55 protein-coding genes and 9 pseudogenes are annotated in these 55,227 nt (G+C 67.9%); 30 read left to right on the forward strand and 34 right to left on the reverse strand.

Going from position 1 to position 55,227, the window contains the following annotated elements:
• The 3 genes and pseudogenes from ACIQU4_RS26985 to ACIQU4_RS26995 all read right to left on the reverse strand — a co-directional run.
• The coding region (locus tag ACIQU4_RS26985; RefSeq protein ID WP_403735661.1) for a WD40 repeat domain-containing serine/threonine protein kinase at positions 1-1,575 on the reverse strand (1,575 nt) is incomplete at its 3' end.
• Positions 1,576-1,884: 309 nt separating this feature from the next.
• Complete coding sequence (locus ACIQU4_RS26990) at positions 1,885-2,283, reverse strand: hypothetical protein (RefSeq protein WP_403735664.1); 399 nt, start codon at positions 2,281-2,283, stop codon at positions 1,885-1,887.
• Positions 2,280-2,462, reverse strand: a pseudogene (locus tag ACIQU4_RS26995) (IS5/IS1182 family transposase); the annotation flags it as partial. The gene ACIQU4_RS26990 and the pseudogene ACIQU4_RS26995, both read right to left, overlap by 4 nt.
• Before the next feature lie 576 nt (positions 2,463-3,038).
• On the opposite strand from ACIQU4_RS26995, the gene ACIQU4_RS27000 reads away from it, so the two are divergent.
• The 4 genes from ACIQU4_RS27000 (at position 3,039) to ACIQU4_RS27015 (ending at position 6,479) form a co-directional block, all read left to right on the forward strand.
• Positions 3,039-3,212 carry a hypothetical protein gene (locus ACIQU4_RS27000; RefSeq protein ID WP_403735667.1) on the forward strand — a complete coding sequence of 58 codons (174 nt, stop codon included), beginning with the start codon at positions 3,039-3,041 and terminating at the stop codon, positions 3,210-3,212.
• 1,346 nt (positions 3,213-4,558) lie between these two features.
• Positions 4,559-4,840 (forward strand): hypothetical protein, encoded by a 282-nt coding sequence (locus tag ACIQU4_RS27005; protein WP_403735670.1) that lies wholly within the window; start codon positions 4,559-4,561, stop codon positions 4,838-4,840.
• Positions 4,841-4,852: 12 nt separating this feature from the next.
• The gene (locus ACIQU4_RS27010; RefSeq protein WP_403735673.1) at positions 4,853-5,527 is read left to right on the forward strand and encodes a helix-turn-helix domain-containing protein; all 675 of its coding nucleotides are present in this window, start codon (positions 4,853-4,855) and stop codon (positions 5,525-5,527) included.
• A gap of 760 nt (positions 5,528-6,287) precedes the next feature.
• Positions 6,288-6,479: a hypothetical protein gene (locus tag ACIQU4_RS27015; protein ID WP_403735675.1), complete on the forward strand. Its 192-nt coding sequence runs from the start codon at positions 6,288-6,290 to the stop codon at positions 6,477-6,479.
• Here ACIQU4_RS27015 and ACIQU4_RS27020 read toward each other — a convergent pair.
• From ACIQU4_RS27020 to ACIQU4_RS27035, 4 genes are all read right to left on the reverse strand, one after another.
• Positions 6,457-7,206 carry a transposase family protein gene (locus ACIQU4_RS27020; protein WP_403735678.1) on the reverse strand — a complete coding sequence of 250 codons (750 nt, stop codon included), beginning with the start codon at positions 7,204-7,206 and terminating at the stop codon, positions 6,457-6,459. The two genes, ACIQU4_RS27015 and ACIQU4_RS27020, sit on opposite strands and share 23 nt — an antisense overlap.
• Before the next feature lie 306 nt (positions 7,207-7,512).
• A complete protein-coding gene (locus ACIQU4_RS27025) occupies positions 7,513-7,968 on the reverse strand; it encodes a hypothetical protein (protein WP_403735680.1) in 456 nt (151 codons plus the stop codon).
• Positions 7,969-8,199: 231 nt separating this feature from the next.
• Positions 8,200-8,949 (reverse strand): transposase family protein, encoded by a 750-nt coding sequence (locus ACIQU4_RS27030; RefSeq protein WP_403735683.1) that lies wholly within the window; start codon positions 8,947-8,949, stop codon positions 8,200-8,202.
• A gap of 175 nt (positions 8,950-9,124) precedes the next feature.
• Positions 9,125-9,748, reverse strand: coding sequence for a histidine phosphatase family protein (locus tag ACIQU4_RS27035; protein WP_403735686.1), 624 nt, complete (start codon positions 9,746-9,748; stop codon positions 9,125-9,127).
• Positions 9,749-10,238: 490 nt separating this feature from the next.
• Here ACIQU4_RS27035 and ACIQU4_RS27040 point away from each other — a divergent pair, with 490 nt between their 5' ends.
• Together ACIQU4_RS27040 and ACIQU4_RS27045 are read left to right on the forward strand one after the other, a co-directional pair.
• Positions 10,239-11,456: a M4 family metallopeptidase gene (locus tag ACIQU4_RS27040; RefSeq protein ID WP_403735689.1), complete on the forward strand. Its 1,218-nt coding sequence runs from the start codon at positions 10,239-10,241 to the stop codon at positions 11,454-11,456.
• Between the two features lie 54 nt (positions 11,457-11,510).
• Positions 11,511-11,813: a protealysin inhibitor emfourin gene (locus tag ACIQU4_RS27045; protein ID WP_403735692.1), complete on the forward strand. Its 303-nt coding sequence runs from the start codon at positions 11,511-11,513 to the stop codon at positions 11,811-11,813.
• 33 nt (positions 11,814-11,846) lie between these two features.
• Here the strand turns inward: ACIQU4_RS27045 and ACIQU4_RS27050 are convergent.
• Positions 11,847-12,097, reverse strand: a pseudogene (locus ACIQU4_RS27050) (hypothetical protein); the annotation flags it as partial.
• 248 nt (positions 12,098-12,345) lie between these two features.
• Here ACIQU4_RS27050 and ACIQU4_RS27055 point away from each other — a divergent pair.
• Both ACIQU4_RS27055 and ACIQU4_RS27060 read left to right on the forward strand, forming a co-directional pair.
• Positions 12,346-12,555 carry a peroxidase family protein gene (locus ACIQU4_RS27055; protein WP_403735695.1) on the forward strand — a complete coding sequence of 70 codons (210 nt, stop codon included), beginning with the start codon at positions 12,346-12,348 and terminating at the stop codon, positions 12,553-12,555.
• Between the two features lie 150 nt (positions 12,556-12,705).
• Positions 12,706-13,974 (forward strand): peroxidase family protein, encoded by a 1,269-nt coding sequence (locus ACIQU4_RS27060; protein ID WP_403735698.1) that lies wholly within the window; start codon positions 12,706-12,708, stop codon positions 13,972-13,974.
• A 78-nt stretch (positions 13,975-14,052) separates the two neighbouring features.
• Here the strand turns inward: ACIQU4_RS27060 and ACIQU4_RS27065 are convergent, their stop codons facing one another.
• Positions 14,053-14,322, reverse strand: coding sequence for a Mu transposase domain-containing protein (locus tag ACIQU4_RS27065; RefSeq protein WP_403735827.1), 270 nt, complete (start codon positions 14,320-14,322; stop codon positions 14,053-14,055).
• Positions 14,323-14,645: 323 nt separating this feature from the next.
• Here ACIQU4_RS27065 and ACIQU4_RS27070 point away from each other — a divergent pair, with 323 nt between their 5' ends.
• A complete protein-coding gene (locus ACIQU4_RS27070) occupies positions 14,646-17,768 on the forward strand; it encodes a hypothetical protein (RefSeq protein WP_403735701.1) in 3,123 nt (1,040 codons plus the stop codon).
• 424 nt (positions 17,769-18,192) lie between these two features.
• Here the strand turns inward: ACIQU4_RS27070 and ACIQU4_RS27075 are convergent, their stop codons facing one another.
• The 4 genes from ACIQU4_RS27075 to ACIQU4_RS27090 form a co-directional block, all read right to left on the reverse strand.
• Complete coding sequence (locus ACIQU4_RS27075; RefSeq protein WP_403735704.1) at positions 18,193-19,341, reverse strand: hypothetical protein; 1,149 nt, start codon at positions 19,339-19,341, stop codon at positions 18,193-18,195.
• 97 nt (positions 19,342-19,438) lie between these two features.
• Positions 19,439-21,097 (reverse strand): hypothetical protein, encoded by a 1,659-nt coding sequence (locus tag ACIQU4_RS27080; RefSeq protein ID WP_403735707.1) that lies wholly within the window; start codon positions 21,095-21,097, stop codon positions 19,439-19,441.
• 610 nt (positions 21,098-21,707) lie between these two features.
• Positions 21,708-22,709 carry a DUF2278 family protein gene (locus ACIQU4_RS27085; protein WP_403735710.1) on the reverse strand — a complete coding sequence of 334 codons (1,002 nt, stop codon included), beginning with the start codon at positions 22,707-22,709 and terminating at the stop codon, positions 21,708-21,710.
• Between the two features lie 408 nt (positions 22,710-23,117).
• Complete coding sequence (locus ACIQU4_RS27090; protein ID WP_403735713.1) at positions 23,118-23,312, reverse strand: hypothetical protein; 195 nt, start codon at positions 23,310-23,312, stop codon at positions 23,118-23,120.
• 288 nt (positions 23,313-23,600) lie between these two features.
• Here ACIQU4_RS27090 and ACIQU4_RS27095 point away from each other — a divergent pair, with 288 nt between their 5' ends.
• Positions 23,601-24,683, forward strand: coding sequence for an MBL fold metallo-hydrolase (locus ACIQU4_RS27095; RefSeq protein ID WP_403735715.1), 1,083 nt, complete (start codon positions 23,601-23,603; stop codon positions 24,681-24,683).
• A 72-nt stretch (positions 24,684-24,755) separates the two neighbouring features.
• Here the strand turns inward: ACIQU4_RS27095 and ACIQU4_RS27100 are convergent, their stop codons facing one another.
• The 3 genes from ACIQU4_RS27100 to ACIQU4_RS27110 are packed head-to-tail and all read right to left on the reverse strand — an operon-like array spanning position 24,756 to position 26,002.
• Positions 24,756-24,956 carry a helix-turn-helix domain-containing protein gene (locus tag ACIQU4_RS27100; RefSeq protein ID WP_403735717.1) on the reverse strand — a complete coding sequence of 67 codons (201 nt, stop codon included), beginning with the start codon at positions 24,954-24,956 and terminating at the stop codon, positions 24,756-24,758.
• Positions 24,957-24,974: 18 nt separating this feature from the next.
• Complete coding sequence (locus ACIQU4_RS27105) at positions 24,975-25,874, reverse strand: hypothetical protein (RefSeq protein ID WP_403735720.1); 900 nt, start codon at positions 25,872-25,874, stop codon at positions 24,975-24,977.
• Positions 25,871-26,002 (reverse strand): hypothetical protein, encoded by a 132-nt coding sequence (locus ACIQU4_RS27110; RefSeq protein WP_403735723.1) that lies wholly within the window; start codon positions 26,000-26,002, stop codon positions 25,871-25,873. The genes ACIQU4_RS27105 and ACIQU4_RS27110 overlap by 4 nt, the downstream gene beginning before the upstream one ends.
• Before the next feature lie 285 nt (positions 26,003-26,287).
• Here ACIQU4_RS27110 and ACIQU4_RS27115 point away from each other — a divergent pair.
• A pseudogene (locus tag ACIQU4_RS27115) lies at positions 26,288-26,401 on the forward strand (BBE domain-containing protein); the annotation flags it as partial.
• 233 nt (positions 26,402-26,634) lie between these two features.
• The gene (locus ACIQU4_RS27120; protein ID WP_403735726.1) at positions 26,635-27,411 is read left to right on the forward strand and encodes an alpha/beta fold hydrolase; all 777 of its coding nucleotides are present in this window, start codon (positions 26,635-26,637) and stop codon (positions 27,409-27,411) included.
• 153 nt (positions 27,412-27,564) lie between these two features.
• On the opposite strand, the pseudogene ACIQU4_RS27125 reads toward ACIQU4_RS27120, so the two are convergent.
• The 3 genes and pseudogenes from ACIQU4_RS27125 to ACIQU4_RS27135 all read right to left on the reverse strand — a co-directional run.
• Positions 27,565-27,777, reverse strand: a pseudogene (locus ACIQU4_RS27125) (SpoIIE family protein phosphatase); the annotation flags it as partial.
• Between the two features lie 66 nt (positions 27,778-27,843).
• Positions 27,844-28,122 (reverse strand): annotated as a pseudogene (locus ACIQU4_RS27130) (DUF305 domain-containing protein); the annotation flags it as partial.
• Between the two features lie 116 nt (positions 28,123-28,238).
• Positions 28,239-28,646 (reverse strand): DUF6153 family protein, encoded by a 408-nt coding sequence (locus ACIQU4_RS27135; RefSeq protein WP_403735728.1) that lies wholly within the window; start codon positions 28,644-28,646, stop codon positions 28,239-28,241.
• A 241-nt stretch (positions 28,647-28,887) separates the two neighbouring features.
• Between ACIQU4_RS27135 and ACIQU4_RS27140 the strand changes: the two genes are divergently transcribed.
• From ACIQU4_RS27140 to ACIQU4_RS27155, 4 genes are all read left to right on the forward strand, one after another.
• Positions 28,888-29,295: a thiol-disulfide oxidoreductase DCC family protein gene (locus ACIQU4_RS27140; RefSeq protein ID WP_403735730.1), complete on the forward strand. Its 408-nt coding sequence runs from the start codon at positions 28,888-28,890 to the stop codon at positions 29,293-29,295.
• An 878-nt stretch (positions 29,296-30,173) separates the two neighbouring features.
• Positions 30,174-31,439 carry an ice-binding family protein gene (locus ACIQU4_RS27145; RefSeq protein WP_403735833.1) on the forward strand — a complete coding sequence of 422 codons (1,266 nt, stop codon included), beginning with the start codon at positions 30,174-30,176 and terminating at the stop codon, positions 31,437-31,439.
• A gap of 315 nt (positions 31,440-31,754) precedes the next feature.
• Entirely contained in the window at positions 31,755-32,294 is a 540-nt protein-coding gene (locus tag ACIQU4_RS27150) for a DUF5819 family protein (RefSeq protein ID WP_403735732.1), read from the forward strand.
• A gap of 130 nt (positions 32,295-32,424) precedes the next feature.
• The gene (locus tag ACIQU4_RS27155) at positions 32,425-33,432 is read left to right on the forward strand and encodes an HTTM domain-containing protein (RefSeq protein ID WP_403735835.1); all 1,008 of its coding nucleotides are present in this window, start codon (positions 32,425-32,427) and stop codon (positions 33,430-33,432) included.
• Here ACIQU4_RS27155 and ACIQU4_RS27160 read toward each other — a convergent pair.
• A pseudogene (locus tag ACIQU4_RS27160) lies at positions 33,372-33,573 on the reverse strand (hypothetical protein); the annotation flags it as partial. The gene ACIQU4_RS27155 and the pseudogene ACIQU4_RS27160 sit on opposite strands and share 61 nt — an antisense overlap.
• 219 nt (positions 33,574-33,792) lie before the next feature.
• Here ACIQU4_RS27160 and ACIQU4_RS27165 point away from each other — a divergent pair.
• Together ACIQU4_RS27165 and ACIQU4_RS27170 are read left to right on the forward strand one after the other, a co-directional pair.
• Positions 33,793-34,188 (forward strand): DUF2267 domain-containing protein, encoded by a 396-nt coding sequence (locus tag ACIQU4_RS27165; RefSeq protein ID WP_403735735.1) that lies wholly within the window; start codon positions 33,793-33,795, stop codon positions 34,186-34,188.
• 55 nt (positions 34,189-34,243) lie between these two features.
• Positions 34,244-34,690, forward strand: a complete 447-nt coding sequence (locus ACIQU4_RS27170) for a DUF2267 domain-containing protein (protein ID WP_403735738.1) — start codon at positions 34,244-34,246, stop codon at positions 34,688-34,690.
• Between the two features lie 73 nt (positions 34,691-34,763).
• On the opposite strand, the gene ACIQU4_RS27175 is transcribed toward ACIQU4_RS27170, so the two are convergent.
• Complete coding sequence (locus ACIQU4_RS27175; RefSeq protein WP_403735740.1) at positions 34,764-34,937, reverse strand: CsbD family protein; 174 nt, start codon at positions 34,935-34,937, stop codon at positions 34,764-34,766.
• Positions 34,938-35,752: 815 nt separating this feature from the next.
• Here ACIQU4_RS27175 and ACIQU4_RS27180 point away from each other — a divergent pair.
• Both ACIQU4_RS27180 and ACIQU4_RS27185 read left to right on the forward strand, forming a co-directional pair.
• Positions 35,753-36,034: a hypothetical protein gene (locus ACIQU4_RS27180; protein WP_403735743.1), complete on the forward strand. Its 282-nt coding sequence runs from the start codon at positions 35,753-35,755 to the stop codon at positions 36,032-36,034.
• Positions 36,035-36,528: 494 nt separating this feature from the next.
• Positions 36,529-36,732 (forward strand): cold-shock protein, encoded by a 204-nt coding sequence (locus tag ACIQU4_RS27185; RefSeq protein ID WP_365956692.1) that lies wholly within the window; start codon positions 36,529-36,531, stop codon positions 36,730-36,732.
• Between the two features lie 515 nt (positions 36,733-37,247).
• Here ACIQU4_RS27185 and ACIQU4_RS27190 read toward each other — a convergent pair.
• Positions 37,248-37,659, reverse strand: a pseudogene (locus ACIQU4_RS27190) (ATP-binding protein).
• A 1,028-nt stretch (positions 37,660-38,687) separates the two neighbouring features.
• Between ACIQU4_RS27190 and ACIQU4_RS27195 the strand changes: the two are divergent.
• From ACIQU4_RS27195 to ACIQU4_RS27205, 3 genes are read left to right on the forward strand one after another with little or no spacing between them, the layout of a single operon-like run.
• Positions 38,688-39,026, forward strand: a complete 339-nt coding sequence (locus tag ACIQU4_RS27195) for a MerR family transcriptional regulator (protein WP_403735748.1) — start codon at positions 38,688-38,690, stop codon at positions 39,024-39,026.
• 55 nt (positions 39,027-39,081) lie between these two features.
• Complete coding sequence (locus ACIQU4_RS27200) at positions 39,082-39,447, forward strand: STAS domain-containing protein (protein ID WP_403735751.1); 366 nt, start codon at positions 39,082-39,084, stop codon at positions 39,445-39,447.
• On the forward strand, positions 39,444-39,677 hold the full coding sequence (locus ACIQU4_RS27205; RefSeq protein ID WP_403735754.1) for a hypothetical protein: 234 nt from the start codon (positions 39,444-39,446) through the stop codon (positions 39,675-39,677). The genes ACIQU4_RS27200 and ACIQU4_RS27205 overlap by 4 nt, the downstream gene beginning before the upstream one ends.
• Before the next feature lie 356 nt (positions 39,678-40,033).
• Here the strand turns inward: ACIQU4_RS27205 and ACIQU4_RS27210 are convergent, their stop codons facing one another.
• From ACIQU4_RS27210 to ACIQU4_RS27240, 7 genes and pseudogenes are all read right to left on the reverse strand, one after another.
• Positions 40,034-40,723 (reverse strand): PRC-barrel domain-containing protein, encoded by a 690-nt coding sequence (locus ACIQU4_RS27210; protein WP_403735757.1) that lies wholly within the window; start codon positions 40,721-40,723, stop codon positions 40,034-40,036.
• A gap of 49 nt (positions 40,724-40,772) precedes the next feature.
• On the reverse strand, positions 40,773-41,048 hold the full coding sequence (locus ACIQU4_RS27215) for an isoamylase early set domain-containing protein (RefSeq protein WP_403735760.1): 276 nt from the start codon (positions 41,046-41,048) through the stop codon (positions 40,773-40,775).
• Between the two features lie 237 nt (positions 41,049-41,285).
• Positions 41,286-42,149: a helix-turn-helix domain-containing protein gene (locus ACIQU4_RS27220; RefSeq protein ID WP_403735763.1), complete on the reverse strand. Its 864-nt coding sequence runs from the start codon at positions 42,147-42,149 to the stop codon at positions 41,286-41,288.
• Between the two features lie 569 nt (positions 42,150-42,718).
• Positions 42,719-43,107: pseudogene (locus ACIQU4_RS27225) on the reverse strand (transposase); the annotation flags it as partial.
• A gap of 87 nt (positions 43,108-43,194) precedes the next feature.
• Positions 43,195-43,830 carry a VOC family protein gene (locus tag ACIQU4_RS27230; protein WP_384660900.1) on the reverse strand — a complete coding sequence of 212 codons (636 nt, stop codon included), beginning with the start codon at positions 43,828-43,830 and terminating at the stop codon, positions 43,195-43,197.
• A gap of 74 nt (positions 43,831-43,904) precedes the next feature.
• Positions 43,905-44,054, reverse strand: coding sequence for a hypothetical protein (locus ACIQU4_RS27235; RefSeq protein ID WP_403735766.1), 150 nt, complete (start codon positions 44,052-44,054; stop codon positions 43,905-43,907).
• Positions 44,055-44,091: 37 nt separating this feature from the next.
• The gene (locus ACIQU4_RS27240; protein ID WP_403735769.1) at positions 44,092-44,499 is read right to left on the reverse strand and encodes an STAS domain-containing protein; all 408 of its coding nucleotides are present in this window, start codon (positions 44,497-44,499) and stop codon (positions 44,092-44,094) included.
• Positions 44,500-45,312: 813 nt separating this feature from the next.
• Here ACIQU4_RS27240 and ACIQU4_RS27245 point away from each other — a divergent pair.
• Positions 45,313-45,489, forward strand: a complete 177-nt coding sequence (locus ACIQU4_RS27245; RefSeq protein WP_403735841.1) for a hypothetical protein — start codon at positions 45,313-45,315, stop codon at positions 45,487-45,489.
• A gap of 183 nt (positions 45,490-45,672) precedes the next feature.
• The gene (locus tag ACIQU4_RS27250; protein WP_403735771.1) at positions 45,673-47,265 is read left to right on the forward strand and encodes a membrane-associated oxidoreductase; all 1,593 of its coding nucleotides are present in this window, start codon (positions 45,673-45,675) and stop codon (positions 47,263-47,265) included.
• A gap of 35 nt (positions 47,266-47,300) precedes the next feature.
• Here ACIQU4_RS27250 and ACIQU4_RS27255 read toward each other — a convergent pair whose 3' ends face one another.
• Both ACIQU4_RS27255 and ACIQU4_RS27260 read right to left on the reverse strand, forming a co-directional pair.
• On the reverse strand, positions 47,301-47,699 hold the full coding sequence (locus ACIQU4_RS27255; RefSeq protein ID WP_403735773.1) for a hypothetical protein: 399 nt from the start codon (positions 47,697-47,699) through the stop codon (positions 47,301-47,303).
• Positions 47,696-48,550 (reverse strand): IS5 family transposase, encoded by an 855-nt coding sequence (locus ACIQU4_RS27260; protein ID WP_403735776.1) that lies wholly within the window; start codon positions 48,548-48,550, stop codon positions 47,696-47,698. The genes ACIQU4_RS27255 and ACIQU4_RS27260 overlap by 4 nt, the downstream gene beginning before the upstream one ends.
• 252 nt (positions 48,551-48,802) lie before the next feature.
• Here ACIQU4_RS27260 and ACIQU4_RS27265 point away from each other — a divergent pair, with 252 nt between their 5' ends.
• Together ACIQU4_RS27265 and ACIQU4_RS27270 are read left to right on the forward strand one after the other, a co-directional pair.
• Positions 48,803-49,204: a hypothetical protein gene (locus ACIQU4_RS27265; protein ID WP_403735779.1), complete on the forward strand. Its 402-nt coding sequence runs from the start codon at positions 48,803-48,805 to the stop codon at positions 49,202-49,204.
• A gap of 272 nt (positions 49,205-49,476) precedes the next feature.
• Complete coding sequence (locus ACIQU4_RS27270) at positions 49,477-50,271, forward strand: IS5 family transposase (RefSeq protein ID WP_403735780.1); 795 nt, start codon at positions 49,477-49,479, stop codon at positions 50,269-50,271.
• On the opposite strand, the gene ACIQU4_RS27275 is transcribed toward ACIQU4_RS27270, so the two are convergent.
• Positions 50,219-50,752 carry a hypothetical protein gene (locus ACIQU4_RS27275; RefSeq protein WP_403735783.1) on the reverse strand — a complete coding sequence of 178 codons (534 nt, stop codon included), beginning with the start codon at positions 50,750-50,752 and terminating at the stop codon, positions 50,219-50,221. The two genes, ACIQU4_RS27270 and ACIQU4_RS27275, sit on opposite strands and share 53 nt — an antisense overlap.
• Positions 50,753-51,693: 941 nt before the next feature.
• On the opposite strand from ACIQU4_RS27275, the gene ACIQU4_RS27280 reads away from it, so the two are divergent.
• Complete coding sequence (locus ACIQU4_RS27280; protein ID WP_403735786.1) at positions 51,694-51,984, forward strand: hypothetical protein; 291 nt, start codon at positions 51,694-51,696, stop codon at positions 51,982-51,984.
• 13 nt (positions 51,985-51,997) lie between these two features.
• On the forward strand, positions 51,998-52,699 hold the full coding sequence (locus tag ACIQU4_RS27285; RefSeq protein WP_403735789.1) for a helix-turn-helix domain-containing protein: 702 nt from the start codon (positions 51,998-52,000) through the stop codon (positions 52,697-52,699).
• A gap of 966 nt (positions 52,700-53,665) precedes the next feature.
• On the opposite strand, the gene ACIQU4_RS27290 is transcribed toward ACIQU4_RS27285, so the two are convergent.
• Entirely contained in the window at positions 53,666-53,848 is a 183-nt protein-coding gene (locus ACIQU4_RS27290; protein ID WP_403735792.1) for a hypothetical protein, read from the reverse strand.
• A 99-nt stretch (positions 53,849-53,947) separates the two neighbouring features.
• Here ACIQU4_RS27290 and ACIQU4_RS27295 point away from each other — a divergent pair.
• Positions 53,948-54,561 (forward strand): annotated as a pseudogene (locus tag ACIQU4_RS27295) (IS5 family transposase); the annotation flags it as partial.
• A gap of 95 nt (positions 54,562-54,656) precedes the next feature.
• Here ACIQU4_RS27295 and ACIQU4_RS27300 read toward each other — a convergent pair.
• Entirely contained in the window at positions 54,657-55,049 is a 393-nt protein-coding gene (locus tag ACIQU4_RS27300; protein WP_403735795.1) for a hypothetical protein, read from the reverse strand.
• Between the last annotated feature and the right edge of the window lie 178 nt (positions 55,050-55,227).

The following is a 55,227-nucleotide window of genomic DNA, read 5'->3' on the forward strand; positions in this document are numbered from 1 at the left end:
GTCCGGGCTGAACGCCACGCTGTTGACGGAATCGGTGTGGCCGAGGAGGGGGTCACCGGTCTGGCGGTGCGTGGCCACATCCCAAAGCCGCACCGTCTCGTCTTCGCCTGCGGTGGCCAGAGTTCGCCCGTCCGGGCTGAACATCACGCTGTTGACGGAATCGGTGTGGCCGAGGAGGGGGTCACCGGTCTGGCGGTGCGTGGCCACATCCCAAAGCCGCACCGTCTCGTCCTTGCTTGCGGTGGCCAGAGTTCGCCCGTCCGGGCTGAACATCACGCTCCACACATAGCCGGAGTGGCCGAGGAGGGGATCACCGATCTGGCGGTGCGTGGCCACGTCCCAAAGCCGCACCGTCTTGTCCATGCTTGCGGTGGCTAGAATGTGCCCGTCCGGGCTAAACGCCAGACTTAACACATAGCCCGTGTGGCCAACCAGAGGTTCATCGATTTGGCGGTGGAGACTAACATCCCACAGTCGCGCGGTGCCGTCTCTGCTGCCGGTGGCGAGGGTGCGTCCATCCGGGCTGAACGCCACGCTGAATACCCAGTCAAGGTGGCCGAGGAAGGGGTCGCCGATCTGGCCGCTTGTAGGTGCCGGAGGGCCCGGGCTCCTGCCTTGGGAATGCGGTGCCGGGTGCAGTACCCAGCCCATCACGCAGACTAACGCCGCGAGACCAACCAACACACTGCCGCGCACATAATGCCGGGTGCGGCTGCGAGTGGACGCGCTGGTTCCAAGGGAGCCGACCCGCGCCTCTGGCCTGTCGAGGAACTTATCCACGCCAGCCTGTTGTGCAGCGATCAACTTACTCACTGCGGAGGGCCAAAGCCATCCAGACGGAGCGACCTCACCCACCAGAATGAGGAGTTCAGCTGGCGTAGGCCGCCTGGTTGGGTCCTTGGCCAGACAGGGCTCGACGATCCGGCGGACCCGCGGAGACAATATGTTCAGATCGGGCTCGGCATGCACGACATCGTGCATCGTGTCCGCAGCCGAGGGCCCGGCGAACGGCCCCCTGCCCGTACACGCCATAACCAACACGGAACCCAGTGAGAACACGTCACTGGCCGGGGTTAGTTCCCGTTCCTCGACCTGTTCCGGGGACATGAACCCGGGCGAGCCGACGAGTTGGCCGTCGTTGGTGGGCCTCGCGGTACAGAAGTCGATCACGCACGGGCCATCGACGGCAAGCAGAACGTTGGAGGGCTTCAACGCTCTGTGTATCAGCCCGGCCCGGTGGATCTCGGTCAGCGCGGCTACCAGGCCCGCAGCCAGGCGCAGCGTCAGCTCCTCCGTCAGGGTGCCGGCGGCGTCAACGGCGTCACGTAACGTCACTCCTGCAACGAACTCCGAGGCCAGCCACGGCGCCGGAGCGTCCGCATCGGCGTCGATCAGCGTCGCGGTGAACGCGCTGGATACCCTGCGGGAGGTATCGGCGTCGCGTCGGAACTGCTCCCGGAACCTGTCGTCCTCCACGAACGGCGCCCGCACCTGTTTGAGCGCGACCAGCCGCCCGTCCGGCGCGATACCCAATAGCACCTGGCCGATCGCGCTCCTGCCCAGTTGGGAGAGCATTCGAAACGCCCCGACCTGCAATGGGTCGGACGGCTTCAGCGGCCACATCATGACGGCCCTTGTTCGATGTCGTGCGCCTGAGGCCCGTTGCAGATTACCTGGTGGCCCTGCGCGCTCGGCCTACTGCACCATCGTCGAAGTGCGCCACTCTGTAAGACAACCGTGCCTTCTCGATACATCGCGCTCCCCCGTGAGCCACGATCCCGCGCGATACATTGACAGGCCTATTTTTCTGCCATGAGCGCGGGAGCCGTCACTATGATGGCCCTCATCGTTTCAGTGTGGAAGTGCCAGCGGTCTAAGTGGGCGTTAAGTTCGTTTCTGGTAGCGGCCTCGTCCGGGTTGGGTGAGGAAGCCTTGGCGGGTGAGGCGTCCGAGGCGGCTGCGGGTGATGTTGACGGATGCCTCGTCGGTGGGCATGTCGAGGAATTCGTGCAGCTCGCGGGCCCGGAACACCTGGTCAGGGTGCTGGTTGAAGGCGTTCACGATGGCTTGGTAGGCGGTGCTCGACTCGGGCGGATCGGGTTCGGTCCCGGTCGGTGCGAGTTCGGCGATGATCTTGCGGGTGGTGGCCAGGTCCGCAAGTTGCGCTTCGGTCTCGGTGAGGGCGGCAGTGAAGTGCGCGATCTGATTGCGGAGTTCGTCCGCCCGGGCCGTGGCCTCATTCTCCCGGATGTGAAGGTCCACCAGGAGTTCGGTGATGTTCACGCGGCCAGCCCGAGGGTGTCGCGCCAGGCCGGGGTGGGGGTGGTGAGGCGGCGGGCCATGTTCGCGGTGGAGGCCCAGTAGACGCGTGAGGCGGAGGTGTCGGGCCGGTGGTCGTACTCACGGGCCAGGCGCCGGTGCAGCATCAGCGTGCCGTTCGTCTGCGCGACCACCCACCGCTTCGTGGTCGCGCACTCGCCAGAGCTCTATCGGCAGCCCGAACCGAGAGGGGCACTCACGCCGAGCTGTGCGCCGCAGGAGGTCTTGTGCGCGTGCCGAGAGCTCGGATGGATCTTCCAGGATGTGCATCCTGAACTTCTTTTCCAAAGGAACTAATGGTTGTCAGGCAGTCACGTTACCGGCCATCAGCACGGGCCCTGCGGCTTGACTTCTCCATTGGGAAGCCACTTAGCGTCGGTGGCTTCAGACCTGGACCGACGTGTCCTGTGTCGAGGGCATCGTGGTCAAGGGGATGAACACCCGGTACCTGACCGGATCCCGCGGGTGGACCAAGATCAGAAGAAGAGACACCACCGAAGCAGTCATCGGCGCCATTACCGGCACCCTGGCATGCCCGCAGCTGCTCATCACTCGGCCGCCACGACGAGGCGGGCCGGCTGCGTACGGTCGGGCGCACGGTCCCGCTGCGTCTGGACGCGGCCCGCCAGGTCGCGGAGCATCTGGCCGCCGCCAGCCCCGGACACCCCTGGACTGGTGTGCAGTTCGCAGCCTCCTGGGGGTCGCGCGATGTCTTGGACGTGACCATGGTCCGCCCGGACCTGGTGGCGGAGGTCAGCGCCGACTGGGCCGTCGACCGGGGCGGCGTCTTCCGTCACCCGCTGAGGTTCAAGCGGTTGCGTCTGGTGAAGGTGGAGGATGTGGTGGCGTGTTCGGAGCGGGGCCGACCGCAGCGGCTGCCGGTTGAGGATTAGCGCTGGGAGCAGGGCGGAATCGAGCCAACTCTGCAGCGGAACTCCGTGTTACCTGCGGACACCAGCGGACACCTGAGGACACGTTCGCACTACGTTGGGCCTACGACCTGCGGTGATGTCGACCTTGGCGGGTTCCGTGAGCGCACCTGGATACGTCGGCTTGGGCGACCTACTCTCACTTCGCAGGCCGGTCTCCGGCCGTTCCCACCCTCAGTCTTGCTCTGCCGGAAGGATCTCCGCTGTGCTGAAAAAAGGTCCGCGTGGGCTGGCCGCGAGCACACAGATCCGGCCATCTTGGTCGTCTGCAGTCTAGTCGTTTTTAGCGGTTATTGGAGGTTTCTGGAACTTGCTCCACCTTGCGGAACCTTGCACAACCTTTCACCTGCAACAACGCGCTTCCTGCTGGTTCCGTACCCATGCGCTCGTCACCATTCGGCGACGTCTCTACGCTTCAAGCACTCCCCGGATCCGGGACCGAACAGACCGAACCGATACGCCCTCAACGAAGGGAACTTCGTCATGCCCGCATGGCCCCGAATCGCCTGCCCCGTCTGCCGCCGCTCCGTCGCGGTGAGCCCCGACAGCCGGCGTATAGCCGACCACAAGCATCCGCGGCCCCGTGAACGGGCGCTCGATCTCATTCTGTGCCACGGCTCCGAGCGGCAGGTCGAGCTGGGGGGAGTGATGTTCCTGCTCTCCCTGGAAGGCGGCGATGGTGACCCTCCGCAGACTGCGTTCACTCTGTTTTGAGGCGCGCTCTTCCAGGCCGCCGTGCGGCCTGGGAAGGGGTATAGGTGGGGAATGGCGACAGGGCCGGCCCCGTGGGGATCGGCCCTGTGCGTGCGGCACTCGCGCGGCAACGCGGTGCTGCTGTTGTCCCTGCTGCGGAGTCACCGGCTTCAGGGGGTCCGCCGGTCTCCCGGCGACGTGGTGTCCCCACCGTGCCTCTCGGGTTGCATGAAGCGCAAGTACAGCTTGGACGCCGCTGGACGAACGGTCCCCTGATTCCGCTTTCTGCGGCGTTACTGGGGTGTTCGTCGGGGGAGCACCGAAATCCGAGGCTGTATCACCGCAGGTCAGGAGCTGGTTGCATGCTGATATCTGCGATTGGACGCTGGTGAACTAACAAACGGAAATTACGGCCATTTGGGACTGGATGGGTTCGGTGGGGCTTAGGCCGGAAGGGTGGTGGATGGCATCCTTGTGTTCCCGGGAAGCGACGGCAATCGCCCCCGAGATAGCGCCACTTGGCGCGGAGTCACCGATATTCGGGAGGGCGCAGTCCCGCGCCCTCCCGTCTTACTCCAGGGGCGCCAGCCGTCGGCTGCCCGGATTGGTGGGCCTTCATGGCTACGCAGGATGGGGTCGCCCGCTCGGGCGGTCGACGGCAGCCGAACGGCGGGGTGCCGGGTCTGACGATGCCGCAGGCGCTGCTCAGCAGCGTGGTGTTCACGGTCGTGCTGGTCCTGGCCGTGGTGATGCGGCTGCACGGAGTGCCGATGACGGAAGCCTTCCAGGTGCTGGGCGGCGCGGGCGGGATCGGAGCGGCTCTGGTCCTCATCCTTTCGCCGCGCGGGCGGGGGACAGTGGCCGCAATGGCCCGGGCTGCCGCGCAGTCAGAGCGTTGAAGGGGGTATGTCATGGGACGCCCCGAACACCCCGTGGATTTCACTGTTCAGGAATGCGGTGTGTTGGCCCGCCGCCTACGGGTGCTTCGTAGGGATGCCGGACTGACGTACGACGAACTGGCTACGGAGACCGGTTTGTCTGCGGCCACGCTCAAGCGCGCTGCCTCAGGGAAGACTCTGCCCGCGCTGAAGACGGCCGAGAAGTTCGCCGCGGCCTGCGGCGGCGCGAAGGGCCGGGTTCAGCGACTTTGGCTTGAGGCCAGGATTGCCGATCGGGGTCGGCTGGAGGAGTTGCGTCGGCCCGCGGCTCCACACCTGGTCTCCAGCCCCGCCGAGCTGAGCGTGGCGCTGGAGTTCTTCTACGAGAGGGCAGGGACGCCGTCGCTGCGAGAGCTACAGCAGCGGGCGGGCGGTGACGCACGCCTCGTGCTGCCGATCAGTTCCGCCGCGCGGATCGTCAGCCGCCAGACGCTGCCGGCCAGCGGCCGGCAGCTCAGGGCGTTCCTGGCCGGGTGCGGCCTTTCTTCGCGGAGCAAGGACCGCTGGGTGAAGGCGTACACGCGGGTCTTGCACAACGAGGACGCCGTCTTTACGAGGGCTGCAGTAGAGGACCGCCCGACGCGGCTCATCGACAGTGATCCGCACGTGTGGGTGTGGGTCGCTGACCGTTGGCAGCGGACGGCCTGACACAGGCTGCTGGGTCGTCACCCTGCATGTGGTGACGACCCGACAGCGTATTTGTGCGGGTCATCCACGGCGTAGGTGCTGAGGATGCAGTGCCGTTTCAGCAGGTGAACGGGTTGTCCAGGCGGGTGAACTGCCCCCTGGAGGCCTGTTGCCGAGGTGGTGGTGGCCGGTAGAACCGCCATCGTGATGATCATGATGATGCGGGCCGCGACTGCGGCCGCCGCTGCCCCTTGCCCTCGCCTTTCCCGCTGCGACCGCGCACGCCGCCGACGTGCGTACCGTGCCGCAGGTGCTTCCGATGGGCGTCGCGGTGTCCGCGTTGCCGGTCCGGGTCGAGGACCGTACGGTATGGGGCGGAGTGGACGGCGACGAAGCTGCGGTGGGGCCTGGCCGTGGATGAAGTGGAGCGGGGCCGGCTGATGGACATCGCTGCCGGCTGTGGTGGCACGGACGTGGAGTTCGCCCCGGCTCCGTAGTCGAGCCGTACGGACCGAAGGGCTCCCACCTGGTTGGCCGGGGTGGGGGTCCTTCGCGCTGTCGGTGGAGTCTGGGGGTGGGTCCGGCATGTGATCGGGGTCTCGCTGAAGGGGCTTGCGGGGCTTGGGGGTTGATGGTGTATCACGTGTGCGAGTTTCGCCTATCTGCGCTCTGACCTGCGGTTTTCTTGGACCTGCGCGGCTAACCCCTTCGTGTTCGAAAGTGCGGATCACACCTCCGGCCGGAGGCGTGATCCGCGTTTTCACGTAAGGAGTCATCTGTCATGAGCGCGCCAGAACTGGGTGGGGAGTCGACGGGCGGGGAGTCCGGGCGGGAGTCGGCGGGGCCCGCCGGTGAGCCGGCCCCGCGCCGCCGGCCCGGCCGGCGCCGGTTGGAGAGCCGGATGGTCGAGGCGCTCGCCGCCGGGGTGGTGCAGGCCGTCGCGGGCGTTTTCAGCGTTGCCCCTCCAGGGTGAGGACAGCTTTGGTGATGACGGTCATGCGGTTGGGACTGATGCGGGATCTTCGGAAGATCTGCCAGGACTTCAGCCGTGCCATGCCGCGTTCGACCGGTGCCCGGGCTGCGGCCAAGGCTCGGTTGACGGTGCGCTGGGTGAGGGTGAGCTCGCCGCCCGGTGGCCGTTTGAGTCCGGTGGTGACCCAGGAGCCGGCACCCGTGTAGGCACAGTCGGCGAGGACGGGGACACCCTGGCGTTCGCAGATACGGATCATCCGGTGGGTACGGGCCGCGGTGAGGTCATGAGTGTGGCCCGGCAGGGCGGGCGAGATCCACAGCAGCTCGCCGGCCGGACCGGTGAGGACCTGGACGTTCACGCCGTGCCGGCGGTGCTTGGCCGAGTAGTCCGCCCGGCCGTCGCCGACGCGGTCGCACTCGGCGAGGGTCCCGTCCAGCAGGACGAAGTCCGGATCATGCTCGCGCAGCGTCTTGAGCAGGCCAGGGGCTCGTTCGGCGAGCAGGCCGGCCCCGCTGGTGACGTACGCGTGGACGGCAACGACGGATATCCCGAACCCGGCCACGATCCGGGCGAGGGTGTCGTGGCGGCGCAGGTACACCAGAGCGACAAGCGCACGCTGGTGCGGCGGGAGCTTGCAGCGGCGGTCACCCTCGCGGGTAACGATGAGCATGGTGACCCACTCGACCAGGGCGTGAGGGAGGTCGAGTGCGGCAGGACAGGGAACCAACAGGGCTCCTCTGCGGGTGGGTTGAGACGTCGACACCTCCCTCAACGGCACGGGGGCTTTGTGCGTTGCGGCCCTCACCTCGACCTGACCGGCATCACCCGATCAGTGGCCACGCTGAAAACGCTCAGTGCTTCCGTTCGCTCGTCGAGCCGGCGCGGTATCCGCGAACAGGGGCCCACCCCGGCGCGGTTCGCATCCTGGCGGGGGCGGGGGCGGGGGCGGGAGACGAGCGGCGAGGCCCCCACCCGTCTTGGTAGGGGGTCTCGTCCAGTAGCGGCGCGGGCGGAGTTGGTGCCCTTCGCGGGCTCAACGGCTCTTGTACATCGCGACCGTGAAGCTGACCTTCTTACCGTTGTGGTAGTCGGTGCTGTCCCACACCGAGATGTGAGACCTGTCCTGCATCCGCAGCTGCAGCACCTCATCGGCGTTGCTCCAGTTGTATCCGACGAACTGGAAGTTCGGCTCGGGACTGTCTCCCATTCTCCTGTTTCCCCAACTGCAGATATGCGACGAGTCGTTCTCGCAGACGTCCCAGGCCCTGGCGTACGGGTGGCAGTCCTCTCCCTGCCATACGTCGATACGCTTCAGCCTCGCGTCGGACGAGCGCCACGTTCCGTTGAACCGGTTGGCGGAGCACGAGGCGGCTGCTTCTTTCGTCGAGGTGACGGTGAGCACCACCGAGAGGGAGAGCGTCAGGGCGGCCGTCAAGAGCACGGCCATGATCTGGCGTAGTGGAATGCGGGCAGAAGAGACCTGTGTCATCGTGAACCTCCGATAGCGGGTCGCAGCGCGGGGCATCCCGTCGTCACACGACGCGCCGTCCCCCTACTTCGGCTGAACGCCTCCCATTCGGGCCCGGATCATTTAGCCCTTTACCCCCTGCCTATTCCAGAGCAGCACTCCGCAAGCCTGATCGCAAGTCGGCAGAATTTTACATTTCGCGCACGATTCAATGATGAATGCGATCCAAAGTGGATCGGTCAATGAGCTTCTTCAGCCTTGACGCTCCAGGGTGAGGATGGCTATGGCGATTGACGTCATGCGGTTCGGACTGCATCGGGACCTGCGGAAGATCCGCCAGGATTTCAAGCGGGCGACGCCGCGTTCGACCGGTGCCCGTGCCGCGGCCACGGCCCGGTTGACGGTCTTCTCGGTGGGGGTGAGTTCCTGCCGGGGCCTGCGTTTGATGCCCGTGGTCAGCCAGGGGCCGCCGCCCTGGTAGGCGAGATCGGCCAGGATGGGAACGCCCTGGCGCTCGCAGATGCGGATGATCCGGTGGGTGCGGGCGGCGGTCAGGTCGTGGGCGCGGCCCGGCAGCGCGGGTGAGAGCCACAGCAGCAGGCTGTCCGGATCGGTGACCACCTGTACGTTCACTCCGTGCCGGCGGTGCTTGTGGGAGTAGTCCGCGCGTGAGTCGCCGACCCGGTCGCACTCGGCGAGGGTCCCGTCCAGCAGGACGAAGTCGGGGTCGGCCTCGCGCAGGGCCTTCAGTAGACCTGGCGCACGTTGGGCGAGCAGGTCGGTGACTGCGCTGGTGTAGGCGTGGGCGGTGGACTCGCTGATCCCGAACCCGGCAGCGATCTTTGCCAAGGTTGTGTGCTCACGTAGGTACACCAGTGCCACCATCGCGCGCTGGGATGGGCGGAGCTTGCAGCGTCGGTCGCCCTCGCGGGTGACGATGAGCATGGTGACCCACTCCACGAGCGCATGTGGCAGGTCGAGTGCGGCAGGATAGATGACCAACGAGGCCCCTGAGCAGCGTGGTTGAGACGTCAGACATCTCGATCAACTGTCCGGGGGCCTCGCTCGTTGCGCTTGTCGGGTGTCACCTGATCGGGGCCCGGCTCGAAGAAGCTCAGTGATCACTAATCGGACGGACACAACTGATCAACTGACGAACCCGTCAAAGAGGCACGCACTAGATGTGCACCTCGGGCGGAAAGCCGGTCCAGCACAGCTCAGGGGGCAGATGCCGCATGTCGTTGGAGATGAGGACGGAGGCCGGCCGACCTGGCACGTATCGGATGACCGTGAGAGCGGCGTTGCCGTGGTTGAGACCGAGCCAGCGCCATTGCGGCGCGTGCATGGCGTCCCGGACGAGCCAGGCAACCAGGAAGTTGTGGGTGACGACCAGTTCGTGCCGGTCCTCTTCACCGTCCACCGGCCCGGTGAAGATGTCCAGCGCCTGCCGGGCCAGCGCAGGTCCGTTCTCCCGCTCCTCCTCAGTGGCACCAGCGAGAAAGCGGAGGAAGAAGTCTGCGGATTCTGCCGGAAGCTCCTCTCTCACTGGCATGTAAGGAACGTAGTCACCGGCAACTTCCGAGACACGCAGGGGAACGTTCTTCAGCTGGTCGCCGATCAGACGTGCGGTCTGCTCTGCCCGGGGCAGCGGGCCATGGTGAACAGCTGCGAGAGGGATGCCCCGGAGGCGTTGGCCGAGCAGCATGGCTTGCCGACGGCCGCCTTCCGTCAGCCCGCTCTCCTCCGACGATGCCTCGCCGTGCCGAACCAGATACAGGTAACGGGTAGCCGTGCCGGTCATCACAAACTCCTCTGCGCCCACCAACGATCTTGTGCATCGATGGACGCTGCCTCTTCCGGCGCCGGTTCCCTCTACCCACCAGAGAGACACCCCCTAGGGGGCCGACATCAAGAATGAGGCCCGGGCCTCCGCGGGCATCCGCGAGGTCCAGCAGGGCATCAGCCGACTGGCGTCCGCGACGTCCATGATCCACAAGGATTTGGACGCCAAGTGACGCGGCGGAACCACCGGCGCCAGGGTGGATGACTGCGTTTGCCAGTCGCTACGGGCCGCCGGAGACTGGTGATATGAGCATGGCCCCGCCTCTGGAAACTGGGCTGGCCGGCGCCGATGCTTCTCCCGTTACTGTCACGCCCAGTGGGCTCCTGCCGTTCGTCCACGAGACCCTCGCGGAGGGGCGTGGCAACGCTGTGTCCTGCCGCATCGAACGTCGCGAACCCTCCCCGCGTCGGTGCCTGCTTGCCCGTTTCTCATTCCCAGGAGGTGTCCTATGAGTAAGACCTCCCGACTCAACTGCATCATCCCCCCGCACCTTCTCAAGAGGCTTCTGGAGAGCGAAGACACCGAGGTGCGCCAGGCCGCCTTGGACACCATGCTGACCACCGCTCGCCTGCGGGGCGAACGAGCGGTCCGGGCGTCCTTCGCCGGCCCAGCCGCAACCGCAACTGGTAACGGTCGGCGCACCGTCTTCGACTGCGACCATGGGAGCTTCCTCGCATCCGCTGTTCTGGCCAGGTCGGAGGATGGATCGGAGTCCGTGGACGAGTCCGCAAACCGGGCATTTGGCGGACTCGGCCTGACACGCGATTTCTACAAGGAGGTGTTCCAGCGTGATTCGATCGACAGCCACGGGATGCGCCTGGACGGGTACGTTCACTTCAGTGTGAAGTTCAACAACGCGTTCTGGGACGGACGGCAGATGGTCTTCGGCGACGGAGACGGAAAAATTTTGGGAGACCTCACCAGATCCCTGGACGTGATTGCGCACGAGTTGACGCACGGAGTCACCGAACACACTGCCGGGCTCGTGTACCACAATCAGTCCGGGGCCCTGAACGAGTCGATGTCGGATGTTTTCGGGTCGTTGGTCAAGCAGTGGTCGCTGAAACAGTCGGTTGAGGAGGCGGACTGGCTGATCGGGGCTGACGTGTGGACTCCGGGGATCGATGCCGACGCCCTGCGATCGATGAAGGCCCCGGGGCACGCATACGACAACGCACTGTTCGGAAAGGACCCTCAGCCTGACCGTATGAGCAAATTCATTCACCTGCCCGACACCGAGGAAGGGGACTCCGGCGGGGTGCACTTCAACTCGGGCATCCCGAATAAGGCGTTCTTCCTGGCGGCCGTGGGCATCGGCGGATTCGCGTGGGAGGGTGCCGGGCCCATCTGGTATGAATCGCTGAAAGCGTCCAGCGCCGAGACCCAGTTCCAGGACTTCGCGGACACCACCTTCCAGAAGGCCGGGGAACTCTTCGGCATCGGCAGCGCCGAGCAGTCGGCTGTGCTGGCAGCGTGGCAAGGGGTGGAAATCCCCATCAGAGGCGTCCCGACCGGAGTCGCCCGGGCGCGGAGCCTTGCGGCCGATGGGAACGGTGGTGTGAGACGACAGGACGGCCTCGCAGCCCTGACCAGGCAGGTCGGGGAACTGAGCACCCAGATGACGAAGCTGGCCAAGGATGTGACCGCGTTGAAGCGGGCCGGTTGACACCAGAAATTGCCGCCGCCCGAACCTGGACCCATCGTAACGAGGTTGCGCGCAATGAAGGTGACTCTGGCGACACACGGCGGGCTGGCGGCGGCGGTCAATCTCCGCCTCCCGCCCAAGGTGCTGGATACGGACACCCTGCCGGAGAATGCTGCCCCGGAGCTGGCCCGGCTGGTGGCGGCGGCCGTCGCAACGCCCAAGGCGGACCAGCCCAGCCGGGCCAGGGATGCGATGAGCTACACGATAACGGTGGAGGACGGCGGTCGTTCGACGGTCCTCAAGCAGTCGGACGCCGCCATGACCCCCGCGTTCGCGGCCCTGCTCACTCGGCTGCAGAAATACCTGGAGCAGCAGTGACGCCTGCCGGGCCAGGTTGTCGACCACCCGCGCTCACCTCGGTGAGTGGCATGCCATTTCCAGGTCAGGCGCCGACAGCTCCTCCGCTGGCAGCAAGCCCCTGCGTACCTCGTCCACTAGGGCTTGGTGGTCGCGCTCGTTCTGGTCAGCGTATACCTCCGCGAAGGTGGCGATGGGATGGCGATGCCGTTCCAGCCGCGCAGCTGGCGGACGTAGAAATCACGCTGCCTGCCGTCGATCCCGTCCACCCGTTCCCAGCCGAGGAAGACGTCGCTCGTGGCCTCGCCTGCATCAACTGTTGGTCCAAGACCACCTTGCATGCCCGTACCCACGCGCACCCGCCGGTGCATGCCGACGGCAATGGCGCCCGCTCGCCGTTCGTGCGCCTGCACGACAATGTGGCACTGGCTGTCGACCGCAAGCTCGGCTGGCAGCGTCTGCCGACGCCGCTCGGCCTGCTGACCCTCATGGGGCTGCGCGACAACCTCCGCCGTAAGAACCTGCACGACACCAACGGGTACCCGCGCAGGGGGTGCCCGACATCGAGCCTCCGGCCGCGCGACACCTCACCGAGCGCACCGCCGACGGCTCCTACAACGACCTCGACAACCCGCGCATGGGCATGGCGCGCTCCCGCTTCGGCCGCAACATCCCGCCGGATGTGACGTTTCCCGAGCCGGCGCCGCAGATCCTCACTCCGAGCCCGCGTGAGGTCAGCCGTACGCTCCTCACCCGGGACTAGTTCATCCCGGCCACGTCCGTCAACGCCCTGGTTGCCGCATCGCTGCAGTTCATGATCCGCGACTGGGTCAGCCACGGACAGGGTGCCATCGACGACCCCTGGTAGATCGAACTGGAGGACGGCGACCCTTGGCCGACCTCACCGATGCTCGTGCCCCGGACCCTTGCCGACACCACCCGCACCGAAGGCGGGGACGGCCTGCCGCCGACGTACATCAACGAGAACTCGCACTGGTGGGACGCCTCCCAGCTCTATGGGAGTGACCTCGCGACCCAGCGGCGGCTGCGCTCAGGCGAGGAAGGCAAACTCAAAGCGCCACGCGACGGCACGCCGTTCGCAGATGCCCCGGAGCTGGATCCCGCGAACACTCCGGGCTTCTGGCTGGGCCTGCTGATGATGCAACACCTGTTCATCCTGGAGCACAACGCCATCTGCGACCGGCTGCGCCGTGATTTCCCCGCCTGGTCGGACGAACAGCTCTTTCAGCGGGCACGCCTGATCAACGCCGCGCTCATCGCCAAGATCCACACTGTGGAGTGGACTCCCGCCGTGATCAGCCACCCGACGACCGTCACCGCGCTGCGCGCCAACTGGTACGGTCTGCTCGGCGAACGAGTGCAACGGCTACTCGGCCGGATCAGCGGGAACGAGCTGCTCAGCGGCATCGTGGGCGGCCACACCGACCACTTCGGCGTCCCTTACTCCCTCACCCAAGAGTTCGTGGCGGTCTACCGCATGCACCCCTTGGTGCCCGATGACTGGAGCTTCCGCTCGGCCGTGGACAACTCGCTGCTTCAGGAGACCAATTTCCGGGAGCTGGCTGGCCGGCGCGCGTACGAGGTGTTCGCCAACCACGGGCTGCCGGACCTGTTCTACTCCTTTGGCACCTCGCACCCCGGCCTGGTGACCCTTCACAATTACCCGAAGTTCCTGCAGGAGTTCCAACGCCTGGACGACAAGCTCATGGACCTGGCGGCCGTCGACGTGCTGCGGATCCGCGAGATGGGCGTGCCCAGGTACTACGAGTTCCGGCGTCGGCTCCACCTGGAGCCCGCCGCCGACTTCGCCGCGCTGACGGACAACCCGGTCCGGGCCGAGGAGATGCGCCGGATCTACGACGATGACATCGAAGGCGTTGACCTGATGGTGGGATCGTACGCAGAGCCCCGCCCCAAGGGGTTCACCTTCAGCGACACGGCCTTCCGGATCTTCGTCCTGATGGCCTCCCGGATTCTCAACAGCGACCGGTTCCTGACGAGGGACTACACACAGCAGGTGTACACGCAGATCGGCCTGGACTGGATCGAGAACAACGGCATGACCAGCGTGATGCTGCGCCATTTCCCGGAACTGCGCTCATCCATGCGGGCCGTGGACAACGCCTTCACCCCGTGGAAGACGCTCCAGCCCCCCGGGTGAGGCCCGGTCGCTCGGCCTTCCACTGCCCAGCAGCGGGTGCGCTCGGCGGCGATCTCCCCGCCGTGGCGGCCGGGACGATCACCTTTTCGTTGTCCCTCCGGACGGGGGAACCGGGTGGCCGAGCACGGCCGGGTCGACGGAGTAACCGCAGGTGTCGACGCGGACGTAGTGGTCGCAGCCGCGGCGGACCTGGAGACGCCACCAGTCGGCGGCCCGACTGCGGGGAGGGTCGGCAGCTGGGCCGGGTCTGCCACGTTTTACAGTCCCGAGCTCCGTACCTCGGCTTCCCCCTCGAACCCATCGAGCCAGCGGCGGGTACCGGGATCGGGCGGGACGGCCGGTGGCCAGGCGCCGGAGAAGAAGACCGGGGAGTCCGGCAGCGGGCGCAACCGAAACCTGTCAGCAAGTCCGAGCTTCGAGCCGCACGCTGTCAGGACCACCGTTTCATCGTCGATGTCCGTTGCCGGGGTGGAGGTGGCGAACACGACCTGTGGTGCCGTCAGACCACGATCCCGGACGCGGGTACGCCGCCACCGGAAGGAGGGACCGCGCAGGTGTCGTGGCTGGAACGGTGGGTGTGAGGCCAAGGCGGGTGCGCTGAGTGGGTCCTGCGCTGCCTCGTGTAGGGCGCGCATCGATACGGATCGCGTTCAGGTGACTACTTTGCCTGCATGCCGAATGCTCAGGCGCAGTTGAAGCTGCGAGACGTGCCGGGCTGGGCGGTGGGGTTGTGCCTGTTCGGGCTTGCCGCCGGTCTCTTCATGATCCTCTGGTACGGGGCGGATCCGCCGTTCCGGGCCAGACCCTCGCAGGACGACGAACTGCTGCTGCAGTTCGCGGCGAAGGCAGATACGGCCCGTGCCATCGTGAAGGACGGAGGCGGGTCCAAGCTCTTCCAGGACGGCCTCGTGCTGGACTGGCGCTGGTTCGTTCCCGGGTACGGAGCGGCCCTCGCCGGGGCTTTCGGACTAGGGCACCTGCTCCTCTACCGGAAGTCCTCGCACCTGTGGGCCCGGCGCGCGCTCATTCTCACCCCTGTGGTGGTGGCGGCGGACTGCGTGGAGAACATCTTCCTCTGGAAGGCACTGGACCGGATCAAGGCCGCCCCGGACGGTCCTGTAATGCCCTGGCTCGGCGTCTTGCGGACGGCCGCGGAGCGTGATCTGGAGCGGAACTTGCAGTGGGCGACCTACTTCGCCCAGGTGAAGTGGGCGCTCGTCGTCCCGCTGGTGGCAGCGGCCGTGCTGATCGTCGTCACCCTCTACTGCCGTCGTGTGCAGGACCCCTCCATCTTGACGAGCGGGCGGGAGGACCATCCTCGTCCCGTCGTGGCCCACGCCAATCGGCGCGCCGGCGAGACGGAGAGCCAGCGGAGCCACCCCGACGTGATCCTTCCGCCCGCTGCGCCCCACGACTGGGAGCCCCGACCCGAGTGGACCGCCCCCGACCCGGCACAACCACACCAGGCGCAGGCTCAGGACCCAGACGACAACGCGGTCACCCGCTGGCGCACGCGTGCCTACCAGCCGCCCGGTCGAAAGCCTGCAGAGCTCGGCTTTTGCGTTTCCGGCGGCGGTATCCGGTCGGCCTCGATCACCCTGGGCGCGCTGCAGGCGCTGCGCGGGCAACTACTCAAGGCGGACTATCTGGTTTCGGTGTCCGGTGGCGGGTATACAGCCGGTGCCCTCCAGCTGGCCCTGACCGGTGCCCGACTCAAGGACGCGGACGGGAAGCCTTCGGTGCGGCCCGGCCTTGCGGAGCCCGCCGACGCGTTCGCACCGGGCAGCCAGGAGGAGGACCACGTCCGCCGCCACGCCAAGTACCTGGCTGACACGCCCAAGGAGAAGATGCACGCCGCGGGGGCGGTGCTGCGGGGCATGGCCGTTTCCTTCGGCATGTTGGCGCTGCTCTTCGCAGTGGCGGGCCAGTTCCTGAACGCGTTCTACTCGCACCTTCCGCTGACCGACCTGCACCGCTTCATGCCGCAGGCGAAGGCGTTCGTGCCGACATGTGAGGTTCCGGACGTCCTGAGGTGTCCCGGGCCCCCACAGGTGTTCCTGCCGTCCCTTGAGTTGTATCCGCACGCCTGGCACCCCGTTCTCGCCCTGTTCGGCCTGGCGGGCCTGCTGTCCGTGGGAGCCGCCTTCGTAGGGGCGGGGAATATGAAGTCCCGCCCCGCCTGGCTGCGCAGCATTGTGAACACGATCGTGGCAATGGCCCTGGCGGTCGTCCTCATCTCCATCGTCCTTCCGGCGGTGATCTGGTTCTTCGCCTGGCTGGCGCTCGAACAGGGGGTGGTGCACAACGACGGCAGGGGACTGTCGGTGCTCGCCGCGCTCACGGCGGCGGCGACTTCGGTAGGAACCTGGTTCACCGTCGTCCACAAGACAGTGAAGGAGCTGAAGCCGGACGGGGAAAAGCCCGGCTTGTTCGGCAAGGGCGGGCCGTCCCTTGTCGTTCAGGTCGGTGCAGGCTGGATGAAAATCGTGGTGTGCTGGATGGTGCTGCTCCTGGTCGCGTTCTTCTACCTCGCCCTCATGTCCTGGGCCGCCGTTTACGCCGGTAGTTGGGACATCTGGTGGAAGGCCGGAATCCCGATCGCCCTGATCGTGCTGTCGTTCGTGATCGACCAGACCACCTTCAGCCTGCACCCCTTCTACCGACAGCGGCTGGCGGGCGCCTTCGCCGTCCGGCGCGCGGTGTTGAAGGACGGCTCGGTGGGTGCCCTGCCGTACGACTACAACCACGAGCCGACCCCGCTGGACCCCTACGCGCAGCGAGTGCAGGGCTTCCCCCAGGTCATCTTCGCCGCCTCGGCTGCCATTTCGCTACGCAACCGCACCGCCCCCGGGCGCCCCGCCGTGCCCTTCACCTTCGCCTCCGACTACTGCGGTGGCCCCGACACGGGCTGGGTCCGCACCGACACCCTGCAGAACACGTCCCCCGCGCTGATCGGACGCGACCTGACCGTGCAGTCGGCCGTCGCCGTGTCAGGAGCGGCCTTCGCCTCCGCGATGGGCACTCAGACGATGTTCATGGAGCGGCTGCTCGCCCTTTCCAACGTGCGGCTGGGCACCTGGGTCCCCAACCCGCTCTACCTCGCGGAACTGGCGAAGTACGGGCCCTGCCGGATCATGCCGCGGCTGCCACGGGTACGGCGGCTACGGTACCAACTCCAGGAACTGGTGGGCTGGTACTCGGACACCAGTCCCTTGCTGCTGTGCACGGACGGCGGGCACTTCGACAATCTCGGTCTGGTCGAAACGCTCCGGCTCCGCTGCCGGACGATCTACGTCATCGACTCCTCAGGGGACACGCCGCCGCTGGCCGCCACCCTCGCGCAGGCGGTCACGCTCGCCTACGAAGACCTCGGAGTGAAGATCACCTTCAAGGACGAGGGGCAGAACCTGCTGGACCTGGTACCCGGCAGCGCCCCACCGCTCCCGCCCGAGACGCCGATGGCCGCGCTGAACGCCCGGTTCTCCGCCACCAGTGTGGTGCGCGGCACGATCGAGTACCCCGAGCCGGTCGAGTTCTCGCCCGGCACACCGGCCGACACAAAGGGGACGATCATCTTCGTGAAGGCCAGTCTGACTCCCGACATGCCGTACGAGCTGCTCAGTTACGCCCTCAGGGAGAAGGCCTTCCCCCGCCAGGCCACCTTCGACCAGTGGTTCGACCATGCCCAGTTCGACGCCTACCGGGAGCTCGGATACCACATCGGCACCAAGGCCGGGGAAGTGCGTTCTGCCAGGTGGCATCGGAACGTCTTTCCTTGGCGACGTGGGACGTAGCAGTGGCCTCGATGGACTTCGGCTTCCTGACCGGCTGTCCAGCCGGCCACAGTGGCGAAGGTCGAGGTGATCGAGTATGTGGGCGAGGCCTCCACCAAGTAGAGCGGCGACCCGATCGCACGCCTGCCCGACGCCTCCCGGAGTGAGGCGCGGTATCGAGGTGACCGGGCTCAGCCCGGAGCCGCTCCCCGTGGTCCGCTCCAAGCGCCGCGCATTCAGCCCTCGTAGGGACGTCCGCGCCTAACAAGCCGGAGCCCGGGCGCGGTGCTGTGCGGGAGCGGACCGCGGCCTGCCTTGTTCCCTGGGGAGGGGGGGGACCTGCGGTGGCCCTGGGCAAGGGGGATTCACCACAGGTCGGCCGAGGCGGGCCACGACGGATCGGGCCCCGGCCTCGGGTCCGCCGGCCGCTCCGCGAAGGAACGGGTCAGGTGACGCGGGAGGAGCGGTACGAGAGGGTGGGACGGGGATCCAAGAGGCGGCCGGAGGCGGAGAACGCGGCTGCGCCGAACCCCTCTTGCCGCACGTCAACCGCGGGGAACTCCTTACAGGCGGTCTGCGGCTGGGCGGTGGAGTCGTTGAACCGGCAGGCGACGCCCGTGAGCCTGATGGTGATGAAGTCCGCGATCTGGGCTCCGAACTCGATGGGCCTCCCGCCAATGGTGATGTCCCCGACGTCGAAGCCCTTGTCCTGGGGAACTTCGTAGACGGCGCGGACACGGTGCTCCGAGTCGCCTCTCACATAGGTCCAGTAGCTTTGGGGATCGGAGCCGTCCGGGGTCTCCCAGCCATCCGTCGACAGGTCGTCGAAGTACAGGCCCACTGGGTCGGCGAGGCTGATGTCGGCCTTCTGGCGGGCCAGGGCGTTGACTCCTGCGCCGATGTGGGGATCACTGTTGCGCTCTGCGGCACCGTACTTGCTGCAGTTGACGAGTTCCTGCTCGGTGCTCACCTCCTGGCCGTTGACGACGCGCCGAATGGTGGCTGCCGCAGCCAACTCGATCTCTGCGCCCAGGGTGTTATTCGGCTGAATCAAGTGCATGGCGCCGTGGCTCGTGGAGTTATTCCACTTGTTGCGCGGTTGGTATCTGCCACTGGGCGAGAACAGATCCTCCTTGCGCACGTCCGGACTGATGAAGCTACGGTAGAGGTCGACCACCGTGTCCGGGTTCGTCTGCGCCAGGATCTCCCAATACTCGGGGCCTTCACACGTGAACGTAACCTGGGTGATCTTTCCCGAGCCATCCCGGGTGACGCTCCACTCGCAGTACTCGTCCTGGACGTCGCGGCTGGCGTCGGCGCGCTGCCATCGCTGGAGATCGCCAACGGAAGTGATCTTGATAATGCGGGGGAACGCGGTCCATGTGATGGAGGCGCGCTGGACGTCCGAGGCCGTATCCGCGCTGGTCAGGTTGTAGAACTGCGGTCTCGGACTGTCGTTCAGTACCTGACGGGGATCGGGGCCCTGAATGGCCTCGTCGACCGTGTCGGAGATGAACACGTTCCAGGCCTTGCGGCCGAAGTCGTCCAGATCGTCGAGGTTGCCGGGCGGCCCGTAAGCATTCACTGTGGCCATGGCGCTCGTTCTCCTTGCTCGTGAAGACGGAGGGGTGAAACGCAGCGGTCGCTGGCTCCGCTGAAGCTGATGCCGTGGCGGCTGATGAGGGGCGGCTTCAGGTCAGCTCCGCGACGGTGGCGTCCTCGCGCATCGCCAGCGGTGGCGCGCCGGGGGGAATGTTGGTGACCGGCAGGGTGAGCTCGAACTCATTCAGTTTCATGAGGCGAAATTGCCGACGCCGCGACTCGGCCAACCGGACGTAGTCGTCGAATCCGGATGCGGTCTGGATCTGCTGGGTGACCTTGCGCAGATAGGCGTCCACCCGCTGTCCGAAAACTGATTGCCAAACGTCTTCAGGCACCTGCCAGTGCGCGGCGAAGCGGGCTTCGGGACTGCCAGCGGGCAGGTTTCGCGTTCGCACTGCGTCCAAGATGGCCTGGGTGACCTTGTCACACAACTCCACGGCCTTCGTCGGCGTGGTCGGCACGTACCGCATGAGCAGACTGCGGGCAGGGCTGAAGACCGGGTTCGGAAAGTCCACCATCAGCACGCAGGCGGCGAACCTGGCCGAGATGAGCCCCTTGCGGACCATCTGCCGGATCACCTCGTTGTCCTCGTGGGCGGCCTCGGGGACAACGAAGGCGAAAAACGTGTCACCTGGCTGGGAGAAGCCGCTGAACTTCTCCTCCAGCCGGAAACCAAACCGCGTCAGGCCGGCCAGGTACCCGGCGGCCTGTGCCCTGGGCGGAGCGGCCTGCGTGAACAGTCGCAGGTCGTCGAACAGGATGTCCTGGTTCAGCCAGAACCCCGTGGGTAGCGTCAGCTCGCCACTGTCCGCCGTGATGGTGCTGCTCTGCCGGTCTGTACTGGTGAGGTTGACCGTGGTGCTGGTGAACAGGTGGCGCAGCAGCCGGTCGGGGTGGTCCACGACGCCGTTCGCGGTCACCTCGGCGAGGCGGGCAGCCGTCCACCGGGTGATGAGAAACCTGACCGTCAGTTCCAGCCGCTCGGCTCCGATGACCTGCTGGAACAGCTGGTCATGGCGGAGCGGGTCATCATCGGCGAGCCGGATCGTGGCCCGCTCTGACTGCCAGTTGATCCAGGGGATCCTAAGTTCCTTCATCACGGCGCTGCCGTTGATGTGGCTGTCGAAGCAGCCCTTGCCCCGCGAGTCCGGCTCCAGCGCGTGCCAGGAGTTGCCCGCCCACACCCAGCTCGATTCGAAACGGGCATAGAAATTGAAGAACCTCGCTACAGAATCCCACGCCGCGACCTGAAGAAATCCCCTCTTGGGGTCGCCGCCAGCCTGGGTGCTGACCAGAAGGTCCACCTGATTGCCGTCCACGGCGGTGGTGATCGCGAACCGCATGTCGCGCTCGCCGATGGCAACCGGTGAGATTTGCCCGGCCTCGCTGACCAGATACACCTTGCGTGAGGCGGCTGCCGTGGCGGGGAGTTCGGACAGCAGTTCCTGCACGGTGGTCGGAAACCTGCCCACGCGGAAGAACGTAACCGCCATCGGGTCACCCAACTCCGCCAGTTCCTCATCACTGACGGGCCGAGCCCGATCGTCAAGGCCGCTGATCCTGCGGTACAGCCATCCCGGCTCCAGCGCAGTGGAACCTGGTCCGCAGCCGCCATCGGCGATGTCAGGCTCCAACGGGAAGTGACCGGATGAATCGCAGGCAGCCGAGATGCGGGCGGCGTCGGCCTCCTCGACGGCAGTTGCACTCATCCAGGCGGTCGCCCGCCGCAGCTGCGCGTGGTCGGGCATGGCCAGTCCGCTCCTACAATGTGTCATTCTTCCAGTGGCACTAAAAGCCAATGCTTAAATGCATACCCAGGCATGCAACCCCATTTCGGCGGCAGGCGCAGATCCACTCCAATGGTTGCACCTGCCACTGATTCGATGAGACGGTGAGAGTCTGGTGCTGCCCTCATCCGCATTCTGCGCGCCGTTGCGGTAAGCGCCCTCATCCGCGCCCGCCCAGGAGAACGCCGGCAGGTACGCAACGCGGCATGCTTTCTACCCGGCCCGCACGCGGCGCCTTGGTCGTATGCCTCGTCGCCGACGGCCGGAACGTCCTCAGCCACCACACCGTGCTGGACGCGCGTCCGGTATCGAATTGGGGCGTCAGGGCCGTCGGGTGTCGGCGGCCGCTCGTGCGCCAGACGCAGCGCCGTCAGGTCCGGCATCATGATCGTGCGCTTCCCGATTACAGATAAGGTAACAACGCAGGTCGCCCCGGTTCGCCGACGCGGTGAAGACGCGCTCCAGGGCCGAATGGGATCCGGGCACAGCCGTGCGAAGACCACCCTCGCCCGCCGATCAGGTCGCTTTTGGCCGGCCGACGAGGGTGCTGTGGGGCTTGGTGCCGGTGGTGTTAGAAGGTGATGGTCCGTCCCTCGCGCTCGGCTTGTCGCGCGGTGTAGGCGACGCCGTGGACTTTGATGCCGTCCGGGTTGAGGAGGGTGATCGTGCCGCCTTGGTTGCCGAGATGGAATCCGTTGCCGCCCGCGACAGTGAGGGTGGTGCCGGGCTGGAGCGTGCCGGCGGGGAGCGGGAGGGTCTGCTGGTTGAGGTCGGTGAGCTGCCATCCTTGAAGGTCGACCGGCGCTGGAGAGGCGTTCAGTACGGTGACGGCTTCGGGTGCGGGGCCGGAGGGGTTGACCAGTGCGGCCATGATCCGCAGGGGTTCGTCGCGGTCGCCGGAGCGGGGTGGTGCGGTGTCGAGGGGGTGACCGGTGTTGTCGCCGGTGTGCCATGCCTGGGACTGGAAGGCCAGGAAGATCGCGACCCAGCGGTTTTCGGAGGGTAGGTGTACGAACAAGGCGCCGTCCTGCCAGACGCCGTTGTCGGAGCGGAAGCGGCCGCTGTTGCCCTGGTTCATGTGGATGTCGTGTACGCCGTTGCCGGGCCGGAAGTCGAACACCTTGTCGGCGATGTTGGCCTCGGGGCCGAACCTTTGCCCGAAGACGTAGAGGGCGGCGGTGGGGTCGGCGATGGCACGCTGCACGTAGTGGTCGAGCAGGTCGGCCAAGTCGTTGTCGGCGCCCTCGACATCGGGCGGGAGCATTCGCATCGAGGCGGGGTCGAACAGGTTGCCGCGGATGAAGTCCAGGCTGGCCTTGCCCGCTTGTGACGCCAGGACCGTCCATCCGCTGCCGGCCGGCGGGAGCAGCTCGGTCACGGGATGGCGGAAATCATCGTCGGCCAGGTACAGGAGCTCGGAGGGAGCCTGCTGTGACTCCACATTGACAGCGGCCCGGTAGTGGGTGCCGGCGTTGTCGGTGAGATGGATCTGGTAGTGAGGGGTATCGCTGGATCCCTCCCGGCGCCGGTCGACAGCGCGGGCGGCCAGGACACCGTAACCTTTTAGCGGCATGGGTCATCCTCTGGATTCCGGTGGGAGCGGCACGGCCGGGGTGCGGGCGTGTCGATGGAACAAGCATGGTGCGGGCCGTCGAGGACGTCGGCGAGGTCAGCCGGAGCCAGGGGATCGCCGACCTCCTGCATCCCGAGCCAATCGTGGGCGAGCCGGGTGATCGTGCCGGCCGGAGCCTTGGGCTTCGCCGTGTACGCGGCCCGCTCCTTGGGCCCGAAGCGACCACCGGGCAGGTGGGGTTCTTCTGATTCCAGGTGCCGGTGACCGCCATGTCCCAACCTCGCCGCGCGCCGGGGCAGCCCTGACGACTGCTCATCCTCCTGGCCGTTATCCCCCGGCCAGGCCCCGGCGGGATACCGAATCACCTAATGTTCACCCGCCTTGCCCTGCAGCCCATCTCCCGCTGGGTCAAGGCGACTCGGCCGCATCGTTACTGGTCATCTCGGCGATGAGCCGGCCCGCGGCGCACGCGTCGAGGCGGGCGGCGAGCAGCCGGCGGTAGCAGATGAGGGTGCAGGCCTGCTGGTGAAGGCAGCCCGGCAAGTGGCTGCCCTGAAGCTCGTAGCGGCGGTGCGGGCGTCGGCAGCCAGCCGGCCAGGCCATGGCTCGTCGGGATCACCCGGGCCTGCATCGCCCGGCACCACGGTGTTCCGCATGCGCCTCTGGCCTCGGCCCCTGCGCTCCTACGAACGGGAAGGCACGGTACGCCTGCGCAGCATCACCACCTGCTGGTCCACGCCCCACGGCGCTGACCGCCCAAGCCCGTGGTGGGGATCGGTCCGGCCGCCGCGGCCGGGCGGCCTCACGGCCGGGCAGGTCGCTCGCAGCGCTGCGGCGCCCTGCTGACAAGCGTAGATTTGGTGGTGCGCCCGGCTGGAGGGAGACGATCCCATGGACACAGCCATCCGCATCGAGGTACTGCCTGCGCGATTGGGCGACTGTTTGCTCGTGGAGTGTGCGCGCGGGAGCGGGCCGCCTTGGCGCATGCTCGTCGACGGCGGCCCCCCGGGCACCTGGCCCCGGCTCGAAATGAGGCTGAGCCGGCTCGAACCCGACGAGCGGCACATTGACGTCGCCGTGGTGACCCACATCGACAGTGACCACATAGGCGGCATGCTCCCGTTCCTGCGGAGCGAGTACGCCGAAGACGTCGGCGACTACTGGTTCAACGGCCCCCCACACATGCCCTCCCGGAGCAGGGTGGAGGGCAGCGTCGCCGAGGGGGAGAGCCTGGTAGCGGCGCTGCTCGGGGAATCCGTCGGTCCCGTACTTCCGTGGAACCGGGCATTCGGCGGCGGTCCCATCGAGACCGGGGACGAGTTCGGGTTCATCGAGGTGCCGGTCCGGGACGGGCCGCACATCACCGTGCTCTCACCGACCAACGAGCGCCTGGCGATCCTGGAGCGCGAGTGGTTCGAAACCATTGACCAGGCCCGGCGTGGCTGGCAGGCCGACGTAAGGCCCGACATCCTGGAGCCCCTCGGCGATCTGGCCGCCGTTGCCGCTCAGAAGACGGCCGATGACACGACAGCTCCGAACGGGAGTAGCATCGCGCTGCTGATCGAGCACCGCGGCGCCCGCGCCGTGCTCGGGGCGGACGCGTTCGGTACTGTGCTCGGGGCCGGCCTGAAAGGGGTGGCCGCGCACCGCGGTCTGCGGGTCTTGGAGGTGGACGCCTTCAAACTTCCCCACCATGCCAGCCGGCGGAACGTGACCGAGGCACTGCTTGAGGTCGCCCCCGCCCGGCACTACCTCGTGTCCACCAACGGTGACACCTACCACCATCCCGATGACGAGGCACTCGCCCGCGTCGTACTGTCCGCACCGGACGGCCCGAGGCTGTGGTTCAACTACCGCACGCAGCGCACCGCCCGGTGGGCTGATCCGGAGCTGTGCGAGCGATACGGTTACTCCGCGAGCTTTCCCGCGGACCCAGAGACCGGCACGGTCCTTGAACTACCGGCGACGGCGTGATGCTCCACCGGGACCTCGCCGCCGAGGTGCGGTGCGGGGGCGCACTGGTGGCAGCGGCCACGACCGCCATCCTCACCAGGGGCCCGTAGGTCTTGGGCCGGCCCGCGCGGCTGCGTCCTTGAACCCTTCGAGGCCCTTGGCCGCGAACCGTCCACGCCGCTTGCGGACCATGTTGACGCTGACCGCCAGGTCCCGCGCGATGGCCCCGTTGTCCAGGCCCGCAGCCGCCGCCAGCACGATCCGCGCCCGCACCTGCGCTTTGCGCGACTGCACTGATGTCCTGCCGCCGGCTTACGGCCCGGGGCAGGCTCGGTGGGCGATCGCGGTCAGCTCGGCGCGCAGGTACACCGCCGTGGCGGCGGCCTGCTCGCTCCGGGCCTTGATGGCCTCGAACTCGTCGTCGCTGAGGTTGTCGACCCACGCGACTGTGCGCCGGTGCTCCGCGTCCTCTTCGTCCCGTCGCTGCTGGTCGTACGCGTCGAGCTCGGCCGCGGGCACCCGGCCGCGGTACCGCAGCTGCTTCTCCGCCTGCTCACCGGCCGTCTCACGCTCTACCACGGCATGCTCGATGTCGTCGCAGCGGTTGATCCCAGCCGCCCGGACCGGGGGCTCACCCACGATCCGCTCGTGTCCGGCGAGTATCCCGGCGGTCGTCTTCGGCCGTGCGCCGTACGCAGCGAGAAGCGCGGCCAGCTGCTCGACGGTCGGCTCTTTGCCGTTCAGGATGTTCCCGATCGTGCTCTTCGACAGCCGCCCCGCCGCCCGCTCGGACGCCGCCAGCGCGCGCCGCGACGGACTGCCGGTCTCTTCGTGGATGTGCTTCAGGGCCTTGTTGAGTCCGCCCCAGGTGCTGATCCGCCCGGGCACGTACGACGGCTGCGGCCAGCGGGGAGCCGGCGCCGGGGGAGCCGCACGCAGGGCCTGGCCGAGGATCTCCAGCCCCCGCGCTTCCACCGCCTGACGGTCTGCGCAGGTCCTGGAGGCCCACGCCCAGGCGTAGCCGCGGATCGTCGACGCCGTCGGCAGCCGCCCGTCGAACGCGCGCCGCAGCGTCCGATCCGACACTCCGTACTCGGCCTCGACAGTCTGCGCGGCGAGCGCCTTGGGCGTCAGGCCGCCCTGCGCCGTGCGCATCCAGGCATGCAGTTCCTCCAGCTCCGGCCACGACGCGGGGGAAGTCCGACGGTTCACCGGCTGCTCATCCCGCAGGCGCCGATCAGGCAACCCAGGCGCCCGGGCACAAGGAGCGCACCGGCGGTCGCCGAGAAGGCGATCAGGCTGCCCGGCAGGGGGCGATCCAGCGCGGTGAGCACGGTCACGCAGACTACGGGCGCCAGCGCGACGGCCGCCTCACAGGCAGACAGCCGCCCCGCGGCGCCGGTGCCCTCCGGCGGCAGAGGGGGAGGCGAAGGGGGAGCGTATGAAGACATGGCGGTACCTCGGATCGTGAGGAGGGAGGTTCAACGAGAGCCCGCAGCGTCGGGTGCCCGCCGCGGTGACACCGATCGTTGCAGCGTTCCCAGCCCCGGCGCGACCTGCCCGGATCGGGGGTCGGAGAGGCGTACACAACGCGCCTGTCACAAAGCCCAGGTCACACCGGGGGTGGTCAGGACCGCATCCGCGCCAACTACAAGGGAAACTACGACCGCCTTGTCGAGATCAAGCGCACGTACGACCCGGGGAACCTCTTCCACCTGAACCAGAACATCAGGCCTTAGCCTCGCCGTTTCGGTTGGGCGTGGCGGTTGTCGAGGCGGAAGCGCGAAAGTGCCTTCCTGAGCAGGTGGCCCTTACGGGATCGTCTGGAGGTTCCCGGGCCGGGGTGGCTTGACCAGCAGGATTCATCTGGCTTGCGACGCCTTCGGTTGCCCGCCCACGCTGCTACGCCGTCGGAGCGAATCCACAAGCCGACGGGATTCCGGGCCCGGCCCGGAGGGGGAGACCCAGCATTGTGACAGGCCATGGAGCAGGACACGTAATTCCGTATGAGGTACAGGGCAACGGTCCGGAGCGGGTCCTCGCACTCCACCACTGGCTCAGCGACAGGTCGAGTTTCGGCCATCTGCGGCGGTACCTGGACGGGAGCGCGTTCAGTTACGCGTTCGTGGACTGCCGTGGGTACGGCGAGGCGATGGACACCCCCGGCGCGTACACGATGGAGGAGGTCGCGGCGGACGCCCTCGCCGTGGCCGACGACCTCGGCTGGAACACCTTCTCGGTCATCGGTCACTCCATGGGCGGCAAGGCGGCCCAGCTGATGTTGCTGGATGCCCCCTCGCGGGTCCGCTCTATCGTCGGCATCTCACCGGTACCCGCGTCCGGGTTCCCGCTCGAAGGGGAGATGTGGGACCTGTTCGTCGGGGCCGTGGAGGATTCCGGCAACCGCAGGACGATCTTTGACGTCACCACCGGCGGTCGGCACAACGATGCATGGCTGGATGCCAGGGTGAGCGGCTCGGAGCGCTCCTCGTCGGCTGCCCTGCGCTCCTACCTCGAATCCTGGACTCGGGGCTCCGACATCCACGAGCGGCTCGAGGGAAATCCGACCCCAGTGCTTGTCGTGGCTGGTGCGAACGACCCGGCGATGGGCCCTGACACCATGCGGTCCACCTGGCTGCAGTGGTATCCGAACGCCGAGCTCGAGGTTTTCGACGACGCCGGCCACTTCGCCCCGGAAGAGAGCCCAGAGACGCTGGCGGCAGTGGTCGAAAGATTTCTCGGCCGGTAGTTGGGCGTTCTGTCGTAGAGGTCGGCCGGCCGTCAGAGTCGCGCCTCCTGCGGTGTCCTTGACGAAGTGGTGAGCACGTGGAGCACCTTGAGCGGGGAGTGCCTGCGTGGGCTTCCGGTCGGCGTTGGCGGCGCGACCTCACGCGGTCGGCCGTCACTGTACGCGCTGGATTGCGACCATCGCGGCGTCGTCCCCCAGGACTCCTCCTGCGGCATGGGCGAGGAGATCGCTGTGTAGGTGACGCAGCAGATCGTGCGGGCCTGCGCCGGGCAAAGTGGCGATGCGTTCCTGCAGGGGATAGAAGGCCCCGCTCTCGTCACGTGCCTCAAGAACGCCGTCTGTGTAGAGGAGCAGCGTGTCTCCCGGCGCGAAGGCGACAGCCCCGGCACACCCCTCCGCCCAGGTGGGTCAGCTCTTGCCGAGCAGGTCGTTCATCCTGGTGATCTCGGCGGTCTGCGAGGTGATGATCGCGTCCGGGGCGGCCATCTCCACGGCCTGACGGTGGTGGGGGATCATCCCCTTGGCGAACGCGACGTCGGCCACGTTGTGCTGTCCCGGGGAGGCCGGAGCAGACGAGAATGCCGAGGGCGAGGGGCTGTGACCGTTGTGCCCGGCGGAGGTGTCGTCGCTCGACCCGCACGCGGCCAGTACGAGCGAGGCGGCGCCCGCAGCAGCGACGAGGCCGGTCCGGCGGATGAGGTTCTTGTTCATGGTGGTGCGACTCCTGATGCGCCCCCAGCGGGCAGGCGCCGATACGGAATGAGGACGGGCCGGAGCACGGCATCCCCCCGGCCAAGCCGGGGCAAGGAGGTGCCGCGCGGGCGGTCCTATATCCGCAGGAGTTGCAGCTCAGCGAGATCAGGCGGCGCACGCCCACTCTCTGGAGTCCCGGCCGCACTGCCGGGCAGCGCCACAGGCACGGGCCCGGCATCGAGAGCCGCAGCCAGGACGGGAGGCGCGTACGCGGCGCCGACACCGGCCGCCGCACACGTGGCATCCGCGTGGTCGGCGTGGCCCAATTCGCCGTCAGTGTGCGAGCAGGCGCCCGCCACCTGCCAGCCGGCTTCTTCGTGGGCCATCGGCATAGCATGGGCACCGGCAGCTGCCGGTGCCTTCGCGGACGCCGGTCCAGGCCCGAGGCCGTGCATCGCCAGCACACCGGCCAGTACCGCCAGCACCAGCAGCACGAAGCCACGCCCGGCAGGGCGACGGCTCGACTGCATCGTGCTGGTCATGCGGTCATCGTACGATCCGGCCCGGCCACATGGCTTCCCCCTGCTGGCGGGGATCCACCGACCGCGTGGCGGGAGCGCTGATGACTGCCACGCCAAACCAAAACGAGGAGTAGCACCCTCCCGACACCCTGGAACCCGCATGCTGAACTGCGCTCACGGCTGTCGAGCGCGCGGGTTCATGTCTCAGCCCAACCAGGAATCTGCGAACTCCGGGACGTACCGCATGACAAGGAGAGCCACGATGGCCGAGCGCCCGACCCTGCTGTACGACGGCGACTGCGGATTCTGCACTCAAGCCGTCAACATCGCCGTGCGCCTGCTGGATCCCGACGCCGTCGTCACTCCCTGGCAGTACGCCGATTTGGACGCACTGGGCGTCACTGCCGCACGGGCCGACCGGGAGGTCCTGTGGATCGAGCCCGGTACGGCCGATGTGCACGGCGGCGCGGAGGCGGTGGCGCACCTGCTCAAACAGGGCCCGTGCCGGCCCTGGCAGCTCGCAGGACAGGCCATGACGCTGCCCCCGATCAGCTGGATCGCCCGGCTCGTGTACCAGGTGGTGGCCCTGAACCGGCACCGCCTACCGGGGGGCACGGTGGCCTGTTCCCTGCCTGCTCATCTGCGATCTGCCGCGCGTGAAGGTGCATGACAGTGAATCCGCCAAGGTCTGAAGACGACACCGTGATCGTGGCCACCATCTGCGACGGGGACATCGCCGCTGTGCGATCCCAGGGCCCCTGCCGACCACTGAGATGTCGTCGCAGCGACTGCGCCTTGAGCGCTCGCGGCGCGGCGAGTGGAGCGCGAGTGGAGTCACCGGCGAGGGGGCCGCGTAGGCGAACCGGACCCGCGGGCTCCAACACCTGCACCGCCCTGGCGGGATCGCGCCCCGCCAGCACGCGGCGTTGAGCCCCGCATGACATGGGGTCCTTCAAGCTCATGGCAGAGGGACCCGCTGTGGACCCGGGTCTGGAGCGAGACCGCGACGCTGTGATCGCCGCGTTCACGCTCCCGTACAGCAACGGCCCGACCGAGGGCGTAAACCCAAGATCCGGGGGCCGCTTCCTGGTCAGGCCGTGCGGCCGGTGGGGTCGGTGCGCGCGGCATGGCCGTGCGGGTGGCACCACCAGCGCAGGAAGAGCCCTGGGCGAATGCTTCCAAGGTGACGATACGGTGCGGGTTTCCTTGTTGCCGCCACACCCACGCGCTCCGGATTTCGTTGAATCACTGGAATGGCGGCACTTCGCCATGTGCGCCGGGGTGGGATTGTCGGACCGGCTTGAAGTCAATGGCCCACATAGGGGTAATGGCGCCCCCTACGCCCGGGCGTGACATCGGACGACCATCCATATGAACTCATATATTAAGGGCGCATATTACGTCGCTCCGTCCTCAATCACACGCCTCGTCCTGCCGCTTGAAATCGCCGTACCTAATTGCCAACGTAATATGCCATCTCAAGTACGGCTTCCCGGGCAATCGGTTAGGGCCCGGCACGCCACGGCCCCCACAGAAAATGGCCTCTCGATGAAGCTGAGATTTCCTCAAGCGGCTCGACTCCGTCCTCTGTCCGGCTGGCTGACCTCGGCCCTTGCCGCAACGGTTGCCGCTGCGATGGTCGCCACGACGTCGACGCAGGCGTCGGCCATCGCAACACCCGTACCCCTGGGCACGACCGCCAGTTACTCCGTTCTGGCAGGCCAGGGAGTCACCAACACCGGCCCCTCGGTCATCAGCCACGACCTCGGGACGCACCCGAACCCTGCCATCACCGGATTCCCGCCCGGCCTGGTGCTCGGTGCCGTGCACGCTGCGGACGCTGCGGCCCTCCAGGCCAAAAGCGATCTGACCGTGGCGTACAACAACGCGGCGGGCCAGGCTCAGGACTTCGCGCTTGCGGCGGGGATCGGCGCGGGCCAAACGCTGCTTCCGGGCGTCTACAAGGCTACGTCCGGTGTCGGACTCACCGGCGACCTGATCCTGAACGCCGGGGGAGACCCCAACGCCGTGTGGGTGTTCCAGATTCCGGAAGCCTTGACGACGGCATCCTCCAGCCGGGTCCTGCTCACGAACGGCGCTTCGCCGTGCAACGTGTTCTGGCAGATCGGGAGTTCGGCGACCCTTGGCACCGACTCCACCTTCGTGGGCACCATCATGGCTCTGACCTCGATCTTCGTGACCACGAGGGCGAACATCGAGGGCCGGGCGCTGGCCCGTAACGGCGAGGTGACGCTCGACAACAACCGGATCTTCCTCGGGACGTGCGCGACCGGCGGAACGGGTGGAACGACGGCCGGCACCACGGCTGGCACCACGGCTGGCACCACGGCCGGCACCACGACTTCGGGTGCGACCTCGGGCGTCCTTGGTGGCGTGCTCGGCGGCGTGACGACGGGAGGCGGCCTCCTGGGCGGCCCGATCGCCAGCCTCGTGACGGGCGGCACCTCGGGGAACGTCTCCGGCAACACCTCGGGGAACGTCGCGGGCAACACGACGGGAGCGAGCACCGCGGGGAACACCACGGGCGGTAACACCACCGGTGGAAGCATCACCGGCGGGAACGTCACCGGCGGGAACGTCACGGGCGGGAACGGAGGCAAGCCCGGCCACGAGCACGGCGGCAAGCCCGATCACGAGCACGGCGAGAAGCCCGGCAAGCCCGATCACGAGCACGGCGAGAAGCCCGGCAAGCCCGATCACGAGCACGGCGAGAAGCCCGGCAAGCCGGGCGACGGCGAGTACTACGACCACGACTACGGATACGGCAGCAAGCCCATGAGCACCGAGGGCTAGGCAGCGGACTGCACGAGGTCTGCTCATCGGACAGCGGCGCGCGGCGGAGCCTCTTCGACTCCGTCGTGCGCCGCCGCCGGTTCCAGCAGGAAATTCAGACGTGAGCAGTTGACATGAGAAAGGCGGGGTGGGTCGGTGTCGAGCGGAATCGAATCAGCGACCGTGAAGGAACTCCGGGTATCCGATTCCGAGCCGGACCCCCGGGCACGTCACGATGAAGCGGCCACGCCGTGCCGGCAACCCCGGTGTTCCCGTTTACTGGCAGCGGCACTGCGAACCGTCGTGGCCCTGTGCCTGGCGACGACTCTGACCCATGTGGTTCTGGTGTTCCTCCACGTGGCTCCCCCCAATGCCGTCTCGAAGCGCTACGGCCCACAGGTCAACGCATGGGTGTACCCCCTCTTCGAGCAGAACTGGCGGCTTTTCGCCCCGGAGCCCGACTCCGTAAACCGGCACATTCTCGCGAGAACCGCACGCACTGCCCCGGACGGTTCGGCTCAGGTGAGCAGCTGGGTCGATCTGACAGCCGTGGATAATTCCGCAGTCAAACACAACGTGTTCCCGAGCCATACGACACAGAATCTCTTGCGCCGCGCCTGGACCTCCTACGTCGACACGCACGGCGCAGACGACAGGGCAGACTCGGATCGCGCCGTGATGATGCAGAAGTACCTGCGCAACATCGCCGAGGACCGGGTCGCCGCCCACGACCACGGCGGTACCTTCGGCTTCATCCAGCTTCGTGTCCTCACGTTGCCCGTCGCCGCGCAGGGCGCAGCGGCCGGCAAACGCCCGCCGACACCCGTCGAAGAGCGGCTTCTGCCCTGGTGGAAGGTGACCCCCCGTGGGAATTGAGCACATCACCCAGCCCCCGTCCACGGCAGCTGCACCGGGGGGCACCGCGCACCGGGGGACCGCGGGCGCAGCCCAGCGGTTCGCCGCACTCCTGACCGGCCGGCCGGTGTCCCTGTACGCCGTGTCGGTCATGCGCGCCGGCTACGGAATGCTCTACCTGGTCTTTCTTCTGCGCGAGTTCCCGCACCGTCACGAGATCTGGGGCCCCGGCTCCCCGTGGACGCCCGCGCTTGCGGAGCAGCTCTTCGCACAGACGGGCTGGAACAGCGTCCTGACCCTCTCCGACAGCCCGGCCTACTTCGAACTCTGCTACGTGACGGCCCTCTTCACGTCCGCGCTGTTCATGCTGGGGTGGCGGACCCGCGCCATCTCCGTCCTGTTCGCCGTCGTGGTGACCTCGTTCCATGCGAGAGCGATCTTCATGACGGACGGCGGCGACAATCTGATCCTGCTGATGGCCGTCTATCTCGTCTTCACCGCGTGCGGTCGCCGTTGGTCCCTGGACGCACGCAGGAACCGTCTCAAGACGGCTCGTGCAGGCAGCGATCCCGAACGGGCGAGAAGATTCCCGTCGCCCCGACTCCGTCAAGCGCGGAGCACCTTGACGACGGTCGTGCACAACTGCGGCATCTTCGTCATGGCGGCAGAGGTCTGCTTCCTCTACGGGTCAGCCGGCCTGTACAAGGTCCAGGGCGCTTCCTGGGGCGGCGGCACCGCCCTCCACTTCGTCCTCAACCTCGAACTCTTCCAGCCCTGGCCCGCGCTCTCCCACTTTGCGGACAACTATGCGGTCCTGATCGCGATCGCCAGCTACGGGACGGTGCTCCTGCAAGTCGCCTTCCCGTTCGTGCTCTTCGGCAGACTCAAGTATCCAGTTCTGACCATGTTGCTGGGGATGCACGTCGGCATCGCGGTGGTCATGGGGCTGCCTCTCTTCTCCGGAGCGATGATCGTGGCGGACGCCGTGTTCCTCCCTGACCGCTTCTACACCTCCCTGGCTCACCTGTGCCGCCGCGCGACACGGCGAACCGGCGCGTCGCAGCCAGTGCCCGGGCGGCCGGGATCCGGATCGGTACCGCAGCAGGGCAGGACCGGCATGCCCGGCTCGCGGCAGCGAGCTGCCTCCCCTCGCGCATAGCGATGACCGAACGCATACCGGACGGCCCGGGCCGCCGTGCGTCCCCCGCCTGGCCGCACTTGCCGGTGGTGATGAGGCGGCTTCGCCGATGGCGCGGAGGAAGCCCTGGATAGTGCCGAGCATCTCGGCGGCCCGGCCCATGGTGTAGACGGGGTGGTCGTCGTCATCGAGACGGCCGAACGAGTCGTCTGCTGTCGTTTGATAGCTACCAGCTGTGGATTGCCGCCCGCGCCCGTCAACTCGTCGACCAGGGCACCCCGATCGAGGGCCGCGCTGTTGGCTCCGTGGTGTCTCAGCGGAGAGTGCGGTGATGCTGGCCGGAGCGGCGGATATGCAGGATTGCTTCCCGGAGGTGATGTGATGTCGATGCGCAGGGAGTCGTTCCTGGCCCATGTCCAAGAACGCGGCGAGTACGAAACCCCGGAAGAGGCCGATCGTGTTGCACGCGTCGTCCTGGCCCTGCTCGGCGCACACCTGGTCCGCACCGTGCGGGCCGAGCTCGCCGCCCGCCTCCCCGAGACGTACGCCCTGATCCTGCTCAACCCGCTGCAGGCCGCGGAGCCGCTCTCGCCGGAGCGGTTCGTCCGTGCGACCGCGGCATGGATCGAGGGCGCCACCGAGAAGACGGCCCTGTGGGACGTCGGCGCGGTCCTCTCGACGGTGGCCGCCGCCGCGGGCGACGTCCTCACCCGCGAGGTCCTGCTCCAGCTCCCGCCCGGCTGCGACCTCCTCTTCGGCCACCCCCAACGCACCTGACCAACCGCCCACCGGCCGAAGGCCGGATCCTTCGCAGAGAAAGGCAACCGCAGCCATGTACGACCAGCCTCGACCGAACCCGGCCCCTCACGCCATGACGTTCGACCAGATGCTGGAACGCGTGCGCTACGAAGGCGCCTACCCCACCCACGAACGCGCCGCCGAAGCCGTCCACCACGTCCTGGCCGCCCTCGGCCGCCAGCTCACCGGCGACGAACGCGTCGACCTCGCCCAGGCCCTGCCCGTCGAGGCCGCCCTCACCCTGACCGCCCAGATCCCCGACACCGAGCACCTCACCGGCTGGGGCTTCGTGAAGGACCTGGCTGCACGCATCGGCGCCACCCCGGCCACCGCTCGCTGGGACACCGGCGCCGTACTCGCCGTCGTCACACGCCTCGCCGGGCCCGACCTCCTCGCCCGGATCCTGCGCCGGCTCCCCGGCGGCTACGCCCTCCTCCTCGGCCAGGCCGAACTGCGCCGGCCCGAGCCCGCCGCCGCCTGACCCAGACGAGCAGCGCGTGCACATGCGGCAGGGCCGGAACCGCTCCTGCGGTTCCGGCCCTGCCGCGTGAGGATCAGTGCTTGAAGACGTCCTTGGCCTTCTCCTTGGCCTCGCGGGCGTTGCCCGTGGCCTGCTCCGCACGGCCCTCGGCGGTCAGCTGCTCGTTGCCCGTCAGGCGTCCAGCGGTCTCCTTGAGCTTGCCCTTGGCCTGCTCGACCTTCGCCTCGGCCTTCTGCTCACCAGACACAGCTGATCACTCCCTCTTGGGTGGAAACGCCTTACGAAACCCCGTATGGCTGCTGAGGCTCTCGTAAGCAGGCCCGGCTGCAACCCGTCCTGCCCGGGCGCACCAGGTCCGCGGTGCGGCCCAGCGCGCTACCGGGGGAGAAGGGCGCGGACGCTTGCCGCCTTCGGGCCCGGGCGTGACGACGACGCGGTGGGCAAGGTCGTTGACCATGTGCCAGCCGAATCCACCCGTCCCGTCGACGAGGTCAGGGGTCCGTTCCGCGGCATCCGCGGGCTGGCATCCTCGACGACGACCTCGATCGTGCCGGGGTGGGCGGCGAAACTGATGGTCTGCGCGGGAATGTCAGTGGCCGTTGGTCGTTTCGCTGTCACTGGATCTGATTGATGGATGAGCGTGGTTCATTCTTGACCTATGGACGGGAAACGTGGTGGCGTCGGTGACGTGAGTGGACTTCGCATGACCCGCCCGACCGCCGAGGTGCTGCGCGTTCTGCTGTCGGCGCCGACCCACGGGCCGCTGTGGGCGGCGAGGATCAGCGAGCTAGCCGGCTTGGGCAGGAGCACGGTCTCGCAGATTCTGGCTAGGCTCACCGGGCGGCAGTGGGTCACGCTCCACCAGGAGCGGGACCCACACCCGGGCCGTCTGGCACGGGTGCTGTGTGTGCTGACGCAGCGGGGCGCCGCGAAGCGGAGGCAGCACTGGGCGCGCGGGGCGCGGCCAGCCGGCGCGGCTCCGGAGAGTCGACGGCGACCGGTGCCCCGGTGGCCCGTCAGGGCTCGGCACACAGCGGTCGGCGAGGCCTCAAACTGCTCCCTATGATCGACCAATCCGCCATCAAGAAGGCGCTCCGGACCCCGGCCGTCGAACTGGGTGGGGAGGACAGTACTGTCCCGGAAGCCGTTGCCGTCGAGCGATTGGCCGCGCTCAGGGAGGCGCTCGGGGCGCTTCAGGCCCTCACCGAGACCTTTACGAGGGAGTTCTTCGCCCGTAGTGCCGTCGGCACCGCCTACAGCGAGGAGCACTGGGACATCATGAACGACTTCCTGACCGAGGCGAACGCGATTCGAAGCAGGGCCCTGCGCGCCCACAACTACTGACAAGTCCGGCTGCTGAGCTTTGCTGACGCACTGACACGTGCTGCCGATCGGCCGTGACACGCGTGACGAATCCCCAGGTCAGTTTCGTACAGACCGGCACCCCCGCCGAGGCTGACCCCGGCGGCGCGTTCCTGTGGCAGAGCGACACCCCATAATCCCGGGCGCACGGTCTACGCCGCGATCCGGACGACGGATGGGGGTCGGACACCCCCGGGAGTCTGTAACAGCGTCTGCCAGCCCACGAGCTGACGATGCGCACGCCGGCGACTCATGGCATCACAGTCCTCACAGTGCTCCATACGTGGGCGTTCTCGTGGAGAGCGGGGAGCTGTCCGTGTAGCGTCAGGGCCAGCTGTCATGGTTCCGAAGTTCCGGTCGCCCGTGAGCACGCGTTCACGGGCGATTCTGCTGTTCACAGTCTCTGAGGGCCAGGGCGATCACCTCCGGTTCCCGCACGGTGCGGGACCGATTTTCGAGTCCCCTTGGAGGGCAACATGGCTACCGGAACCGTTAAGTGGTTCAACGCGGAGAAGGGCTTCGGCTTCATCGAGCAGGAGGGCGGCGGCCCGGACGTCTTCGCCCACTACTCGAACATCGCCGCCACCGGCTTCCGTGAGCTCCAGGAAGGCCAGAAGGTCAACTTCGACGTCACCCAGGGCCAGAAGGGCCCGCAGGCAGAGAACATCACTCCCGCCTAGACACACCTCTGCGCCCGCCCAGGACACTTCCTCGGCGGGCGCTGTGTGTCGGGCACCTTCTCCTGGGGAGCGGCCGTGCGTCAGGGATCGTGACGGGCTCGGGTACGGCCCCCTGCACCCCAGTTACCCGCCGCTCACAGAGCGGCGAGTGGTGGCCGGCTTCAGACGCCGGAGCGTCATCGGACGGCTCTTCACCTCTCCTGTCTTCCAGCCGCTCTACGTGGGCCCTGGAGACCGTCACAGAGCCCGTGCGGGCCTCTGTACTGCGCCAAAGGGCCGCAATGCCCCGTTCGAAGGCTCCCAGGGGCCCCGTGGACGGCCCCGCGCGAGTGTCACCGACACCACGCGGGTCTCCCACCTGTGGGCCCGGGACCTGTCGACGGACGCACCGCGGCAACGTCGTCGGCATTCCACGACGCCCTGGTCGGCCTCGCCTCCGAGCTCCAGCGCCGCATTGACCTCGACGGGGTGCCGCGCCTGATGGCCGTGCTCGACCAGGCCGACGCGGGGGCCCGTCACCCCGGTCGGCGTTGGCGGCTTGGCTGGAGGGCGCTGACGGTCTTCCTGTCGGCCGTGGTGCGGGGTGACCGCGGTGGCGCAGGCGAGGCGGTTGACCATGGGCCAGCCGAAGCCTCCGGTGCCGCCGTTCAGGTCGGGGGTGCGCATGCGTGGGGCCCGCGGACTGCGGTCGTGGACGGTCACCTCGATGCTGTCCGGGTGCGCGGTCAGGTCCAGGGTGCAGGTGCCGCCTCCGTGGCGCAGGGCGTTGGTGACGAGCTCCGAGACGACCAGGACCACGGTGTCGGCAGCCTCGGCTGCGATCGCCGGGTGCACGAGGCCATCGAGGAAAGCGCGAGCGCTCTCGCGTGCGCCGGCGACGGATGTCGCTGAGTGGACGGTTGCGACGTTGACGCTCATCGTGTCCATCAGGTCACCCTGGTCTCTGGATCGTCAATGCCCGGTCCTATCTGCCCGGCTTGTGCCTGCCCGGCGACCGGCTAACCCGGAGGTGACAGGGCCTCCGGCGCTGTTCGAATGATCACGCGCGAAGCCTGCGGCGGCTGCGGCGCCGAGCCAGACGCGGTGCCACCTGCCGTAGCGGCTGTGGCCGCACCGGTGTGGAGCCGCTCCCTGCCACGTCGTCGTTCGAGGTCGATTACCTCACTGTCGAACACACGGAAATCTATGTCGGCCGGAGTAGACATTGGGTCGCGAGCTGGTTATGGTTTCTCTCGTAACGCAGAGAGACCGCAGGGCCTGGCAGAGACGAACTGCCGGGCAGCAGTACCCGCAGTTGCAGTGCGCAGGACGGTGCGGTGGTGGAGTTCCGAAGCCATGGTTGTGCAGGACGGTGACGGGGCTGACGGCCGGACCGGGTGGCCCGCAGTGATCAGGGGCCGCCACAAGCAGTACCGCAGTTAACGCAGTGGCAGTACCCGTAGTAAGTGCAGTTGGCAGTACCCAGCAGTGAAGTCAGTGAGTGGTACCTCGGTGAAGGCGTCGGCTGCGGGCGCGCGCACCGGGAGGTTCGGCAGTGGGGTTCTAAGCCAGAGCAGACGCAGGATGGGCGACGGGGCTGGCTGCCGGAACGTGGCGCTGGGTGAGGCCACCAGTAGTTCGCATCACCAGCAGTACAAGCAGTACAAGCAGTTCGCAGTAACAGCAGTACGCAGTTCCCGTTTGGTAAGTGATTGATCCAGAGGGAAGAACGGAGGAGCAGAGCGCCATCAGGATCGCCCGGGCGGAAGTCTGAGCCCGGGTACCGCAGGACATCGATAGTGAGGTGGTCTCCGGTCAAGCAACCGCGATCCCCGCACCCCCGACGGCGTATCGGTCGGGTCGGCGGAAACAGAAGGCCGGCGCATTAACAGGGCCGGCAGATGGTGTAGCAGTTCCTTCGGGGCCCTGGTGCCATAGGCGCCAGGGCCCCTCCACGCGTTCCACAGAGAGGTGCAATGACAGCAGACGACACGCTCGGCCGTCTCGATGACGACGACTACCCCGCCTACACCATGGGCCGGGCCGCCGAAATGCTCGGCACCACCCAGGGCTTCCTCCGAGCCATCGGCGAAGCCCGCCTCATCACCCCGCTGCGCTCCGCCGGCGGCCACCGCCGATACTCCCGCTACCAACTGCGCATCGCCGCCCGCGCCCGCGAACTCGTCGACCAGGGCACCCCCATCGAGACCGCCTGCCGCATCGTCATCCTCGAGGACCAGCTCGAGGAAGCGCAGCGCATCAACGCCGAGCACCGCCGCGCCGCCGGATCGGCGAACCCGCCGACCGCGGCCTGAGACGGCCAGAGCTGATGCGCCGCCTTGGAACAGCAGGCCCGCGGGGGAGCCGGGCGTGATCCCTACTCCTCGGCGGGCCGCCCGCCCCTACACCCGGACCGCTGTCCTGGCGGGCCGCTACGGTCTTGTCCATCTCGCCGGTGAACTCGACCTGGAGACCGTGCCTGCCGTCCGTGACGCGGTCCGCAGGTGCCTCGACAACCGGCCCGCCCGCCTGCGCATCGACATCAGCGGGGTGTCGTTCTGCGACTGCTCCGGCCTCGGCGCCCTGCTGTGGGCGAAGGCCGAAGCGGCTCGCGCCGGAACCGGCTTCCACCTCAGCGGCCCGCCTCAGCCCACCGTCGCCCGGGTCCTGGACGCCACCGGCGCGGCCGCCCACCTCGGCCTGGCGCCGCAACCGGCGGAGGGGAAGCGGCGGTGACTCTCTGGCGTGAAGTCCTGGCGGCCCTGGCCGACGACAGCCTCGACGACGGCAGCCGGGAGCAGGTCCTGGCGCGGGGTGCCGCGCACCTCGCCGCCAACCGGGCCACGCAGGCAGAGCCGGCGAGCGTTGAGGACGTCATGCGGATCGCGTTCGAGGCGTTCTGCCTGCTCCTGGACTCCGAGACCGCCCGCACCGCCCTGAACGAATCCGGGCCAGGAACCGGGTAACCGGCCGGGCGGATACGCGTTGAACCGGATATGACCACGACGATGATGCGGCTCACCCCGGTCATCGGCGGACAGCGAAGAGGCGGAGAAACGGTTCCCCCCCGACTGGGAGCCGACGCCGCCCTCGTCCAGGAGTGGCTGAACACAGGACGACGCGTCCCGGGCCGGCACGTCGAGGAATGGGCCATCCTCGCCCGCCGCTGCCCTTGGCCCCAACCCTGACCCACCCGCGTGGTGCCCGTCCCGAGCCGGGCATCACACCCGGGGAGCGAGCCCCCGTATCGGCGCGCTTCCCGGGGGCTGCCGGAGCGGCTCCGTGGTTGGGCCGGCCGCTCCGGCAGCCACCCTGCCCCCGGTCAGCCCAGCCGCTCGGCGTTGAGCCGCTCGCGCAGGTACAACAGGACCGCCGCGTTCGCGACCTCGGCCAGCACCACCAGCAGGCAACGGATCCGCTCGTCATCACCGTCACGGACCGCACCCACGATCTGCTCCACCGACGACGGCCCCTGACACCGGGGGGCGGGGCAGGGGCCGTCACGCGCCGTCCGTGGGGGATGTGGGCGGCGCGCCTGTGCCGCCATCAACGACAGGGGCCCCGCCGGGTCACGCGAATGACCGATCGTGCCCCGATGCCCGCGCACACCGGCTTCCTCAAACCCCCTCGGGCTGCGGCTCCCGTGCGTGGTGTGGTGCCGCAGCCGCGCTGGGCTCAGATGCGGGCGCGCCCGTAGTACTGGCCGGTAGGCGGCGTTGCCGCGGTGCTTGTCCTTGTCGTACTCGGGCGAGTCCTTGATCTGGTCCTTGGTGAGGCTGACGTTGACCGTCTTCTCCTTCACGTCGATACGCACGACGGCGCCGGCGGGCAGCAGGACTTCCTTGCCGAAGATCCAGGGTCCGGTGTCAACGACGAGGTAGGAGGAGCCGACCTCTTCGGTGGCCTCGTCGACCTTGCCGATGTGCCCGTCACTGGCCTCGACCTTGAAGCCGACCAGGCTGGTGCCGGGCGTGTAGTGGGACTCCGGGCTGTAGCTCCACATGTCGGTCACGTTGGTGGGTCTCCTTCTCGAGCAGGGCCGGCCGCGCTCACACGACGGGTCAGGTGTGCAGGAGGCTGTTGCGGCCGTCGTGGCCATCCGCCTCCTCCTCGTCGAGCCAGTGCCCGCCGTTCGCGAGGTAGCGGAACCCGTGGTGCTGGTTCACCGGGAGGGTGACCGTGACCGCGCGGGTGCCGTCGGGGCGCTCGGCCATCGGGTGGGCGCCGGGCCGCCAGTCGTTGAAGTCGCCGACCACGCTGACCTCACCGGCCGGATGGGCGGCGAGCAGGACGAACGTGATCTCGGTCCGGTTCTTACGCCGGGTGCGCTCCAGCATCGACGGTCTCCTCACGTCAGGGGCAATGGCTTCGCCATCCCTGCTCGCTGCGGCGATCTCGACAGCGCGGACTACGCCACACGCCACAGCTGCCACCCGGACGGACGGCGTGTACCCTCCCCGGCGGCACGGCCGGATCCGCCAGGACCGGGCGTTTCGGGAGCCGGGCGGTGGGTGCGCGCCGGAGCGGCCCGCGAGGTAGAGCACGTCGGCGACGAGGAGGAGCACGGCGGCCAGTCAGCGCACCGCGGCGTAGACCTCGGCGGCTTGGGTGATGAACCAGCGGCTGTCGTCCGGGTTCAGGGCCTGAGCCTGCAGGTGCTCGTACATGACGCTGTAGCGCTGCACGTCGGATCGTTTCTCCAGATAGAGGTCGCTGGTGAACCGTTCCAGATACACCGTCCCCCCGTCCGAGGCGTCCGCGAAGCGGAGGACGGAGAACTGCCCAGAGACGCCCGCATGGGCTCCGACGCTGTGCGGGAGGACCTGCACAGTGACGTGCGGCTGCGCCCCGAGATGGTTCAGGTACTCCAGCTGTTCACGCATGATGGCAGGGCTGCCGACCACCCGGCGCAATGCCGATTCGTCCAGCACCACCCACAAGCGGAAAGAGCGGGCCGGGTGGTGGACCCGGTTCTGCCGGCGCAGCCGCACCTCAAGGCGCGCGGCGGCCTGTTCAGCCGTGGCCAGAGGAATCGTTTCCGCGATGACCGCGGCCGCGTAGGCAGGCGTCTGCAGCAGACCGGGGACCACCAGCGGCTCATAGGAGCAGACCGCGGCGGCCTCGCTCTCCAGGCCGACGTAGACGGCGTACGGGACCTCACCGAAGGTGACCCACCAGCCCTGGCGGCCCGATTCGCCGGCCTGCCGCATCAGGGAGTCGACGAGCTGGGGGTCCGCGACCCCGTAGAGGGCGCACAGGTCTCGCACATCGCGGGGCTTGATGGTGCGGCGGCCGTTCTCCAGATGACTGATCTTGGGCTGGGAAATCATCAGCTGCTCGGCCACCTGGGTACTCGTCAGGCCACTGGCCAGGCGGAGCCGACGCAGCTCCGCGCCCAGCCGGCGCCGTCTGACGGTGGGATTTACGTTCACCGCCACAGGCGGAGTACCTCCGGCTCGGGACCGTCTACCAGCCACGGGATGCTGCGGCCGGGCCCCAGCGAACGCATTCGCCGTGCAGAAATGATCAACGAGCCTCACGGCCGAACGTCACCTCACGCAAACAGGATCGCCCGGGCTGAACCCCAGACAGCCGTAAAGACCTTTCCCTGCCCGCGGCGTCCGCGAGCACCCCAGCCCCGGCTCGTCCGCCGGCTGCGCGCTGGTTGTCAGGCTGGCCCCGGCCGTCCATGGACCGGCGCGAAGTTCTCCTCGGCATGGGGCACCCGTGACGTCCTCGACACCACCATCGTCCAGCCGGACCTCGTTGCGGAGATCAGCGCCGACACCTCCATCGACCGCGGCGGCGTCTACCGGCACCCGATCCGGTACGTGCGCCTGCGCCTGGACGCGACTGTCGATGACGTGCCCCGGTTCGGCGGGGGACGGCCGCAGCCGCGGGGTGACCGCCGATGACAGGGCCAGCGGGTGAGAACTGGCACCACCGGCTGGTGTCGAAACCACAGTGACGGCGATAGGCGGCTCTCGTACCGTCTGCAGCGTTCGACGCGTCCGAGGGCGTGGTCGGCGGGCTCGCTGCGGCCTTCGGCCCCTTTTTGCGTGCTTCGGCGGAATGCTGGTGGGCGCGGACGACGGTGGAGCCGACCGAGACGGTCCAGCCGATGTCGTCACCGGCGTCCGCGGCCGCCGGCACGGCGGTCAGGATGTTCTGCCAGGTTCCGTCGACAGCCCATCTGATCAGCCGTTTGCGGGCGGTCTGGAACGGGCCGAGCTCGTCGGGCAGGCCCCGCCGGGGCGAGTTGGTGCGGTACTTCCACGCGATGGCCTCGAGCGTTCGGCGGTGATCGGCCCAGCGCCGTCCACGGACCGGATCGGCCGGCATCAGCGGCTCGATCCGGCCCCACATCGCATCAATGATCACTGATCGGGCAGACACATCCGATCAACTGACCAACCCATCGAAGAGACACGCGCTGGCCAGGAGACCCCAGCCGGCTGCTCCCGCGGGGTGGTCGGGCCCTGGTCAGATCGTGACCGGGCCGTGGGCGGTGGCGAACTCGACCGAGACCAGGCCCGGTTCCTCGTCCTCGACCCAGGTGACGTCGATCTGTTCGAGGGGGTGGTCGGCCGGTTCGCCGAGGAATTCGGCGATGGAGGCGGCGTCGCCGGCGATGGAGACCCCGTGGATGGTGGTGGAGGTGCGCGGGTCGGCGCTCGGGCGCTCCTCGATGGGGACCGACCACTGGAGGAAGTAGGGCAGTTGCGGGTCCTCCAGCAGTTCCAGCAGGCCGATCTGCTTCCACCTCAGGTCGAACCCGTCGGGGCGGACACGGTGGCCCTCGGCCGAGGTGCGGCCCAGGCGGGCCTCGACCGGGGCGATGTCGTCGACGGAGACCACCCAACCGAGCCAGCCGCCGCCCTCGGCGGCGCGGCGCGCGACCGCCTGGCCGAAGGGTGCGCGGTCGGCGGCGGGGTGATCGAGTGTGGTGACGACCTCGACGTAGGTGCCGCCGCTCAGCGGGAGAATAAAATTGCGGGTGCCGAATCGCGGGTGCACGCCCCCGTCGACGAATCCGGCGCCGAGGGCCGATCCGATCCACTGGACGGTCGAGACGAAGCTGTCGCGGGCCACCGCATAGGACACGTGATCAAGTCGCACTGCGCCATCATCACCCGACAACCCGTACAAATCCCGACGCCACGCCCGCCGCCCCGGCCCCGTCCGCCGTGGATTCAGCCGTGGAGCGGATCGATCATCGTCATCCCGGCAGGGGAGGCCCGGTCGAAGCCAGGCAGCAGCGCTGCCGCCTCGACGAGGCCCACGACCCGCTCGATCAGCCGCTGCGGGGCGAGCGCTGCTGCCGCAGGATTTCGATCCGGCATGCAGCACCATGCGCACCGCACTTCCAAGAGACAGGCTCTAGTCGCGGGGCAGCCAGCCATCGGCGAAGTCGGATCGTTCCCGTGCGCGCTGCGCCTTCTCCTCGAGGAGCCGGCGAAAGCCTGCCAGGGCGTAGCGCTCCCCGGTAGCCGCTCGGGGGCCGGGGATGCCGGCCACGGTGGCCATGCACTGCTGGGGCTGGGGCTGCCAGCCGGTGACCAGCACCCGTAGGCGCATACGCTCGGCACGCCGGTGCAGGCTCAGGAGGTGGAGCAAACCGTCGACGTCCATGGCCGCGACGCCGTGCAGGTCCACCAGGAGATCGCGCTCGTACATGGTCACGTGGTCCAGCGCGCGCTGGAGCACCTCTCCCGCACCCCCGTCGAGCTCCCCGGCGGCGCTGACCAGAATCGAGCTGCCACAGTGCTGGACGTCAACGTTGATCAATGTTCTGCTCCCGTCACCCGAAGGCTCCGGACCTACGGGGCCCCATCCTGGCCCGGTACGGCTTAGGGCCGGTGTGCGGCGCGCTGAGGCACGCGCAGAGGCCGGGACCGGGGTTGCACCGGGAGGAGGCTGGACCGTTGCTTGGAGGATTGCTTTCAGCGGGGGACCGTGGGTGTGACCGGAGGTGGGACCCTCCTCAATCGGACATGGTCTGTTCTTGCACGTCAGACCCGGTGGGCAAGCCCCTCACGAGGAGGACACCTCTTTCCTCGCGATAGCCGAGGGAAGAGGTCTGCTTCGAGGGCCAGGGGCCGCCGGCGGCGCGAGGGGTACATGTACTGACTGGCGCCACGTAGGCGACCCCGTTGTTGCGCGAGCACCTTGCAGCACGGTGCCGTGCCGCATCCTTCCGGGACCCTCGCTGCCCAGGCCGCAGGGCTATCTGGTGACTGCTTGTGGCGTCCGTGTGCTGTTGTGTGTCGGCGGGAATGCCGGGTCGGCGAAACGGTTCACTACAGTGCCGCCCGCCGAGAGGAACCCGCTCATGAGCACCCCGCTCCTCGGTCGCGACCTGGGCTCCTTCCCAGTCCGGACCGTGCATGCGCTGCCATCGAACATGCTGCCGGTATGGGGTCGGTGGGAATCCGCTCTGCCAGGAGTGCCGGGCCCGGCTTGTGGAGTCACAGCAGAGACCGGCCCACCCCGGAGCCTGACTCGGGAGGGCCCTCTGGCCCTATCCACGCGTCATACATGCGTGGCCGGGGGAGGCTGTCGGTGCCAGGCCTGGAGCGCGGTGAAGGAGGCCATCCCCGAGTGGTTCTCACCCCGCCCTTCGAGCCGATGCTCGCCCAGGCCGCCGAGTACCTCCCCGGCTCCGGCGTCCTGGCGAGCGGCTTCGCGGCGGAGCAGAAGTTATGGACAGGGTTGGTAGCTGTCCGTTGTCCGCTGGAGAACTTGGGGCCGCTCGCAGCGGAGTCCGAGATGCAGTGAGAAGCATTGCTCGACCGCCCACCGGCTGCCGACGACGCGGATCAGCTCGTCGAGCGGTGTCTCGGCGGGGCAGTAGGCGCAGTCCGGGCCTGAACGGCTGCCCCCTGCGGAGGTCGGGGACGAACGCATCGAGGACGACGCGGCGAGGTCCTCGACGTTGCTCGAGAGGCGGTGAAGATCGTGATGAACTCGCAGTTGATAAATTGGGGGCCGGGCTCGGCGCTGGCCGGGCGGGGCGGGGGATTCGAACAAAATGGCGTGCTCTGTACGGCAAGTGACAGCTCGAACGCGACACGTCAGAGTCCCGGCGTGAGCGAGACCAACGATCTGACGTCGGCGGAAGTGCGTATATGGCGGGCCTTTCCGCGAGGCGAGTCCGTGGACTTTCGCGCCGCCGAGGACGAGGATCCGGCGCTCGGCAACGCCTGGGGCGCTGAGCGGACCGTACGAGCGAGAGTGCTGCGGGCACTGCTCATCAAGGCTCCGCAGGAGGAGGGAGAGATCGCCGAGCTCAAGATCACGGGGGCGCGGATCACCGGCGTACTGGACCTGAAAAACGCCACGATCGATGCCGCCATCCTGCTGAGCCACTGCCAATTCGACTGCGTTCCCGACCTGTACGGTGCCCAGCTGCGTCAGCTCGATCTGAGCAAGTCGGTTCTGCCGGGCCTGACCTCGGAGACCTTGAGGGTCGAGGGGGTGCTGCGGATGACAGGCAGCCGTATGCGGGGGCCGGTGCGCCTTGGCGGGGCGCAGATCTCCGGGGCGTTGTTCATGGAGCAGGCGGAGTTCACGGCGCCGGACGACTCCGAGCCGGTGCTGCAGCTCAACCAGGCCGCGATCGGTGCCGACCTGTGGGCGCCGGAGATGCGCGCGCACGGACAGGTACGACTCACCGGCGCCTCCATCGCCGGGCGGATCAACGTTCAGGACGCCGAATTCAACCAGCCCGATGGCACCGCACTGGATGCACAGAACCTCCACGTGGGAGCCCATGTGCGGGCGCGGCGCATACGTACGCAGGGCGGGGTCGAGCTCCGGGGCTCGCGCATATCAGGCCGTCTCGACCTGCTCCACGCCCACCTGTCGCATCCGGGCGACACGGCACTGCGGGCCAGCAGCTGTGTCATCGGTGAACTCTGGCTGCTCGGTGGCGATCGCATCGAGGGTGCCCTGAATCTGCGGCGTTCTCGAATAGAGATCATGAACCTCGAACCGAAGATGCTGCCGGACCAGGTGTATGTCAGCAATCTCACCTACACCGTACTCACCCCACACGAGCCCGCCGAGAGCCGCCTTCCGATGCTGGAGCGGGACGGCGACCGTTATGAGCCGTACGGCTACGAGCAGTTGACGGCGGCCTACCGCCACGTCGGTGACGACGACGCGGCCCGACTCGTCCAACTTGCCAAGCAGCGCCGCCGACGCACCACGCTCACCTGGTACGGACGACTGTGGGGGTACCTCCAGGACGGCACCGTCGGCTACGGCTTCCGCCCGTTGCGCGCGGCCGTCTGGTTGCTGTCGCTCACGGCCATCGGGTCGATCGCGTACGGCCTGGACCACCCCAGCCCCGTCAAGGCAGGCGAAGGGCCTGCCTTCAACCCCGTCTTCTACACCCTCGACCTGCTCCTGCCGATCATCAGCTTCGGCCAGGAGTCGGCATTCGCCCCTGTCGGCTGGCACCAGTGGTTGTCGTACACCCTGATCATCACCGGCTGGATCCTGGCGACGACGATCGTCGCGGGCGTGACCCGTACGGTGAGCCGCCAATGACCCGCTATTGAACCTACGAGACCTCTCAGTGGACGTTAAGTCCGTTTCTGGTAGCGGCCTCGCCCGGGTTGGGTGAGGAAGCCTTGGCGGGTGAGTCGTCCGAGGCGGCTGCGGGTGATGTTGACGGATGCTTCGTCGGTGGGCATGTCGAGGAGTTCGTGCAGCTCGCGGGCTCGGAACGCCTGGTCGGGGTGCTGGTTGAAGGCGTCGACGATGGCCTGGTAGGCGGTGCTCGACTCGGGCGGATCGGGTTTGGTGCCGGTAGGTGCGAGTTCGGTGATGATCTTGCGGGTCGTGGCGAGGTCCGCGAGGCGAGCCTCGGTCTCGGTGAGGGCGGCGGTGAAGTGCGCGATCCGGTGCCGTAGTTCGTCCGCCCGGGCCGTGGCCTCGTTCTCCCGGATGTGAAGGTCCACCAGGAGTTCGGTGATGTTCACGCGGCCAGTCCGATGGCGTCGCGCCAGGCCGGCGTGGGCGTGGTGAGGCGCCGGGCCATGTTGGCGGTGGAGGCCCAGTAGACGCGCGAGGCGGAGGTATCGGGCCGGTGGTCGTACTCACGGGTCAGGCGCCGGTGGAGCATCAGCGTGCCGTTCGTCTGCTCGACCACCCACCGCTTGGGCTGCGGGACGAACCCTTTGCCCTGGTCATCGGGGTTGCGGCGGACGACCTCGACGCCGATGTCCAGCAGTGCGCCGTGAACGATGACCGCTTCCTTGAAGCCTTGGTCGACCAGGGCCTTCTCCAGGCGCATCCCGCACCGCTCGGCGGCCTGGTCGAGCAGGGCGATGCCGGCGGCGTTGTCATGCGCGGAAGCTGCCATGACGACGACGCCGATGATCAGCCCCAGCACGTCGACGGCCAGTCCCCGCTTGCGTCCCGAGACTTTCTTGTTCGCGTCCAGCCCCGTCGTGGTCCTGGGGACACCCGCCGCGGCGCGGACGGACTGGGTGTCGATGATCACGAGGGACGGGTCCTCTAATCGGCGGGCCTTCTCCCGGACCTGGCAGCGAAGGAGCTCCTGAATCCGCTGGTCAAGCCCGTCCTCGCGCCACAGCCTGAAGTAGTAGAAGACCGCCGACCAGGCCGGCAAGTCATGCGGCAGCATGCGCCACTGACAGCCCGTCCGGTTCTGATAGAAGATCGCGTTCACGACCTCCCTCAGGTCGCAGGACCCAGGATCTCCTATCGCCGACCGCGCCACCCGTTCCTGTTTCCAGGCCGTGATCATCGGCTCGATCAACGCCCACTGCCCATCCGACAAATCGCTGAGATACGGCTCTCTCATCACGCCCCGCATCTCAACATGGACATGCCCATCGAGCAGCCCGGACCGCGATCAGTACCACGATCGAGCGATCACGAACGAAGAGAAGTCGGACTTAAGTAGCTGTATCTCAACCGATCATGGAACGTGGAGGTCGAACAGGGTTCCTGGGGTGGTCTTCCGGCTGTAGGTGCATCAGGGCAGGGACTCTCGGTAGCTCGGGGCCCCTCACGAACAAGCGGAAGCAGCCGGCCTGGATACCTTCATACTCTGGGCATGAGTAGATACGCCGAGGTCATCGTGCTGGCGCGGAGGGCGGAGGAGGTGATGGAGCCGCTGACGCGTTCCGACGAGGACCGGGAGTGGTACCAGTGCTTCACCCGGGTCGACGACTACGTGTTCGCCGGATTGGGCGGGCGGTCCGAGGAGTGCTACGCCTGGGTGATCCAGTTCATCCGCCACAACTGGACCGGGCTGCTGGCCCACCTGGAATCGCTGCCCTGGCCCTACCCGTGGTCGGTACAGGTCATGATTCGCGACGAGGACGACGACTGCTTCGGGCTGTGGATGCTCTACGACGGCAAGCTGGTCGAGGTGCCGCTGCCCCATACTCGGCGGGATCCCTTCCCGGCCAGCCTCAGTGGCGTGCTCAGCCGCACGGACGGGCCCCGAGACTGAGAAACCGCATCTCGACCGATCTTGGAACGTGCGGGTCGAACAGGATTCCCGCGTGAGTGATTTCCGGACGGCTGGTGCATGAAGGCAGGGCCTCCTGGTAGCTCGGGGATGCGAATCCTTAACCGAGTACCCGGAGGGCCCTGTTGCCGCAGTTGTACGCGCCTGCGCCCGTGCATTTCAACTCGTCGTCCGACGTGTGGTGCGATTGCCTCGCGCACGTGTACGGCAACGCGGCCGATCACCCCGCCCGGAAGCCGCACTACCCGTCGGACATGTCAGACGAGGAGTGGGCGGCGGTCCGTCCTCTCCTCCCGGTCCCGGCCTGGCTGGAGGGCCGGGGCGGGCAGCCTGAGGGCTACTGCCACCGTCAGATGCTGGATGCGATCCGCTACCTCGTCGCGGGCGGGATCTCCTGGCGGTCGATGCCGGTGGACTTCCCCGCCTGGGCCCGGGTCTATGCCTTCTTCCGCCGCTGGCGCGCGAACGGGCTGATCGCCGAGTTCCATGACCGGCTGCGGGAGAACGTTCGAAAGCGGGAAGGTCGCGAGGCGGAACCCAGAGCGGGGATCATCGACGCGCAGTCGGTGAAGGCGGCCGCCTCGGTGCCCGCCGCCTCGCGCGGCTACGACGGAGGTAAGCAGGTCAACGGGCGGAAGCGCCACGTGATCACAGATTGTCTCGGTCTGATCCTAGTTGTCGCGGTGACCGCCGCGAACATGGGCGACCGCGAGGCAGCCCTCCCCTTGCTGGCCCGGCTGCGGGACCTGCACCGGGACATCACCCTGGTCTGGGCCGACGGCGGCTACACCGGCGGCCTGATCGACTGGTGCCGGGAGAAGCTCGCGCTCACCCTCGAGATCGTCAAACGTACCGACGACATGGAGGGGTTCGTGGTGTTACCGCGACGGTGGGTGGTAGAGAGGACGCTGAGCTGGTTGATGCATTCGAGGCGTCTGGCCAGGGACTACGAGACCCTGCCCGCGACCAGCGAGGCGGTGATCCTGTTCTCGATGATCACGCGGATGGGGCGCCGGCTGGCCCGGCCACGAGCCGCCGTCCGGTACTGAACATCCCCGATGCCTCCAGGAGCAACCAGCCACGCTCGCCCAGGCGTTTCGCCTTTGAGCGCACTCCTTCGACCTTCGCCGGCACTGTCGTATCGATCCCCAGCGCCTCCGCGATGTCCTTGGCCCGCACCGGCTCCGGGCCCGGCCGGTCCTGGAGCACATTCAAGATCCGCTGATTGTCCGGCGAGAGGACTGACACCGACAGCCCCTCCCGCCACGCAGGCACCACAGCCCCAGGCACCGACGCGGCCACGGGCCCAGGGCCGGGCTCGGGCGGCGCGACCTTCTCCTCTCCGTCCTCCGTGACGACGGCGCTCTCGGCTGCGGACACGGCCAGGGCATCAACGAGTTCCTCACGCGCGATCACCCGTCGCTCCAACTCGACCTCAGCGGCCTCCAGCGCCGCGGCCTCCCGGAGCTCTTCGGCCCGCACGCGAGCAGCCGCCTCGCGCCCCTCCAGCAAACCCAGAATCGACGTCACCGCGCGCACCTCGACGATCAGACGGAAACAGGACGCAGGATCTCTCCCTCGTCCTACCGAAACCATTCCTGACCAGCGAAGACTCAAAGATCACGTTCGGTTGAGATACGGCTTCTAACACGCTCCGACCTGGGCGGATGGGGTTTAACCCCAGCTGCGTTCCCCTGTGTTACTCGAGGTGGGCGGCGGTCTGGGCGCGGGGTCCCAGGCGGCGCCTCCCAGGCTGGGCCGTGGCTGCTGGGGCGGGGCCGCTCTCGTCAGGGGGTGCGTTGGGTGTCTCGGCTGGCTCGGCGGCGAGGCGGACCCGCTGGCCGGCCCGAAGCTGGGCTGGGGGAGTTGCGGGGCTGGGTCCGGTGCCCAGGGGGCGGCGCTCGATCATCCGGTCAGTTTGCCCCGGTTGCTCCTGGGGGAAACGGCCGGGTCGGCGGGTGCCGGTCTGTCTCTGGTTCGAGGTGGTTTTGGATGTGGCGAAAGTCGATGCACGCCGTATCCGGCGCCATCGACTCCGCGCTGGCCATGCGCCAACATGACCGAGCATGTCCCTGGTTTGCCATAGGTGGAGCCAGTAGCAGTCAGGGCGCCAAACAGACGCGAGAGGTTGTCCATATATGGGCCGCGCGCGCCTTTCGGGTTCCAGACTCAGCCCAGAAGGCCTGGAATGAAAGGTTCCGTTTGGGATCCAAGTGGAGCCAAAGAGTTGGGCTGGACATCACGGCACGTCGGGATGATGGGCGGGGTGAAGTTCTGAGAGCTGCTCTCGTGGACGGATCCTGAGCCAATTTTGTGGCTGGTCCGAACGTGTCTCGCACCTGGGATCGTTGGAGTTTCAGGGGCCGCTGATCGCTGCTCGGGTGACGCCAATCGCCCAGCGGTCGACGGCCAAATGGAGCCAGTAGCGCGGCGGCGGCCTCAGGGTCGCCGCCGAGATTCAGGAGCTTTTGATGAGCCCTATCGATGGGGCGCCGGCCACCGCCACCTCGTCTGTGCGCTTCGGCATGGCGCACGCCCTCGTGATCACCGCGTTTCTCGCGGCCGCGGTCATCCTTACCCTCGCCGCGCACATGCCGGCGCGGGACACCCTCGCTCTTCTCGGCGGTGCCGGGGCGGATGCCGTGGTCGTTCTGGTCTCCGCCAACGTCAAGGGCGGCGGCAACGGCACGAACGGCGGGACGGGCCTGCTGCGCCGGCTGCTGAGCGCCGCGTTCACTCCGGGCTCCGGGCCTGGGAACTAGGGGGATCGCGGCCATGGGACGCCCTGAAGCCCCCGTGGACCGGACGGTTCCCGAACGGGCCGAGCTCTCCGAGCTGCTTCGCGCCGCGCGGGCGCGCAGCGGGTCCGGCAAGCCGCTCACCTATGAGGCGCTGGCCAGGCGCACGGCCTGGTCCAGCGCGGCCCTCAAACGCGCGGCGTCGGGGAGGAGGCTGCCAGCTTGGGATCTCGTGGAGGCCTTTTTGACCGCCTGCCAGGTTGGCTCGGCCATGCGCAAGGACGCGCTCCACCTCTACACGAAGGCGCAGCATGCCGTGGCGCTGCGAGCGAAAGAGGAGCGGGCCACCACCGTCGTGCCCCGGCCGCAGCTCGTCACCGACGAGGCGGACCTGAGCCGGGCACTGAGAGACGCGTACGGGTACGCGGGCCGTCCCCCGGTGCGGACACTGTCCCAGCGGGCCGGGCAATGGGTCCTGCCTCACAGCTCAGCCCACCGGATCATCACGGCCCGCGCGCTGCCCGTCAACGTCGGCCAGTACGTCGGCTTCCTCGAGGCCTGCGAGGTCACTTCCAAGGACCTTCCCGACTGGTTCACGGCCTGGCACAAGGTCATGGGGCCGCCCTGGAGCGACACTCCCGACGAGGTCAGCTGGTGGCGGACGTCGACATGGGGCGAGGAGCTCTACGAGACCTGGTTCTACGAAACCTACGGCCACAGCGCCACGGTTGCGGCGTGACCCCACGAGGTGGCCACGCCTGCCGTAGGTGAGGCGGTGTCCACCTGGCTTGTCCGGGCGGACACCGCCGTTCGACGCGTGTCGGACGGCCGCCCCTCGAGGCCCAATGCGATGAGCGCGCCGGTACCCCACCGGCGTGTCCTTGCCGCATGCCTGACCTGGGCGCGCCGCTTCTGGAGGGGTGCGGGGACCGGACGGCTCGGCGGCGTTCCTGTACGCGCCCAACTGGCCGCCGAGTCGATGGCGTAGGTCTTCAGTCTTCATGCTCCGTATATGTCGCTGCGGGCGTGCGCGGTTGCGCCGGCTGGCCCTGGGAGGCTCCCTGTTACGAAACCTTAGGACTGTATTGGTTACGTTGGTGGGGTGCCTGGCCTGCGGGTTTCGCCTGGTCATGGGCAAGGGCGTGGCAGCGGGGACGGGGTTGGGCTACGGTTCCGATCGGACAGGCAGTCGTATGCCTGTACACCTCACCCCGCCTCCTGCGGGGTTTTTGTTGCCCAGATACGCCGAAGGGCCCCGACACCGCTGGTGTCGGGGCCCTTCGGCGTTTTCCGACCGGAGGAATGAGCGAAGTGAGCAACACACTGGTCGTGCTCGTGGGACTGGTCGCCTTGTCGATGCTGCTGCTGTGTGCGGTGGTCATCGCGGCGATCGTGGCCTTCTCACGCACTGCGAACATGGTGGTGGGACGCACGAGGCGGGAAGACCTGCCAGCGGTGCTGGAGACTGTCGGACGTACTCAATCGGGTTTGGTGGCGAGCCTTGCCCGCGGTATCCGCACTGGTCTGTCCAGGCTGGCGGCCCAGCCGGTGAGTGTTGCCGCACCCGCCGAGCCGGCGGCCGGCGCGGAGGCCACGGGCACGACCGGTACCGCGGGTGGCTCGGGGGCGACGAGTGGGATGGGGGAGCGATCCAGTGACGCGTCGCTCCATGTACGGGCCGGATCGGGACGCTGTCTCTCGACACCTAGGGGAGCCGCTGCTCGACCGGGCGCTGCGCCAAGTTCTCAAGCCTGCGGAACTGCGGCTGTTGTCCGCGTACCTCCACGGCGCCTACGCGGACCAGATCGCCCGCCGGTACGGCATGACCCCCTTCGACGTACGCCGACTCCTGTCCGGATTGCTCCACCGGATCAAGCAGTCCGAGCACGGCGCTGCCCTTCTGGATGACCTGCGCTCGCGCGGCGGCCCGAGGTTCTCGGAGCTCTTAGAAGTCATCTCATTTGGAGTATTGGGTAGGCTGTTGGTCGTGGTGGGGATTGTTGAGCGGCTGGTTCCGGATGAGTTGCGGGTGCTGTTCCAGCGGGTGGTTCCGGAGGCGCCGTCGAGGCCTCAGGGTGGTGGGCGGCGCCGGCACGGTGACCGGGAAGTGCTCGCCACGATCGTGTTCGTGGCCACGTCGGGCTGTACCTGGCAGCAGTTGCCGGCGGCGTCGTTCGGGCCGTCGGGGGCGACAGCTCATCGGCGTTTTTCCGAGTGGAGCAAGGCCCGGGTGTGGGCCAAGCTCCACCGTCTGGTCCTCGGCGAGCTCGGCGCTCGCGGTGAGTTGGACTGGTCCCGCTGTGCAATCGACTCGGTGAACATGCGGGCCCTGAAAAGGGGGATCTGACGGGTCCGAATCCTGTCGACAGGGGCAAGTTCGGGTCGAAGATCCATTCGATCACGGAGCGGACCGGTCTGCCCCTGTCCGTCGGAATCTCGGGTGCGAACCTGCACGACAGCCAGGCCCTCGAGCCCCTGGTCCGCGGCATACCGCCCATCCGCTCGCGCCGCGGACACCGACGGCGCAGGCCCGGCAAGCTCCACGCGGACAAGGGCTATGACTACGCCCACCTGCGGAGATGGTTACGCGGACGCGGTATCATTCTCCAAGGTGAGCTCAAGCCACCGGCGTATGACCAGCAGCTGGTCCAGGCGCGGCGGCAGCGGCAGCAGGGGCTCGGGGCCGTTCACGGCTACTACGCCCCCTCGGCGATATCCCCGTCCGTGCCGGACCCGGCAGGCTCGGGCGCCGGTTCGGCTGGCCTGGTCTGCTGCTTCAGCAGCATCCGGGCCGCGACCAGCTTCTCCTTCTCGATGCTCTGCCAGTGCGGGTGGTCGACCACGGCCCCCGCCAGCTCCCGCAGCCGGGCCCGGATCACTTCAAGCCCCTGCTTCTGCTCCTCACTCCAGCCGGGGCTGTCCGGCACGTCCCCGCGATGGGACCACCGATCCCCGCGCTGCCACCCCTGCACTGGCTCCACACTCCACGTCAGGCCCACCGGGTAAGCACGGTGCTCGGTGTGCAAGCGGTGCAGCTCCTTCTGGAGGGCGATCAGGTCGGCGGGGAAGGAGGTATCAGTTTCGGTCACTCTCTTATCGTAAATCTGTTCGAATATGAATGGGAAGTCGACGTTCCGGCAGGTCACCCACGGGATCGCGCCGAGGCCGCCGTCTGGCCCTGTCCCGCCGCACGACGCTCTACCTCGCGGCCCGTACCCAGTCGGGGGAGACCGGTCCGGTTCGACGGTCAGGCCCGGTACTCAGGGC

Origin of the sequence: Streptomyces sp. NPDC090741, assembly GCF_044769045.1 — a bacterium.
GTDB lineage: Bacteria > Actinomycetota > Actinomycetes > Streptomycetales > Streptomycetaceae > Streptomyces.

What these genes read in the sequence shown, in the direction of transcription:
- ACIQU4_RS27165 (WP_403735735.1), top strand. Translation starts at nt 33,793, where the DNA reads ATGTCGATGCGCAGGGAGTCGTTCCTGGCCCATGTCCAAGAACGCGGC.
- ACIQU4_RS27265 (WP_403735779.1), top strand. Translation starts at nt 48,803, where the DNA reads ATGAGTAGATACGCCGAGGTCATCGTGCTGGCGCGGAGGGCGGAGGAG.
- ACIQU4_RS27155 (WP_403735835.1), top strand. Translation starts at nt 32,425, where the DNA reads ATGCGCGCCGGCTACGGAATGCTCTACCTGGTCTTTCTTCTGCGCGAG.
- ACIQU4_RS27135 (WP_403735728.1), bottom strand. Translation starts at nt 28,646, where the DNA reads ATGACCAGCACGATGCAGTCGAGCCGTCGCCCTGCCGGGCGTGGCTTC.
- ACIQU4_RS27140 (WP_403735730.1), top strand. Translation starts at nt 28,888, where the DNA reads ATGGCCGAGCGCCCGACCCTGCTGTACGACGGCGACTGCGGATTCTGC.
- ACIQU4_RS27010 (WP_403735673.1), top strand. Translation starts at nt 4,853, where the DNA reads ATGGGACGCCCCGAACACCCCGTGGATTTCACTGTTCAGGAATGCGGT.
- ACIQU4_RS27285 (WP_403735789.1), top strand. Translation starts at nt 51,998, where the DNA reads ATGGGACGCCCTGAAGCCCCCGTGGACCGGACGGTTCCCGAACGGGCC.
- ACIQU4_RS27075 (WP_403735704.1), bottom strand. Translation starts at nt 19,341, where the DNA reads ATGGCCACAGTGAATGCTTACGGGCCGCCCGGCAACCTCGACGATCTG.
- ACIQU4_RS27280 (WP_403735786.1), top strand. Translation starts at nt 51,694, where the DNA reads ATGAGCCCTATCGATGGGGCGCCGGCCACCGCCACCTCGTCTGTGCGC.
- ACIQU4_RS27085 (WP_403735710.1), bottom strand. Translation starts at nt 22,709, where the DNA reads ATGCCGCTAAAAGGTTACGGTGTCCTGGCCGCCCGCGCTGTCGACCGG.
- ACIQU4_RS27090 (WP_403735713.1), bottom strand. Translation starts at nt 23,312, where the DNA reads ATGGCCTGGCCGGCTGGCTGCCGACGCCCGCACCGCCGCTACGAGCTT.
- ACIQU4_RS27005 (WP_403735670.1), top strand. Translation starts at nt 4,559, where the DNA reads ATGGCTACGCAGGATGGGGTCGCCCGCTCGGGCGGTCGACGGCAGCCG.
- ACIQU4_RS27215 (WP_403735760.1), bottom strand. Translation starts at nt 41,048, where the DNA reads ATGCTGGAGCGCACCCGGCGTAAGAACCGGACCGAGATCACGTTCGTC.
- ACIQU4_RS27145 (WP_403735833.1), top strand. Translation starts at nt 30,174, where the DNA reads ATGAAGCTGAGATTTCCTCAAGCGGCTCGACTCCGTCCTCTGTCCGGC.
- ACIQU4_RS27235 (WP_403735766.1), bottom strand. Translation starts at nt 44,054, where the DNA reads ATGCCGGATCGAAATCCTGCGGCAGCAGCGCTCGCCCCGCAGCGGCTG.
- ACIQU4_RS27180 (WP_403735743.1), top strand. Translation starts at nt 35,753, where the DNA reads ATGATCGACCAATCCGCCATCAAGAAGGCGCTCCGGACCCCGGCCGTC.
- ACIQU4_RS27195 (WP_403735748.1), top strand. Translation starts at nt 38,688, where the DNA reads ATGACAGCAGACGACACGCTCGGCCGTCTCGATGACGACGACTACCCC.
- ACIQU4_RS27045 (WP_403735692.1), top strand. Translation starts at nt 11,511, where the DNA reads ATGAAGGTGACTCTGGCGACACACGGCGGGCTGGCGGCGGCGGTCAAT.
- ACIQU4_RS27080 (WP_403735707.1), bottom strand. Translation starts at nt 21,097, where the DNA reads ATGCCCGACCACGCGCAGCTGCGGCGGGCGACCGCCTGGATGAGTGCA.
- ACIQU4_RS27070 (WP_403735701.1), top strand. Translation starts at nt 14,646, where the DNA reads ATGCCGAATGCTCAGGCGCAGTTGAAGCTGCGAGACGTGCCGGGCTGG.
- ACIQU4_RS27270 (WP_403735780.1), top strand. Translation starts at nt 49,477, where the DNA reads ATGTCAGACGAGGAGTGGGCGGCGGTCCGTCCTCTCCTCCCGGTCCCG.
- ACIQU4_RS27025 (WP_403735680.1), bottom strand. Translation starts at nt 7,968, where the DNA reads ATGACACAGGTCTCTTCTGCCCGCATTCCACTACGCCAGATCATGGCC.
- ACIQU4_RS27095 (WP_403735715.1), top strand. Translation starts at nt 23,601, where the DNA reads ATGGACACAGCCATCCGCATCGAGGTACTGCCTGCGCGATTGGGCGAC.
- ACIQU4_RS27170 (WP_403735738.1), top strand. Translation starts at nt 34,244, where the DNA reads ATGTACGACCAGCCTCGACCGAACCCGGCCCCTCACGCCATGACGTTC.
- ACIQU4_RS27015 (WP_403735675.1), top strand. Translation starts at nt 6,288, where the DNA reads ATGAGCGCGCCAGAACTGGGTGGGGAGTCGACGGGCGGGGAGTCCGGG.
- ACIQU4_RS27035 (WP_403735686.1), bottom strand. Translation starts at nt 9,748, where the DNA reads ATGACCGGCACGGCTACCCGTTACCTGTATCTGGTTCGGCACGGCGAG.
- ACIQU4_RS27185 (WP_365956692.1), top strand. Translation starts at nt 36,529, where the DNA reads ATGGCTACCGGAACCGTTAAGTGGTTCAACGCGGAGAAGGGCTTCGGC.
- ACIQU4_RS27250 (WP_403735771.1), top strand. Translation starts at nt 45,673, where the DNA reads ATGAACTCGCAGTTGATAAATTGGGGGCCGGGCTCGGCGCTGGCCGGG.
- ACIQU4_RS27040 (WP_403735689.1), top strand. Translation starts at nt 10,239, where the DNA reads ATGAGTAAGACCTCCCGACTCAACTGCATCATCCCCCCGCACCTTCTC.